The sequence below is a fragment of the Abyssisolibacter fermentans genome, from assembly GCF_001559865.1.
Classification (GTDB): domain Bacteria; phylum Bacillota; class Clostridia; order Tissierellales; family MCWD3; genus Abyssisolibacter; species Abyssisolibacter fermentans.
In genome coordinates this window covers 1-48,971 of record NZ_LOHE01000001.1, presented here as the reverse complement: position 1 = coordinate 48,971, position 48,971 = coordinate 1, and the positions used below count along the sequence as shown (strand labels likewise).

Genomic DNA, 48,971 nt, shown 5'->3' with positions numbered 1-48,971 from the left:
GCTGTAAATGTTAGACCTACTGCTTGAGCCATCAATTCTTGCTTTTCTTGTTTTGTCTGGTGGTGAAGCATTATATACCTCATTCCACCTGTTAAGTTAATGTATTCTGGTAATGTCGTGTCTTTCCATTCTGGAGCATTGTATAGCTCATCCCAATATACCTCACCATTTGAAAATCCTCTATATAATGGTATGCCTTCATATTCAGTTTCTGAGCTAATACATTTTAAGGTATTCGTATATAAATATGTTTCCCAATACTTACCATTGAGTTGATTTAATATTAAATCTCGTTCATCATATTCTGTACCATCTCGATATTTTTTCTTATAATCTTCCTCCCTTACTTCTACTTCTTCCTCAAATACATTCCTACCTTTTTGTTCTGCATATTCAATCATTTTATTTAATTTAATCAGCTTATTATATTCTTCCTTTGTTACTTTATCCATATTTTGAAGCTCTTTTAGAAACTCTTTAGCTTTTCCTTTATATCCAAAAAATGTTTGATTTAATTCCTTATATTGTTCATTTTGTCTGTTCTGTATTTTTTTTGACTTTCTAGAAATTTTATCAAGGTGTCTTTTTGCTTGATACTTTTCATATTGCCCTTCATATCCTTCTGCTCTTCCTTCTCTTTCTACTAATTCCTTAACCATTTCTTTATTTTCTGTATCTAATTTAGCCAATTGTTCCCTTAGACTATTTGCCCTATCATGAGCTTTATGCTGAGCCTTTGTCCATGTTGATTTACCTTTTAACCTTTCTTCATATGTTCGACTTTCATTTTCTTTATTCCATTTTTTCTTACACTTATCTAATTCTTCTACTATCTTATCTATTGCTTTTGATGTATCTCCACCTGATTCACAAGCCATTACTCTATGACCACTCGGATCTATAAACCTTAATGGATCATTATAGCAATAAGTATACAAATTCAAACTAAGCGGATTACTATCCTCTCCCCAATAGCTGTCTTCTGATATAAATCTTCCTGTGTATGGATTGTAATATCTTGCTCTTAGGTAATATAAGCCTGTGCTTTCGTCGTAGTATTCTCCTGAGTATCTTATTTCATTCTTTTCTTCTTCTATTGTTAATAATGGATTTCCAAATATGTCGTAATCATATTGGTTTCTAACTTCTCCATTTTCTGATACTGTTTGTACTACGTCTCCATGTCCGTTGTAGAAATAGTAGCTTGATCCTATGCTGCTTTTTCTTGATATATAGTTTATTCCTCTCACATAGCTTACTGTCTCTGTTCCTGTTTCTAGTATCACGTGCTGTCTGTCGTAATAGTAGTTTGTTGTCTTTGTTACATATCCGTCTTTTGAGCATTGCTCTTGTTTTGTTGTTCTTTGTCCGTCTCCGTTGTATCTGTAGGTTACTATGTTTCTTGTACCACTAGTTATTTTATCTACTTTTACTAGTCTGTTAAAGCCATCATAGTATTCTTCTTCTCTTTCTATTAACGTGCTTATTTCCTCTGTTATTCCTTTTCCATGTGTGTTTCCTTTGGTGCTTTGTATCATTGTCATGTCATGTGGATGTATATAGTCTGATTTTTGTCTTATTTCGTTTCCGTTTGCATCATATATATATTCTACTGACTTTTTAAGGACTTCTTCTCCTTCTTTATTATACATTTTTTCTACTAATTTTAACAGTTTAGGTAATATACGTAGCTGTAGGTAGTTAAGATTAATATTTATACAAAAATACGTCAGACTCACAAATCAATCTGACGTATTTTTATTAATAATGTAGCTTTTATCCTAATTTGATTATTATCGACACCTTCGTCACCCAAATCAGTATCATTTTGACTCGGCATAAGTATAAATTAATCCAAATTTGACCAAACGGATGAACCGTCCCCTTGTTTGTACAAAGTATGAAAATTATTAATAATCTTCTATTAATAGTTGCATTATGCATATTATACACCTCATTTCTGGTTCTTTTGCTGGTCTTCCATAGTATTTACAATAGCTATCTCTAAACATTTCATTGATAAAACTAAAATCTACTACTCTATCTATTTGTTTTAGCAGATGATCATCTGGTATTTTATTATATATTATTGAATATATGCTTTGTTGTTTATATTCTGTTTTAAGCATATAAAAACACCTTCATGTATATATAATTTGACATTCATATGAAATATCCTTTTTGCTTTTCGCATTTACACATTATAGGAGGTGTTTTTCAGCAGTCTCGAACCGTCCTCTTGTTTAATGGTATTCATATCGATTATTAGGGCTTTTTTGAAAAGTCAAGTGTTTTTTGAAATTTTCTTTAAAATTTAATTTCTAATTTTTGTATTCTTAGGTTGATGACATTGCCCCAATGGGTGTAGCAGACTGCATTAAAACAGTCTGTAGTCCCCTTGTTTGTTTCTAGTTTTTTATTTATCTTTGTCTGAAATAATCTCATAAGTAGTAACTTTTTCAATAGTTTCAAAACTAGGTGATGAAAATTCTACAACATCAAAAATAAGTTTGTCTTTATCTAGTCTTAAATTATATATGAAGTTGTTATCCTTTTTAAGTTTTTCGCACTCAATCACTGATTTCACACTATATACGCCATCGTTAATACTACATATATGGATTTCATTAGTACTCTGTACGAAATTAACTATATAAGCAAACACATTTGTATTAATCCAACAAAAATCAGGTGAATAAGGTATTCTATTTTCACTACTGCTTTCAACTTCAACGTTATTTTCAGTATCTATAATGCGTACAAGTTCCTCCCCCGATCTTATACTTATGTACTTATTATCTTTTGATATTCCCATCATTTTATCAGTTATTGGCGGTTCCCCATATTCATCAGTTTCTTCAGTTTGTTGATTATCTATATATTCTATGTCTTTGTCTATATCTACTTTTATATAATCTTTTAATGTATTTAATTTCGTATCAAACTTCATTATTTTAAAATCATTACTATCAAAAATAATATTGCTATTTTTATCCCATACGATATAATAATTTGCTAGTGTTAAATCTATACTTGCGTTTTTCTTTTCATATATTTTTTTATATGAATCATTTTTTATATCATAGACATAAATTAAATAGCTACACTCTTTAGTATTGTTTAATTTATCTGTTAAACATAGCGCTATTTTTTCTTTTTTGTGATCTAAACTATAATTAATTAAATGATTATCATCTAAAATTTCTTTCATTATATGTTTTTCTATTGTTTTAGTCTCTATATTATATATATACACTCCATTAACTAATACTTTTTCGTTACTTAACCATATAACTGGATCCTTTATATTATCTATTAATTCAAAATATGTATCTGTTATATTATTTAAATATAAAGTATTAGCATCGTCATCATCTTCAGTGTAACCTATTTTTGCAATAAAGCAATTCTTATAATCTGGTGAATAGAACTTTTTATAAATATATTTACCTGTAACTGATTTTTTAATAAACGAGTTATAACTAGATATATTGTCTAGGCTAAAAGCCTGTTCATCTATGTCATTTTCTACATCTTTAACTGTTTTATCTCCTATATTTTGAATTTTTACGTTCACTATAGCTATAGTTACTACTATAAAAATAATACCTATTAAAAAAAGTGTTTTTTTACTCATAAATATCCTCCTAAATTCAATCCTTCTATGTATATGATTTATAATAAATATTCAAGAATTAGATATATTATAGTATATCTAATTCTTAAATTAATTCTAAACTAATTATTTACTTTTTCCAAATTTAAATTTGATATATTTCTGAGGGTCAACAGCATCTTTTTTATAACTTGGAACTTTTTTCCCTTCAAATTTTAGTAATCTACCCTCCTCATTATATATGTGTAACTGAAAATGCAAATGAGGTCCTGTACTGTAACCCGTATTACCAGTATACCCTATTACATCTCCTTGTTTCACATGTATTTTTTTATTGGTCCCTTCATAAAATTGTAATGTTTCTTTTGATAAATGGGCATATCTACAATAACCACCCTCAAATTTCAAAACTACACTATATCCAAATCCTTTTTTAACACTCTTACATCTGACTTCTGCTGTTCCATCACATATAGAATATATTGGAGTTCCAATTTTAGTTGCAATGTCTAATCCTGCATGAAACTCCTTTATCTTATCTGTTTTTTTCCCTGGTCTTATTCTAGGTCCATATTCAGATGATATCCTACCTATATTTACTGGTTGTATAAATTTTTCTCCATTATGCTGTTTATTTAACTCGTCTATAAATTTCAAACCTATTTTTTTAAATCGTTCTACTATTCTACCCTCTTGCTTATCTGTATTATCATCTTTAGGTTCTTCCATAAGCTTCTTAAAAGTCTCAGCATCTACTTTTCCACTTACTTTCAAATTATTATCTCTTTGAAATTTCTTAATAATTCTTTCTGTATTTGGTCCGAAATTTCCATCTGTTTGTAAGTTATATCCTTGCTTTTGTAACATTTCCTGTACTTGTCTTATGTGTTCTCCATTATTCATACGTTCATAAACTATGTTATCTATACCTTCATAATTACTAAATGCTGGATTACCTCCTCCTATTGCTATATCTTTTACTGAAGCTTTTAACATACTACCATAAGACGTTTCACTTGCATATATCTTCATATCTTCTTCATATTCTTTACTTCCTATCATATAATCTGAATACTCTATATTTCTATCTATTTCACTCTCTAATCTATCTACTCTTTCTTTTGCTGAACCTTCTCCTTTTAAATGTCTTGCTCCTCCACCTATTCTATTATGTTTTTTACTTATATTTCCCCAGCTATCTTTAGTAAAATGTTTATGGGTTTTTAAATGCTTATTTGCATCCTTTGTAAATGAATCTGAACGTTTATAATTTTTCTTTGAATTTTCCCATACTTTATTTGCTCTTTGGTGTATTTCTTCTTTCTCTTTTTTTGTTTTAGCATGAAAATATGCATCTGTAAGCTGTTTTATTTTCTTTTGCTCACTTCTTGAAAGCAAGCTGTCATCTCTTTCTCCTGATCTTCCCCCATAATGTCCCGTAGGATCCACAAACCTTATTGGGTCATTGTAACAGTATACGTACAAATTCAAACTAAGCGGATTACTATCCTCTCCCCAATAGCTGTCTTCTGATATAAACCTTCCTGTGTATGGGTTGTAATATCTTGCTCTTAGGTAGTATAAGCCTGTGCTTTCGTCGTAGTATTCTCCTGAGTATCTTATCTCGTTCTTTTCTTCTTCTACTATTAGTGTTGGATTTCCAAATATGTCGTAATCATATTGGTTCCTTATTTCTCCTGCTTCTGATACTGTTTGTACTACGTCTCCATGTCCGTTGTAGAAATAGTAGCTTAATCCTATGCTGCTTTTTCTTGATATATAGTTTATTCCTCTCACATAGCTTACTGTCTCTGTTCCTGTTTCTAGTATCACGTGCTGTCTGTCGTAATAGTAGTTTGTTGTCTTTGTTACATATCCGTCTTTTGAGCTTTGCTCTTGTTTTGTTGTTCTTTGTCCGTCTCCGTTGTATCTGTAGGTTACTATGTTTCTTGTTCCACTAGTTATTTTATCTACTTTTACTAGTCTGTTAAAGCCATCATAGTATTTTTCTTCTCTTTCTATTAATGTGCTTATATTTCCTGTTATTCCTTTTCCATGTGTGTTTCCTTTGGTGCTTTGTATCATTGTCATGTCATGTGGATGTATATAGTCTGCTTTTTGTCTTATTTCGTTTCCGTTGGCATCATATATATATTCTACTGACTTTTTAAGGATTTCTTCTCCTTCTTTATTATACATTTTTTCTACTAATTTTAACAGCTTGTCTGAGGATGAATATATATATTGGCTTTCTTTTGCTACGTATGTTACGTCTTCTCCTGTTTTTACCAGCTTGTATCCACTTGGCTGAGCTGATGTATATTCTTCTCTCTGACTTCTTCTGTTACCTGCTTTGTCATAGCTATAGCTTGTTGTTTTTCCTGGTGCTTTTACTTCTTTTATTCTTCCTGCCTTGTCATAGCTGTAGCTTGTTGTCCCAAAGCTGTCTGTTTTGCTTGTTTGTCTTCCTGCTAAGTCATATGTGTAGCTGTAGTGTGATATTTCTGTGCTTCCTACTTTGTTTGTCAAGTCTATTAGGTTATTGTTTTTGTCATAGCTGTATTCTTCTGTTATATTTCCAACATATGTTACCCTGCTTCTATTTCCGTTTTCATCATACTCATATTCTGCTCTACTTGTGCCTGATGCTACGACTTTCATTCTGTTTGATTTGTCATATGTGTAGCTCGCGCGATTCCCAAGCTTGTCTGTTATTTCTTCTATGTTTCCTACTTCGTCATAGCTGTAGGTTATATAACCTTGCCCGTCTTTTGTTATTAACTCTAACCTAGAAAGTACATCATAGCTATATGTTGTTTCTCCTGTTTCGTCTATCATTTTTGTTTTGTTACCTAGTACATCATACTCATACTGTACTGAATCTCCTGTCTCTAATACTTTCTTTTCTATTAGCTGTCCTTGAGAGTTGTACTGGTATTTTGTATTGTTTCCTGCTTTGTCTAATACTTGTGCTGTGTTTCCTGTTATATCATATGTGTATGTTACTATTTTTCCTTCTGCATCTTCTAAGGTTTTCAATATTCCAAATGAGCTGTAGCTGTATTTTCTTGTCTTTCCTTTTCCATTTGTCTGTGTTAGTTTGTTTCCTGCTCTGTCATAGCTGTAGCTTGTTTTTATACCTAGCGCATCTGTTACTCCTATTAGTCTTCCTATGGAGTCATATTCATACTCTGTTATATTTCCTAGTGCATCTTCCTCACTTATTTTTTCTCCAAATATGTTGTATTTAATCTTTAATGTTACTTTTCCTTCGTCTGCTGAATTTGGATCTGTAGCTTCTATCTGCCTGTTTGCCATATCATATTTATAGCTTGTTTTGTAGCCTTTGGCATCTTTTCTTTCTATTAGATTGCCAATTTCATCATATATGTTTTTGTTTCTCTTTTTGAAGCTAGACCTTTTGTATCTGCTATGCTTTCTTTTGTTAGATTTCCATTTTCGTCATAGGTATAGTGATTAAGTATATATACTATGTTTCCACTACCATCCTCATATGCAGGCTGTCTCTTTTCTAATATTTTGTTGTTTTCATCATATTTAAATTCTGTTTTGTTTCCTCTCTTGTCTTCTAATACTGTTAGATTTCCTGCTAAGTCGTACTTATATTCTTGTGTATTTAAATATGGATCTATGTCTTTTCTTTTTTTGTTAAATCCATTGTACTCAAAGCTTGTTACATTTGCTAGCTGATCTTCTTCTTCTATTTTTCTGTTTGCTAAATCATATTCATACTTAACTTTACTTCCATCTGAAAATTCTATTTTTGTTAAGTTACCTACTGTATCATATTCAAATTTTGTTACTAGACCTTTTTCGTTTGTTTCTTCTATGATATTATTTAGTAGGTTGTATTTATATGCTTTGCTGTCTCCTAATGGATTTGTTACTTTTGTTACTCTGCCAAGTCCATCATATTCATAACTTGTACCCTTTGAGTCTTCTACATTGCTTTGATATCTTATTCCATCTACTACTTTCTTTTGGATACCTTTTTTTGTGTATTTCATATAGCTTAGTGTTTCGCCTTCTGGTGATATTTTTTCTATTGCAACGTTTATTTCAATTTATATACAAAAATACGTCAGACTCACAAATCAATCTGACGTACTTTTATTAATGTTGTACCTTGTATCCTAATTTAATCATTATCGACACTTATGTCATCTAAATCAGAACCGTCCCGACTGGGTATCACCCAGTGGGTGCACCTTCTGGTGATATTGAACCTGGTTGCATCCTGTTTTTGGAGGTTTTGGAGCCTTAAGTATAATTTCTAATTTTTGTATTATTAGGTTGATGACATTGCCTCAGTAGGTATTTTCATTCATCATACTTTACTATAGGTACAAGATATAAATCAACATAAAAATATAATACGGATAGCAGTATAATTAGTATGCACTTAATTACTAAATTAAAGTTTCTTGTTACGATTAAAACACCTACTAATCCAAAACAGAGCAATACTAATGCAGCTATATATGATTGTCTGAACACACTATTACAATTACTACATTTTATTTTAGTTTTAAAGCGATAATCAAGCTTTCGCTTATCTTTAATACTAATAGTTTCTTCTCCACATATAGGGCATTTAAACATTTTTCTCAACACTATCCCTCCAATAAATTTTAAATCATTTACTGATTAAACCAATATTTTTCTCCTGAAACTAATTTTATATCTGGTGTTGGATAATTTTTATCATAAGAACTAAATTCAGCTGGAATAGGAAAATCCACCCTATCAATTTGTCCAACTTTAACAAGAAATTTATCTGGATTAAATTGAAAACTATGAGTCTCAAAAATACTAGACTGTTGTACTGTTACATACATATTAGTAAAACCTTTTAAATCTTGATACTCTCTATATGCACCAAAGCCAGATTTTACAAAACCTATTCCTGTAAAAAACATTCCTTCTATACCATTCATTAATCCAGCCATTGTCAATCCTCCATCAACTGCAGTTGATGAAGTAAATTCATCATGAACACCAACAGAAAGTGCGTATCCTACAATACTATATGGAGGTGGTGCTAAACTTAATAATGTCGTTCCTGTATTAACAATTGCTGAATCTCTAGCTGGATCTCCATCAGCTATATGAATTTTTGACCAAATCTTTTTATTATGATAACAATACATACTTATATAATCACCATATTCGTTTTGCAAATCATACTTTCCTCTATATTCTTTTTTACTTCTTATAATATCTATAGCTCTCAATATAGCATACATTTTATCTCTACTAGCTCCATCATTTTGTTGTGCATATACAGCATATGTAGCTTTTAAAGATCTTACTGACATCAAATCTCTAGATGACAAAATATTAGCATCTTGTTCTTCTGGTGATTGTATCTGGCTAAAAAATTCTTCTATTCCCTTACCTGTTTCTTTATAATGATTTATCATTTTATGCTTGAAATCTTTTGAGAACGTATCATCTATGCCTAGTTTTTGCAGTATTTCTTCATCCCATGTATCAACGATTTTAGTATAATGTGAATTAAAACTTTTTCTGTTTTTTAAACTATATTGTAATTCCTGACTATATTTATATTTATCTTCATCCATATGTTCAATAGTAATTTTGTAAGCAAAATCTCTATCTTTGCTATCATCAAGTATTTCTTTATGAAGTATTTCTATATCTTCATTGTAGTCTTTTGTTCCCAGTAGATAATCAGAACGCTCTATATTGGCATCTATTTCATTTACTACTGCATCTACTGTTTCTTGTGTTGTGTCATTTTCATTTCTTTTTATTACTCTATAACCATAACCTCGCCTATTATGATGCTCACTTAAAGTTTGCCAAGTAGTATCTGTAAAATATTTATTATCATCTAAATATCTCTCCGCTGCATTTGAAAAACTATCTGAACTTGAATCATGATCTGTATTAAATCTTTCTTTATGATTTGTACTTTTTCGTCTTCTTTCTCTTCTTCTTACTCTACTCCAATCAGCTTTTAGTTTTGCTTCTTCTCTTATTTTATTTGCTTTTTCATGTATCCTTTTACGTTCTTCATCATCTTTTGTTGAAAAATATGCATCTGTTAGCCGTTTTATTTTCTTTTGTTCTGATCTTGAAAGTTTTCTATCATCATATTCTCCTGCTTTTCCACCCCAATGTCCCGTAGGATCCACAAATCTTACTGGATCATTGTAGCAGTATACGTACAAATTCAAACTAAGCGGATTACTATCCTCTCCCCAATAGCTGTCTTCTGATATAAACCTTCCTGTGTATGGATTGTAATATCTTGCTCTTAGGTAGTATAAGCCTGTGCTTTCGTCGTAGTATTCTCCTGAGTATCTTATTTCATTCTTTTCTTCTTCTATTGTTAATAATGGATTTCCAAATATGTCGTAATCATATTGGTTTCTAACTTCTCCATTTTCTGATACTGTTTGAACTACGTCTCCATGTCCGTTGTAGAAATAGTAGCTTAATCCTATGCTGCTTTTTCTTGATATATAGTTTATTCCTCTTACATAGCTTACTGTCTCTGTTCCTGTTTCTAGTATTACGTGCTGTCTGTCGTAATAGTAATTCGTTGTTTTTGTTACATATCCGTCTTTTGAGCTTTGCTCTTGTTTTGTTGTTCTTTGTCCGTCTCCGTTGTATCTGTAGGTTACTATGTTTCTTATTCCACTAGTTATTTTATCTACTTTTACTAGTCTGTTAAAGCCATCATAGTATTTTTCTTCTCTTTCTATTAATGTACTTATTTCCTCTGTTATTCCTTTTCCGTGTGTGTTTCCTTTGGTGCTTTGTATCATTGTCATGTCATGTGGATGTATATAGTCTGCTTTTTGTCTTATTTCATTTCCGTTTGCATCATATATATATTCTACTGATTTTTTAAGGATTTCTTCTCCTTCTTTATTATACATTTTTTCTACTAATTTTAACAGCTTGTCTGATGATGAATATACATATTGGCTTTCTTTTACTACGTATGTTACGTCTTCTCCTGTTTTTATCAGTTTGTATCCACTTGGCTGCTCTGATGTATATTCTTCTCTCTGACTTCTTCTGTTACCTGCTTTATCATAGCTATAGCTTGTTGTTTTTCCTGGTGCTTTTACTTCTTTTATTCTTCCTGCCTTGTCATAGCTGTAGCTTGTTGTTCCAAAGCTGTCTGTTTTGCTTGTTTGTCTTCCTGCTAAGTCATATGTGTAGCTGTAGTGTGATATTTCTGTGCTTCCTACTTTGTTTGTTAAGTCTATTAGGTTATTGTTTTTGTCATAGCTGTATTCTTCTGTTATATTTCCAACATATGTTACCCTGCTTCTATTTCCGTTTTCATCATACTCATATTCTGCTCTACTTGAGCCAGATGTAACGGTTTTCATTCTATTTGATTTGTCATATGTGTAGCACGCGCGATTCCCAAGCTTGTCTGTTATTTCTTCTATGTTTCCTACTTCGTCATAGCTGTAGGCTATATAACCTTGCCCGTCTTTTGTTATTGACTCTAACCTAGAAAGTACATCATAGCTATATGTTGTTTCTCCTGTTTCGTCTATCATTTTTATTTTGTTACCTAGTACATCATACTCATACTGTACTGAATCTCCTGTCTCTAATACTTTCTTTTCTATTAGCTGTCCTTGAGAGTTGTACTGGTATTTTGTATTATTTCCTACTTTGTCTATTACTTGTGCTGTGTTTCCTGTTATATCATATGTGTATGTTACTATTTTTCCTTCTGCATCTTCTAAGCTTTTCAATATTCCAAATGAGCTGTAGCTGTATTTTCTTGTCTTTCCTTTTCCATTTGTTTGTGTTAGTTTGTTTCCTGCTCTGTCATAGCTGTAGCTTGTTTTTATACCTAGTGCATCTGTTACTCCTATTAGTCTTCCTATGGAATCATATTCATACTCTGTTATATTTCCTAGTGCATCTTCCTCGCTTATTTTTTCTCCAAATATGTTGTATTTAATCTTTAATGTTACTTTTCCTTCGTCTGCTGAATTTGGATCTGTAGCTTCTATCTGCCTGTTTGCCATATCATATTTATAGCTTGTTTTGTAGCCTTTGGCATCTTTTCTTTCTATTAGATTTCCGTTTTCATCATATACATTTTCTGTTATGACTTTGCTATATGGGTCTTTTATTGTTTTTACTCTGCCTAACTTGTCATAGCTGTATGTGATTGTATCTCCTTTTGCGTTTGTCTCTGTCAACTTGTTTCCTGCTTCGTCATAGGTGTAAGTAAATGCAAAACCTTTTGCGTCTGTCACTGTTTTTATTCTGTTTAAGCTATCATAGTCAAATGTTGCCCGACTTCCTTTTTCGTTTACCTCTGATATTTTGTTTCCTAGCTTGTCATAGCTGTATTTTATTGTGTATTCTACTTGTTCATAGCTTCTTGTTATTTCTGTTAGTCTGTTAAATATGTCATAGTTAAAGTCTGTTATATAATCTTTTGCTTTTATGCTGTCTAAGCCTAGCTGATATGCTTTTGGTCTTATTTCTCTTGTCTTATTTCCTAGTATGTCATATTCATAGCCTGTTATCACTTGCAGCTTGTCTTGATATTCTAAATCTATTAAACCATTTATTAATTCTTCATCTTCTGCTATTGATGTTTTGTCTATTAGTTTTATTGATTTTATCAATCTGTTTTGTAGGTCATATTCAAACTTTTCTATATCATTGTTCTCGCTGTCTCTTGATGTTTCTTTTTTGACTATGTTACCGTTTTTGTCATAGTACAGCTTTTGGAATGAACCGTTGCTGTGTCTTTTCATTTTTAGCTTATTGTTTTCATAGTACTGATACATTGTTTCTCTTTTTGAAGCTAGTCCTTTTGTATCTGATATGCTTTCTTTTGTTAGATTTCCATTTTCGTCATAGGTATAGCTACTAAGTATATATACTATGTTTCCACTACCATCCTCATATGCAGGCTGTCTCTTTTCTAATATTTTGTTGTTTTCATCATATTTAAATTCTGTTTTGTTTCCTCTTTTGTCTTCTAATACTGTTAGATTTCCTGCTAAGTCGTACTTATATTCTTGTGTATTTAAATATGTATCTATATCTTTTCTTTTTTTGTTAAATCCATTGTACTCAAAGCTTGTTACATTTGCTAGCTGATCTTCTTCTTTTATTTTTCTGTTTGCTAAATCATATTCATATTTAACTTTACTTCCATCTGAAAATTCTATTTTTGTTAAATTACCTACTGTATCATATTCAAATTTTGTTACTAGACCTTTTTCGTTTGTTTCTTCTATGATATTGTCTAGTAGGTTGTATTTATATGCTTTGCTGTCTCCTAATGGATTTGTTACTTTTATTACTCTGCCAAGTCCATCATAATCATAGCTTGTACCCTTTGAGTCTTCTATATTGCTTTGATATCTTATTCCATCTACTACTTTCTTTGGGTTACCTTTTTTTGTGTACTGGATATAACTTAGTGTTTCACCTTCTGGTGATATTTTTTCTATAACTCTGTTCATATTGTCATAAACGTAGCTTGTTCCAAGCATCGTGTCTATATCAACATTTTCTTCATACTGCTCTGGATTTATCTGTTTTTTTATGTTACCTCTCTTATCATACACATATCTTGTTATTGATTGCTCAGAATCTTTGTATGGCTGTTTTTTATGTGTAAGCTTGTTCATTTCGTCATATTCATACTGAACTTTATTTCCTCTTGCATCTGTTTGCTCTTTTACGTTACCTCTTAAATCATATTTGTATTTTACTGTGTATCCTTTTGGTGATATTAATTTTTTTATTTTCCCATCATGGTTATATTCATATTTGGTTATATTTCCTCTTGAATCTTCCATGGTTTTTACTTTACCGTTTGTATAATATGAATATTTTGTGCTTGCTAATATTTTGTCTGAATATTCATTGTCATAAACAGGGTTTGTCAGTGATTTTATATCTACATCTGATGTTTTTACTAATACTGAGCTTACTGCTAAATTTAATAAATGGTCATACTCATACCTGTTTACATTGTACTCTCCTTCACTTATTTTTCTCTTTTCTGTTATTAGATTATTATTAGCATCATATTCTCTTATTGTTTCTTCACCATTTGCTCCTGTTACTTTTATTAGGTTGTTTGCTTTATCATATTCGTAGTAATTTTTATTACCTATTGGTTCTTCTATATTACTAAGTGTTGGTACTTTAGCTTCTTTTAAGCTAAATGTCTCTGTACTTAATGGACTATTTGTTTCATTGTATGATGTTTTTGTCAATCTATAGTATTTGTAGCTTTCATCTTCTTTTATATATTCTTTTTTGCTTATCACATTTGAAGCTTCATCATATTCAAATAAAGCCTCATTGCCTTCTTGATCTATACTCTTTGTGATTTCACCTTTGTTTGTATATCCATAGTGAGCTTCTGTTTCATCTGGATATACCACTCTAATAGGCTTTCCATAAATATTATTATATGTTGTTATTTCTAATCCATCTGATGTTTTCTTCTGCATATAGAATTTACCGATATTATCATATCTAAAATTCTCTGTATAGCCGTTTGGATATTTTACTGATTTTACGTTTCCATTTCCGTAGTATGTTGTTTCTACTTTATTTCCATATGCGTCTTCTTGTGATATTACTTGTCCGTCTCCATTATATTCATATTTGATTGAATGTCTGTCTACTCCTTCTATGATTCCTTGATATACTACATCTGCTGATGTGAATTTAACTACTCTGTTATCTGCATCATATTCATATTTATTTCCTATTGAAAGCTCTGGACTTTCACTGTTATATCCAAGCTCATCTGCCTGCAATAAGAGATTGCCTCTGCCGTCGTATAAATTATACTCTATTATGCTGTCTTTATATCCATTATATGATATTACTTTAGTTCTTCTGTTATCCATATCATATTCAAATTTTCTACCTGGTGCTGATTCTATACTCATATTTGAATATCTTGCATCAACTTCTTTGATTAAATTATTACATTTGTCATATAAGTATCTTGTCGTATTTCCTAATGCATCCGTCTGTGCTGTTAGTCTGTTTAATCCATCATAGGTAAAGCTATTTGTACATTTTGCTCCATTAATAATTTGTGTACTGACTAATGGGTTATTGCGTTTATCGTAGGTTATTTCTGTTATCTTTTTAACTTCTCCTTTAAATGGTTCTATTTTCTTTATGATATTGTTTCTATTGTCATATTGATAGGTATACGTCTCGAAGGTATTATTATTTAGAATTTCTTGTTTTAACAAGTTTCCTTGATAGTCCTTTTGGTATTTTATCAACACTTTACCCATCTCTTGATCTTCTATGTTTCCTACTTTGTATACTGTTTCTTCCTCGATAAGTTGTCCATTTTTTGTATATACATAATCATTTTGTATGCATTTATGTTCATCTTTATCTGTATATGTTGTTTTTTGTGTCATATTTCCCAGTAAATCATAGGAATATGTGGTATGTGTTTTTTTGTCATCTTCTAACCAAATGTATTCATCTACTACTCTATTCATGTTGTTGTAGACTAGTTCTATTTTTGATGAAGCTTGTTTTACACCGTTTTTACATGTTCCTCTTTCTTCACTTGCCATATTACCTGCTTTGTCATAGCTGTAGCTTGTATAGGTGTAGTTCTCTTCACCAATAAGATATCTTCTTTCTTCAATTAATCTGCCTGCTTGATCATATATTTTGTCTGTTGTCTTTTTATTTGGTTCTTTTATTTTTGATACATTATTTATTGAGTTATAAATATATTCTGTTTCATTGTTTAATGGATCTATTATCTTTGTTAATCTTCCTATATCGTCATATATATAATTTGTTTCTTTTCCTCTATAATCAATGTCACGGACTTTATTGCCTACATAGTCATAGTATTTTTTTGACGTATAGAATGTTATGTTATCTGGTGATATTTCTGTTTTTAGAAGCTTATTGTCTTTGTTATAATAAAATCTCTTTATATATCCTTCTTCGTCTGTTATTTCTGCTAGTAAGGCTGTGTCTTCATCTACTGCTGTTTTATAGCTCAATCTCATTGTGCCTTTTAGTATTGTGTCATTTTCATAATATGATTTTTCTACTAGTTTGTAACTGCTGTTATATTTGTATCTAGTGCTGTGTCCGTTTGAATCTACTTCTTTCATTTTATTTGAGTTACAGTCATATTCGTAGGATTCTAGCCTTACCCATTGGTTGTTGTCATTATAGCTGAGATTTAGCAAATATCCAAGTATATCATATTCAAATAAATATAATGCTTCTCCTTGATCTTTGTAGTTTATTTTTAAATTATTGTATCCACTGTCTATATAAGTATATTCTTCTGTTGTTTCATCTGGATGCATAGTCTTTTTTAATCTATAGAGGTCATCATACTCATATGATTTTTTGTTTCCGTTTTCATCTATTTCAGATGTTTTTATACCTGTATTAAAATCATATGCGTATTTTTTCTCTTGTAGCTGTGTATCTACTGTTTTATATATTCTTGTTAGGTATGCTCCTTTATGATTTATTCCATTTGCATCTATGCCGTATTCATAGTTTGTTATAAAGCTTCCTAACCCGTCTGTTAATTCTTCTTTGATTATATTTCCAAAGCTGTCATAATTATAATTTGTGACAATCCATTTGTTTTTGTCATCTGTATTATATTTTGTTTCTTTTATGACATTTCCAAGATTGTCTACATCATAGTTTATTTGACATGTTGTATCTTTATCTTTTTTCCATGTCTTTGATGTAAGGATATGATATTTATCGTAAGCATAGTTATATATTACTGTACGTTCGTCGTCTATAGGATACCCTTTATCATCTCTATTTGCGTCATAACCTGTGTAATTGATAAGATTTCCAAACTCATCATATCTGTAATTTTCTATCTTTTTAACAAACTTACCTGTCTCTTTACCATATTGAACATCATATATGACTCTTTCTTTTTTCTTTATGAGCTTCATTTCATCATGCTCTGTTGTAATTACCTCTTTATGGTTAGTTCCTGTATTTAGAGAGTTTATAAGCTGATGTAAGCCGTCATATGTATATTTTACTTTGTTTCCACTTTTATCAGTGGTGTTAGTATAATACTTATAACCTTTTAAATAATTTTCGTCATATGGTTTATACTCTTTTACTCCATATCCGTCTGCTTCGTTTACATAGGTATAGTTAATGTGATTTTTGTCCTCTGTTATGAATCTGTCTATGAATTTATCTTTTGCTATATCATAGTCTTTTTTGATTAATTCACTTTTAGAGAATATTTTTCTGTACTGCATACTTCCTTTGTTTAGTCTTTGTGTATATGTATTATAGGTGTATCTGCTTATTTTGTTTGTTCTAAAATTATCTATTTGTGTTAAATTTTCATATCTGTTATATACTGAATAACTACTTCCGTTTGTATATGTAAAACCTAATGCTGGCTGTTCATACCAAAAATGATATTTAGGCTTTCCGTCTGTATCATATACTCTTTGAAGTCTTGTCCTTATAACTGCTTTTGAATCGCTTACTAATGCTGCTGATTTGTCGTAAACTATTTGTTTATTGTCAGGGAGTTTTATTATTACCTGATATTTTCCTTTTAAGTCTCCTGAATTTTGAGTATCTGGATCATTTGATGTTTTATAGCTTTCATCTTTAGAGTATTTTGTGTTAGTTTTCTTTGCTACTCTATAGCTGTGATCTTCTTTGTACTCTATTGTTATAACTCTTCCTACTGTGTCTGTTATTTTTGACATCAGCTTTTTAGTTATATTTGTGCTGTATATGCTGTAATTCAATGTTGTATACTCAAATTTTATTGTATTTCCATAGCGGTCTACTATACCTAAGAGTCTTCCATCTGCTGCAAAATATGTTTTCTTTCCATCTTTTTTAATCATTACATATTTTGATTTTCCGTCAACTTGTCCATTTGAAAACTGGTCTGATTCTCTTACAAATACTTCTTTAGTTGTTTGACCTTCTAATTTATATGTTTTTATGCCGTCCATTATAACAGGTCGTAAAAGTCTGTATGTATCTCCACCTTCTGTGTGAATAAATATATGCTCACTGCTATCTTCGCTTTTTCTTACTTCCATCTGTGGAAATGAAAATCTCGTTCCTATTCCTATGTTATATCTGTCTTCATAGAAGGAAGATGTCTTAGCATCTGAATGAACATAGTCAACCCAAGCACCGTTTACATACTTTACTTTCATTTCTTTTACGTTTGATACTCCGCTTTTGTATATTCTTTTTATTTCTACATCTAATCCGTTTCTGCCAGGCAGTACATAATCAGTTTGGGATATCGTTAGTTCTCCACTTCTTGGATTTATATATTCTTCTGTATAGTTATTTCTAAGGTATACAGGTGATAACATTGTATTATATTGCTTTTTAGGTCCTACTAAATTGTTAAGCTGTTCTTCTATTGTATCTGCATATGCTATTGTAAAAGGCATAAATATAAATATGCATGATAGAAGGATTATCAGCTTTTTTAGTTTTTCCTTCATCTCTAGTGCCTCCTTTTTTGGCTATCTAATTATATTTATTCTGTAAAAATTCTGCAAAGATCTGTTCTCTGCTGTATCCTGCTCTGAATTTTGGTAATATTTCTATAACATTCTTTTTTAAATTTGCAGCTATTACAAAGGCATCTACTATTTTATCCTCTGATAATCCATATTGTTCTTTATATTCTTCTATTTCGTCATTATTAACCATTATTCTTGGAAGATTCTGTGCACTGCTTAGAATTTCAAGTTTTTCATTTACATGCTTCCAAAGTAATCCGTCTAATTTGTAGCTTATTACTTCATCAAATTCTTTGTTTAATTTATCTGCTATTATGTCAGCAATCATTATGTCATCTGTATCAATATTAGGCTCTGTCATCAACCTTTCGAGATACTCAGGTTCAAATGATCTTGGAGTAAACTCTGTAAGCGAATTGTAGTCACTAAAAATTTCTGTAAAACTCTTTCCTTGTTGTTTTCTTGCTACAAAGCCTTGAAGCTCACTTTTCTTGCCAAAATTAATATTTAAAAACTCATATGCTACAAGAACATCTTTTAGGTTGTATCCAGATAATACCAGTCTTTCTATTTCTTCTTTAAAACTCTTTTGAACATTAAGCTCTACGAGAGTGTTTTTGTAGTTAGCTATGTTTTTATCATAATTTGCCTCATCTGATTTTTTTATCATATCAAGAACTTCCTGTTTTATAACTATATCTTGTAATGTAAGTACATCTACGCTTATGTTTTCAATTGCTTTATCGTCTTCAAGCAATTGTTCTTCTTCATTAATTAATTGCTCTTCTTCTTGACTTAATTGTTCATTGATTTCAGATACTTTATCTCCTGTCATAGAATATGAAATAACTCCTTGAACCATTACTATTACTAAAACCAAGGCTGTTATAATTATTAATTTATTCTTCTTCATTCATATCACTCCTTTAGTTTCCCAAATCATCATTAGGATTTATATCTTTTAATTCTTTAATGAGCCCTTCTTGAGGATTTGGTGGTTTTACTGACGGTAACTCTATCATAGGTTTCTCATGAATGTTTTCACTTTCACTTGTTTTACTACCTATTTCAGGTATAAAGTTTGCATCTTGTTCTTCCTTGTTCTCTAAATTTGCTTTATTTTGAAGTGCTTTTAACATCTTATCCTCAATATTCATAATTGTTATGATTTTTTCTCTTCCTAATAACACCATCTTTTCATTTTTACTATCTTCATACTTCTCTTTATCAGTAAAATATGTATCTATATCAAGCCCAAGCTGGACTGCACAAATGTACTCATTTAGCGCAGTATCTAAGCTTTTTAATTCTTTTTTTAGCATAAGTGTGTAATATATGACACTATCGCTATCCTCAAGTCCTTTTAATATTCTTTGATAATCATCTTTAGATATTTCATCTTCTACATCAAAGCCTATTATTTCTTGAAGCTGAAACTGAACTCTTTCTATCAGCATTCTCGCCTCTGTTATCTCGTTTTCTGCAAATCCCATTTCTGCAAGTTTGTTATTTTTATCTAAACCATCTTTTTTCTCATCTTTTACTAAATAATCTTCGCTGTTTTCCTTTAGCTCATTTATTATTTCATTAAAACTCATTCCTTTTTCTCTAAGACTTAATATTTCTTTTATATCTGCTCCTGTGATATTTGATATTTCAGCTGCTTTTTGTTTGTCATCTTCTGATATGACAATTTCATTATCTTTTGCTTCAATTTTAGGCATGTTTACAAAAAACATATCTCCTACCATTGCTACAACTAGCGCCAAAACTATCAGTATGCTTCCAAATTTTACTTTCTTCATTTACTCACCTCTTTTTATTCAACAATAAAGTTTATGTTTATATTTCCGCTTACCTTAGCCTTAAAAAGAATATCTGTTATCTCTCCAGACCATGATGTTCCGGGTACTAGTGATTCATCTACTGTGATTTCTATTTTACCGCTTGAAAGCTGTACATTCATGTTAGTTCCTTCTATTTTGCCACTTGTAATATTTTTATTTGCTGCATATTTGTTAAGGTCTATTATTTCAAGCTCCTCAGGGTTATATGTAACCACAAATTTAAGCTCTGTAAAGTCCTGAACATTGTTTGCTAGTAGCGATAAATCAAATTCCATACCTTCATTGGCATTTATTGTGTACATTGGATTTGTTGTATTTAACACTAATGCACTGCTCCATGCTGTTACTCCTGTTATATTCTTTGCTCTTAGTCTATAAGTATGGGATGTTCCCGGCTCTAGATTGTCATGGATATAGTTTAGTTGATTTATATCGTTAATACTTATTGTTTCTCCATCAAGCTCAAGGTCATATCCACTTCCTCCGTCTATTCTTTCCCATCTAAGCTCTATTGAGTTATGTGTTGGTATACCTGTCAAGCTATGTGGTGCATCTGGAATATTTGGTAATGTTGATAGTGTCAAAACTCCACACCAATTTTCTTTACCATCTTCTTTTACAACTTTTATTTTGTAGCTGTGGAATGTATTTGCTTCTAAGCCACTGTGGATAAATACAGTCTCCTCACCATTGTCCTTGATTTCTCCGTCTACCTCTATCTTATAGCTTGCATTGGCAGCAACTGCATCCCAAGATAATGTTATATCTTCGTTTGTCACTACTGCTATTACATTTGCCAGTGCAAAGTTTTCCTCTCCTTCTTCTATCTTAGGCAATGTAAACATTGTAACTGGACTGCTCCAATCACTCATGCCACTAACATTTTTAGCTCTAACTCTGTACACATGCTTTGTATCAGGTGTCAGCCCTGAGTGTTTATATAGAGTTTCTTTTATATCTGTAACTACTCTACCATCAATTTCTAAGTCATATGACTCTGTATGAGGTGGCTTGTACCATGTAACTGAAATACTTGTTTCATCTGATGTTGCCATTATATTTACCGGGATATCAGGCTTTTCAGGATGAGTGGTAATGTCTAATTGACTAGTCCATGCACTCTTTCCGCCCCTGTTTTTTGCTCTTATTCTATATCTGTGCCCTGATAATGGTTCTAAATTCTCATGTACATAAACAGTTTCTTTACCGTTATCTATTATGAAACCGTCAACCTCTAGTTCATATGCCTCTGCTCTTTCCATCTCATCCCAGTTTAATGTTATGGAATTTTTTGTTTTATTGACTATTATATTAGTTGGTGTTTCTGGAGGATATGGAAGACTAGCGACGGTTAATAGCTCTGACCATTCACTTTCTCCTCCTCTATTTACTGCTCTGACTCTATATTTGTGTTCACTGTCAGGCTCTAAATCTTCATGAATATATGTTGTTTCACAACCGTTATTTACTATGCTACCATCTACCTCTAGTTCATAATTTTCTACCCTTAGACTTGAGTCCCAGCTTATTTCTATCTCTTCTTGTGATAAAACAGTTTTTATATTTTGTGGTGTTGTTGGTGGAAATGGGAGAGTGTATTCTTCATAGATTCTACTCCATCTTCCTGTACCTCCACTATTTCTGACTCTTATTCTATATGTATGAAAAGTGTCGCGATCTAGTCCGCTATGAGTATAGTTTGTAAAAGTGCCATTTTCAACTACCGCTCCATCTACTTCTATATCGTATCCTAATGCATATGGAACTGGATTCCATGATAACTCTATTGATTTTCTTTCATTATTGACCTCAATAAATGGAGGCTGTGCCAATGTCATAGCATTAAATGTATTGCTTATTTCTTGTAATCCGTCATGATTTTTAGCCGTTGCTATTATGCCGTATTTAGTATTACTACTTAAACCATTTATTTCTAACATTTTCTCTGATAAAATAATCCAATTAGCTGTTGCTGTTAAGCTGCCTGATTGATCAAGATATTGGTTTCCTATTTTGATTTGGTACTCTGTTGATAATGGATTATTATCCTGTATTGAAAATGTTATTGATTCTTCTGTGGCATTGTTAAGTATTATGTTAGGTTTTTGAACTTTAGTATATATATTTTGGTGTTTATCTGAAATATGTCCTACTCTATCTCTAACCTCAAGCTTTACATTGTATAAACTATTAGGAGTAAGTCCTGTACAATTGTATGTACTGCTACTTATCCATGAAGAAATTTTATCTCCTACTGTATATCTGTACGGAGTGCCGTGCAGACCTGATGCAGTATCTGTTGCTGAACCGCTTACGATTATCGAACCTGCCTGAGGTACTACATTAAAACTATCTATATTTGGAGAAACAATATCTACAGTAATATTGATTATCTCTTGAACTACATCACTTCCATCATCTGCTGTAAATTTAAGAGTATGCTTGCCTTCTCCAATACTGGATAAATTCAAAGCATCAAATGTAACTACATGCTGTGTTTGAGTATTTGTTATTATTTTTGTATCTCTTGGCTGACTGCTATTATCAATATAATATTTAAGGGTTAATGTATCACTATCAGGATCTGATACCTTGACTGTAGGTATGAACAACCCTCCTAGATCACTTACCATTTGTCCATTCCTTGGATTTGTTACATCCAGTATAGGAATAGCTTGAATTTGATCAAAAATCTTTTCAAGATTAGTACTAAAGTTACTACCTAAGCTTAGATATAATCCTCCTGTTGATGATGATAAATTTCTAAATTGACTTCTAACACTACTATCTCCTACCGCTGTAAGGATAACATCATTTCTCTTTAATTCATTTATAACTTCTTGGTTCGAGTATCCTTTTCTACTTGTTACAGTTTCATCACCTATAAGCACAAAGTACTTTATGGCATTATCATAAAATGTATATGTGTTTAATGCTTCCATAATTGCATCTAATCCGTTCTCTGTTCCTCCAGATACATTAATATTCGAAAGATTTTGCTTAAAAACGTCAACGCTACTTGTCAAACTATAGGTACGTGGAGAATATTCATACGATATAAGACCTAATCTATATGCAAGACCCTGCCTTGATAGTTTATCTGTAAAATTCTTTATTTCATTTCTTACATCGCGAATATCATTACCCATACTTCCTGAGCGGTCTATTATAAAAACTATATCAATTCTACTTTTAGCAAAAACTTGCGTTGGTGCTATTATTGGCGTTAGCAATATACATACTATTAGTAAAAATACCAATGAAAATTTTAGTTTATTCATCATATTTCTCCTTTGTCCTTAATTAGGGGCTAGCCCCATTAGGGTTGTTTCAAAATGAGTAAAGTTCAAGGCATTGAAATTTTCACGGATATGAGCGTACTTTAAGTACGTGATTAGTCGGGAAATATTTCAATAACGAAGAAATTTGCCATTTAAGACTACCCTTAATCTACACTATAAACAATCCTTGAAAGCTTATTAACCTTAGATATGAATTTCAAGCTGTTTACAATGGTTTTATTATTATTTTTAACAATGTATTCTATTACTCCGTTTTCACAAGACGCAACCTTTATGTTAGTTCCTTCTATTACTCCCGCTTCTTTATTTAACTCAGGTGTTATTGCACATAAATCAACTACTTCTAATTCATCAGGGTTATATGTTACTACTATACGTCTAAATTCTACATTTTTCTTAGCAGGAGCTACCACAACGAAGTTAAACAAATTATCTTTTCCAGGGTTTACCTGTATTTCAGGATTAGTATTTTTGCTTAATTCTTCACTCCATTCACTCACTCCACCGTCATTAACTGCTCTTACTTTATATGAATGCCACGTGTTAGCCTTTAATCCTTTATGGATAAAAATTCCATCTTCTATATCCGATATTACTACACCGTCAGCTATAACCTCGTAGTATTCATCTCCTTCGCATCCATCCCATGTCAAAGTTATTTCATTTATTGTAGCTGTGGCTTGCAAATTAGTTGGTACAGGTGGTGCAGTTGTGCATGTTATCAGTTTACTCCAATCACCTACTGAACTACCATTTTTAGCCCTTACTCTATATTTGTGAGTGGTACTAGGCTTTAAATTATCATGCACATATCTAAGGTGATCTCCAACATTAATTACATCACCGTCAACTTTTATATCATAACCATCTGCTCCCCTCACATTTTCCCAGTTTATTATTATCTTGTCGCTAGTTGCTTTATATCTAAGTCCATATGGAATACCTAATGAAGTAGATGCTGTAACGCCTTCGCTCCACTCTCCTAAAAAGCTTCCGCTTTTTGCTCTTATTCTATAGACATGATAGCTGTTAGGTTCTAGATTTTCATGTATATATTCAGTTTTATTACCTATATCAAGGATATTTCCATCAACCATTACATCATAGCCACTTGAACCTTCAACTATGTCCCAAGTTAGCTTAATTGCACTGTTCTCTAAATAAATTTTAATATTTTGTGGTATTCCTAGCTTAGTAGATACTGTTATTAACTCACTCCACTCTCCCGGTACTACATCATTCCAAGCTCTAACTCTATAACTATGCTCTGTATTTGGCTCTAAGCTATTATGTGTATATTGGGTGTTTAAAGCATTTGGAATTACTACACCATCAACCTCAATATCATAGCTTTTAGCTCCTATTATAGAGTTCCATTTTACAACAATCTCGGTACTTGTACTTGTATAAGTAAGACTAATATTGTCATCAAGTAAAGTTTTTTCTATGATTAGTTCACTCCATCTACTAATACTGTCACCATTTTTACCTCTTACTCTATAAGTATGTTCACTATTTGGCTGTAAATCATTATGACAGTACTCTGCACTACTACCTGTATTTATTATTTCTCCGTCCACCTCTATTTCATAAGCTGTACTTCCTACTGATTCATCCCAAGACAATTGTATACTTTTATTACTTGCTACTGCCTGTAGGTTTTGAGGTATCAAAGGTCTAGTTTTAGCTTTATACAATTGACTCCACTCGCTTGCTCCTACACTGCTTATCGACCTTACTCTATAGCTGTGTTCAGTGCTTGGAGTTAAGTTTTCATGTGTATATGAATTAGTAGCACTTTCTTTTATCTCATTTGAGTCTATCTCTATTTCGTAGCTATCTGCTCCTGCAACTGCATTCCAGTTTAGTTTTATTATTGTATCTTCATTTTCAGAACTTAGGTTATTTGGTATATCTGTAATTGTAACTAATGATAAAAACTCACTCCATTTACTAAAGCCACCTTCATTTTTAGCTCTAACTCTAAAAACATATTGCATATTAGGAATAATTTCTGTATTGATATAGGTTGTTCTTTTACCGTTATCTACTGCCTTTCCTTGTACCTCAACGTCGTATCCTGTTGCTCCTTTGACAGGATCCCAGTTAATAGTTATTTTTGTAGGAGTAACCTCCATATTTATATTTTGAGGTGCCACTGGCAAAGTCCATTCATGAACCTCTTCACTCCAGCTTCCCTCTTTTGCTCTAACTTTGTATATATGTTCTTCTGACGGATTTAAGCCTGTATGATTATATGTTGTACTTGTCCCATTATCTATTACTACTGAGTCCACCTCTATTTCATAACCTACTACTGCTTCTACTGCATCCCACTTCATTTTTATGGAGTTAGTTGTTCTATCTTCTGCCCTAATATTTCTAGGTATAGGTATTAATTTTAATGTTGGATAGGACTCTCCTTCTTTAATTTTCCATGTATCTACAAAATCCCAATCTATAAATGTTAACTTCTGCATCATCTCTTGAGTTGTCTTGGCTTGCTCCTCTGGCTTTTTGATGCCTGATAAAGTAAAGTCAAAATAACTATTTGTTACTTTACTAGTCACTATATGTCCTATAAGCGGTACATTGCTTTTACTCCCACTATAACAATTAATAATATTAACTCTATACTCTTTTACTTTAGAATTTTTGTCATTATGATTTTCTTTGACTTTTTTTATGTCTGCTTCTTGTTCTTTGTCTTTATTCTGATCATCGTTCATGTATCCATGTACGTATCCTACGAGTCCTCCTGCGAAATTTTTCCCTTCTACTTCTCCTAATGCATAGCTGTTTTCTACTAATGTCTGTGTCTTGTATATCCTTCCTATTAAACCTCCTAATTGTTTATTACCTACTACTTTTCCTTCTGCATAGCACTCTCTTACAGTTCCACTTAGATATCCTAGTAATCCTCCTATATAGTTATATCCTGCTACTTCTACTTTACTACTACTTTGACTTATACTTCCTTCTAAGCTCCCTACTAGTCCTCCTACGCTATCATTTCCTGTTATTTTTCCCATTTCATCAATATTTACATATTTTATTATTACATCTTTTCCTGAGCCTAATAATGCTCCTACATTATCATTTCCTGTTACTGTTACTTGATCTAGCTTTAAATCCTTAAAAACTGCATTAGTTGCTTGGCTAAATAATCCTTGATTGTCTATTCCTTCTCCTTGTATTACATAGTTCTTTATATAATATCCATTTCCGTCTATAGTTCCTGTGAATGGTACTTTCATTCCTATTGGTATCCACTGATTTCTTTGCATGTCTATATCGTTTTCTAATTTATAACTGCTTCCTAAGCTGTACCTTATATTATCTAATTGTTCCTGTGTTCTTATTAGGTAAGGATTTGCTAATGTTCCTTTTCCTCCTGCTACTTCTCCTGTTGGTAAGCCATCCCTTACTTTACTGCTTTCTTTTACATTTCTCAAGTATGGATAGCTTCCTCCTTCTTCTATATTCCAAATAGTATCAAAATCCCATGAGTCAAATTTTGCTTGTTGTGTCATGTCACTTGTTAATAAGGCTATATCTGTACTTTTTTGCGGTTCATATCTAGATGCTATCCCGTCATAATAACTATTTGTTACTTTGATAGCTGCTGTATATCCTATAAGCGGTACTTTGCTTTTGCTCCCACTATAGCAATTTGTAATGTATGCTTTCTGGTCATTTCCTTGTACGTATCCTGCTAGTCCTCCTGTAAACTCACTACCTTCTACTTCTCCTAATGCATAGCAGTTTTCTACTATTGTATGTGTGTTGTATATCCTTCCTATTAATCCTCCTACTTCTTTAGTACCTGCTATTTTTCCCTCTGCATAACACTCTCTTGCAGTTCCACTTAAATAACCTGTTAATCCTCCTACATAGTTATTTCCTGATACATCTACTTTACTACTACTTTGATTTATGCTTCCTTCTAAGCTTCCTACTAGCCCTCCTACATAATCATTTCCTGTAATTTTTCCAATTTCCTTAACATCTACATTTTCTATAATTACTTCTTTTCCTAAACCTAGTAATGCTCCTACGTAATCTTTTCCTGTCACTGTTACTAATTCTAGATTTATATTCTTAAACGTCGCTTTGTTAGCCATTCCAAATAACCCTTGATTATCTATTCCTTCTCCTTTTATTACATAGTTCTTTATATAATATCCATTCCCGTCTAGAGTTCCTGTGAATGGTACTTTCATTCCTATTGGTATCCACTGCTTTCTTTGCATATCTATATCGTTTTCTAATTTATAACTGCTTCCTAAGCTGTACCTTATATTATCTAATTGTTCCTGTGTTCTTATTAGGTAAGGATTTGCTAATGTTCCTTTTCCTCCTGCTACTTCTCCTGTTGGTAAGCCATCCCTTACTTTATTACTTTCTTCTACATTTCTTAAATATGGATAACTTGTTCCTTCTTCTATATTCCAAATAGTATCAAAATCCCATGAGTCAAACTTTGCTTGTTGTGTCATGTCACTTGTTAATAAGGCTACATCTGTACTTTTCTGCGGTTCATATCTAGATGCTATCCCGTCATAATAACTCTCTGTTACTTTGATAGCTGCTGTATATCCTATAAGCGGTACTTTGCTTTTGCTCGCACTATAGCAATTTGTAACGTATGCTTTCTGGTCATTTCCTTGTACGTATCCTGCTAGTCCTCCTGTAAACTCACTACCTTCTACTTCTCCTAATGCATAGCTGTTTTTTACTATTGTATATGTATTGTATATCCTTCCTATTAATCCTCCTATTTCATTAGTACCTGCTACTTTTCCCTCTGCATAGCACTCTCTTGCAGTTCCACTTAAATAACCTGTTAATCCTCCTACATAGTTATTTCCTGATGCTTCTACTTTACTACTACTTTGATTTATGCTTCCTTCTAAGCTTCCTACTAGTCCTCCTACATAATCATTTCCTGTTATTTTTCCCGTTTCCTCAACATTTACATTTTCTATTACTACTTCTTTCCCTGAGCCTAATAATGCTCCTACATTATCTTTTCCTGTTACTGTTACTTGATCTAGTTTTAAATTCTTGAAGGTTGCGTCAGTTGCTTTTTTAAATAGTCCTTGATTGTCTTTTCCTTCTCCTTTTATTACATAGTTTTTTATATAATGTCCATTTCCGTCTAGAGTTCCTGTGAATTCATTAATTGGAGTCAATTCTTCACCTAGAAAATCTATATCATTTCCCAGTTCATAATAAGCTATAATATTATTGTTTATTTCAAGAAAGTGATCTTTTGTAAGAATTATATATGGTTCTTCGGCTGTCCCTAATCCTTCCATTTCAGTGTTTTGAACTGGTTCTTCTAATACTGGTGTTGATAACGTCATTTCTGTTACCAATTCACTCCACTCACTTACTCTGCTTTCATCTTTTGCTCTTACTCTATAGCTATGCTCTGTACCAGCTTCTAGTTCTTTATGTATATATCTTGTATCTGCTCCGTTATCTGTTGCTACTCCATCTACTTCTATTTCATAGCTTGTGGCTACATCTACTTCACACCATGTTATTGTAATAGTATCTTCTGTTGCTACAATACTTATGTTTGTTGGCACTTCTAATAGATCTATTACTTGAATCTCTAACGTCGTTTCTGTTACTACATCACTCCACTCACTTTCACTACTCTCATTTTTTGCTCTTATTCTATAGCTATGTTCTATACCAGCTTCTAACTCTTTATGTACATAACTTGTACTTGCTCCATTATCTTTTACTTCTCCATCTACTTCTATTTCATAGCTTGTGGCTTCATCTACTTCACTCCATGTTATTGTAATAGTATCTTCTGTTGCTACAATACTTATGTTTGTTGGCACTTCTAATAGCTCTATTACTTGAGTTTCTAATGTCGTTTGTGTTACTACATCACTCCACTCACTTTCACTACTCTCATTTTTTGCTTTTATTCTATAGCTATGTTCTGTACCAGCTTCTAGCTCTTTATGTACATAACTTGTATCTCCGTTATCTGTTGCTACTCCATCTACTTCTATTTCATAGCTTGTGGCTTCATCTACTTCACTCCATGCTATGGTAATAGTGTCTTCTGTTGGTACAATGCTTATGTTTGTTGGTACTTCTAATGATTCTATTTCTGGTTCTTTTAACGACTCTATTTCCGTTTCCTCTGTTTCTGCTTTCGTAATATCCACTGGTACTTCTAGTATTTCAGTAGTTTTTTCTGTTTCAACTGTATCAATATCCGATGCTGCAAAAGCCATTGAATCGATAGATGTAAATACTAACAAAAAAACTAAAACTAATGAAATATTAGTTTTTAATAATTTACCTATATTCAATTCTCATACCTCCTACAATTTATTTGAGTTTACACTATCAAATACTTGGTAACATTTATTATTTTATATTTAAAAAGGTTTTCCTCTTTACAGTAATAACATTACAACATAAAAATCACCTTTTTAATATAAAGGTATATCTACAATACTCAATGTATATAATGTGCATATTTTCATCAGAAAATAAACAAAAAAACTTGTTAAGCACAATAAATTAAAAATAGTCATATTAAATACCACTAACCCTATTTCTTTCTTATTTGGCAGTGGTATTTATTCCATGAATGTTATTTATTTTAATATACGTGTATCTAAATCCCTATTATATTTTTAATAATATTTTTCCATTTTATACACACATATCTTAAAACATATGTATTGTAGCAAATCTTGTATATTAATTCAACTAATTATGTTTATTTGTCCACAATTTAGTAATTTAGTCTCATTTTTTGTTAATTTTTATTAACAAAATAAAAAACTCTCGTTAGAATTCATATCACTTTGAAAGTTTTCTTTATGTATTTATGTATTTTCTATTTTTTATTTACTAAACATAGATTTAAAACAAGCAGTTGTTCAAAATCATAACTAAAGCTATTATGAATTATTATTCAAACAGAGAAGCAGGCACTTCAGTACTGGGTAGCCCCTCCCTAATATTTTTAGAATACTATTTATTCACTGATGGAATTCATTAGCTTAACTATTCCACTACGTATGGGTAGCCACATTGGTATAGTCAAAGCAAATATATGTGCAGTATTAACAGATACATCCGAAACATAAATACCGAAGATAGCTACAATTGTGATAAAAATAGTTAAAATAAATAATCCAAACATCATAGATTTCATAAATTTCATTACTGCTATAAGCTGCTTATTATTCCTCTCCTTTATGTTTATAGCAAAACTCTCTTTAAAAATTATCATAAAACTTGGTGTTGATTTTAGAAAGATAGTGATTATTAAAACCAATACTGTATTTTGAATACCTTCGTATACACTAAAATCTTTTGGCATAATTACATAAAAAGCAAAGAATGTACATACTGAATATAAAGTTTGAAATTCGATATTTTATTAATAACAGCATCAACCCATTCTTTTTTATTTAAAGAAGAACTCGTGAATCTCATAAACAATATCATAAACATTAATCGTGTATATTTTTATGTTGGTAATTCCTGTGTGTATCTCTGCTGGAACCCATGTTGTATTAGCACCAAAACCTGCTGAATGTGTAGACACTCTTCTTCCATCTTCTGTTGTTGCTGTACCATATGTGTAGTCTGCTTGCTACACCATCCAATTCCTTTGCGTTCTCCATATCATATGAAACAGTAACAACTCCTGTCGCGTTAATACGATATTCATTAACCCTAAACAACGGAAAACTTTTCTAGTAAATAACAAAAATGATTGACCTATTTAGCATCTATCTTTTTATGTATTATTTTTGTGACACTATAGTTTTAATAAATTAAATTAATTTTTGTCTATATCAACATATTTTTCAAATATTCTCTAAGATCCTTTTGTTGTATTATTGTTTTTTCTACCTCCATGTATTGAAATTTAAATATAGGTTTCTTTATTTCAATTAAAACTTCTATTTCATCTAAAGGAACTTTTTTTTCAAATATAAATTGCTCTTTCTTAATAAATCCATATTCCTTGGCTTCCTTTTCATTATTAGTAAATAAACCTATACTATTTTCATCTAGTACATGCTTACTTATTGATAATGGATCAAATTTTGTTCCTTTATATATTACCTTATACTCCAATTTATACGCCATTTCTATATCATTAATATCGACCTTTTTTGTATACAAGACCTGTGTAATAAAGCCTTGTTCAAATTTTAATTCCTTAAATCCATACTTTACAGAATCTTTTGAGTGACTTATAATCTCCAATTGATCATCTAATACATTTAATTGATAACCTCTACTCTTATATATAGCATAATTGCTCACATTTTACCTCCCCCACATGCCTCATATAACTTATATTCTATAGTTCCCTAGAATCTATCTGGCTTTCCTACTGAAATTAATAGTATCTTATTCAATATGTAGTCAACCTCAGTTTTGACAATCAATTCTAATGGTGCTATTTTATCATTTACAGTAATATCTATCCCTTTCAACAAAGCTAATTTTACTAATGCAATTACCGTTATGGATAACAATTCATGGGGTGTCCCTTTAGTGGCTTTACTATTTTTTTGTTGAGAAATGATTAACTCTATGTTACTTAATGCACCTGTTTTGTCTCCTTCAATAATTGAACGTAGATAATCTGCAAACATGTTTCTTTTTTTATCTTTTATTTTATCTAAGTGATTTAATGCATCTTTATATCTGTCGAGTACTATATACTTCAATGCATAGCCCCAGTGATATGTAAATTTGTCAATATCAGCTGCATCAACTTCTCCTCTATCCCCCATCAAATGAGCGATTTTATTAGTGGCTTCAACTGAATCAGATGCTATTGCTCTCAAAAGTTCTCGATATGATACCATTGACATAAAGCTTTTTGACTCTTCAATACCATTTCTATCATAAAATTCAACTGCTTTAATATATGCTTGGCACGCGTTATAGAGATTATTCTTAAAGGAGTTTATATCTTTATGTAGTATAAAGTCACCTATTGCAATCGTTTCTAATGTTCCCGAAAGAAACGAGTAGAAATTTATTGGATTACTTGGTAATCCAGTTTTTTTATATTTTGTTTGTTTCCTTTCAAGTTTTTTCTTTTGATGTTCATAAACAACATCAAATTTTTCAAGATAACTCATACTATACTGACTCCTTTTTCCAATTTTTTAACTACATTATTTTTTCAATAAGTTTATTGTATAAGTTTGGGTTTTGTATAGGCATATTCCCTGTTGTTGTAGTTATGTTATTCTTATACTTATTCATCATTGGAGATTAATTTTAATTCTATAGACTCTCTACCCGCACCATATCCTTTTTGATAGCATATGAGTCCTACATCTTTTTTCCATGTATAGGATTCATAATATCCTGTAGTAACAAGATTATTGTATGAATGATATTCTATCTCATCATCGTTGACCACTATATAGTGATGAAATCCTTTTTCTTCTTTCTCTAAATCATCTGGTAATTCAGTATTCTGACAAACAATAATACTATCTTCTGGTAAAGTCCCCTTTGATTTTATCATATCGAGGTTTTCTTCGGTCGGTTTTATCTTATATATTTTTTCCTTCAATACATAGAAATAACCTATGCATAATCTTTCCTCTGGAACACCATCCAGTGGGTCAAGGTACAACTCAAATAATCTACCATTCTTAAGCTTTTCTATCAATTTTATATTCAGTCTTACTTCCTTATTGTAACCATCTAAAAATTCAAAGTACCCTTCATAGTTCATTGACACTACGTCATGCCTAAAATATTCAGAAATAAACTCAATTGATTCATCATTCTGTGATATTTCTGATGTAGTTAATGAATTAAAATCGTTATTATGATTTTCTCCCTCATTTTGAGTGGGTACTTTTCCACAACTAGAAATCAACATCATACAAACTATCAAAATTATAAATCTAGACCTTTTCATCTACATCCTCCTTGTATCTTTTAAAATTAGGTATATATCTTTTAGAATAATTTACTTCTTTAAGCAACGACATCTTTATAATCTAGCTTCGTTATCTTTCATATCGAGCTACTTCCACTAGATCTATCTTTTCAACAAATGTTTCAGCAGTTTATTCATCTCCTTTTTAGATGGGATAGCGATAATTATTTCAATCTTACTGTGTTTAGTATTCCTCTTAATCTGCCTAGCACCCTCATTTTTAACTTGTAAGTAATTCTAACAAGTTGTCATTTCATTAAGTTATAGAGTGTGTTTGTTTTGCCAACTTACATTTGTTATATAAAAAAATCCGTTCTATTTTCCATCGACTTACTCCTCTATGACTTATATAGAATCAATGATTTTATCTTGTCCTGGTTTTGGATTTCTTCCATTGTCTGTTCTACTGTCTTTTGGAGGATTTCTTCTCCTTCTTAATTATACATTTTTTCTACTAATTTTAACAGTTTGAGTAATATGTCTTGTCGCCCAAAGAAACCGTCCTCATTGGGTGTTTCAATCTGTTCTACCTCAACCAATTTTCCACTTAAATATTCGAATAAAAGCTACTAAATACATAGTATTAAGTGTCAAAATTAATTTCAACTTCTTTTCGAAGATTGTTTTTTTATCGTTAATTAACAAAAACATAGCAAAAATATCACTTGTAATAGCTGGAATCAATGAGAAAATAAACCAAAGTGTTATATAGTAAGCTAACAATGGTGGAGTAGATGGCCTATTTCTAACAAATAGAACTAAAAATGCACACAACCAATTTAGTAAGCTAATTACAATCACAATATTTATTCTTTTTTCCATAACAAAACCTCCTCTTTGTGCTTCCTAGTTCATCTTCTAGGTAGTAGTACAGTCTTTGGTAGCTTTCTTCTAGTCTTGTTGGGGCTGTCTTTGGTATCCATCCATTGTCATGATCATCTAGTTCTATAAAGTCTATGGATATTCTTCCTATTCCATATACATATTTTTGTGTTTGGTAGTGCTCTCCGTACTGCATTAGTACATTTTGATATGGACTTGTTATATCGTATGCATATTCTACTCTGTAGTTTGTTCTATTGTATTGATGTCCCCATCCTGGTTTTGGATTTCCTCCATTGCCTGGATTGTTTTCGTCTATTTCTCTCTTTGCATGCCATGTGGATGTATATAGTCTGCTCTTTGTCTAATTTCGTTTAAGTTGTCATCATATCTATATAATTCTACTGTTAAGGATTGCTTTTCCTTCTTTATTATACATTTTTTCTACTAATTTTTACAGCTTGAGTAATATGTGTAGTTGTAGGTAAATAAGATTATATTTATGCAAAATACGTCAGACTGCACAAAACAATCTGACGTATTTTCATTAATGATGTAGCTTGTATCCTAATTTAATATTATCGACACTCGTGTCACCCAAAACAGAACCGTCCCGAATGGGTGGAATGGGTGTATTGAAAAGTCAAGTGTTTTTTTAATTTTCATTAAAACTATAAATTGCAATATTAAATGTCGCATTAAATTTGTTAAGTTATACCATGTATAATTTTGTAAATCATATGTGGTGATACTATCATACACCAATGCTAACTCTCTCGTAATTGCTATTTATTTGGTATATATGGCTTTGTCAAGGACTCTGCCACCAACGGTGGTGCGTAGCATCCTTTACAAAGTTATATATACCAAATATTCTTTCTTGAGAAAGAGTTATTTTGATAATTTATGTTCATAATATTGTGATGAACTCATGTAACCTAAAATTCTTCTTGGATAGTTATTTACCCAATGCTGAATCTTTTCTATCTCTCTCTTTGTGTAACAACTTATCTTTTTACCCTTTGGTATAAATCTACGAATTAACTTATTTGCATTTTCGTTACTACCTCTTTCCCATGAACTATATGGATGAGCGTAATATGCAGTAGTTCTTTTACTTTTTAATCTGCATGATTTTTCTATTATTTCTTGATTAACGAACTCATTACCATTATCCATGGTTATAGTCTTAAAAATTTTTTTAAACTTACTGCCATATTCTCTCTCAAGTGAATTCAATGTTTTACCAACTTCTTGCTGAGTCTTACTTTTCATTTTCCTTATTAAAGTCAGTCTTGTACAACGTTCAGTTAAAACAAGCAATACTTGTTTATCCTTTTTTTGTCCAACTACACAATCCATTTCCCAATGACCTATGGTATCTCTTAAATCTACCGATTTAGGCCTTTCTACAATACTTCTACCCTTTTTATTATTTAGTGAAACTTTACGTATTTTACGGTAGCCACGCTTCTTTTTATACTTAACAGGTAGATGTTTATTTGTTAATTCAAGAAATATTCCCTTATCAATATAGTTATACAATGTTTTTGTACATATTGTTGTTTTAAATTTAAGTTTATTAGCTTTTATTTCACCAATTACAGCATCAGGTGAATATTTCTCTTGAATTATCTTAGATTCTATATACTCACATAATTTGTGATTATCGCCAATTTTAAGATTAGCTCCTTTGTTACATCTATTACGTAGGTATTTTTCATGAGCTACATCAGCACAGTATACTAATTTCTTAGTCAAATCACTGTTCAACAATTCAACAGTACCTCTTTTAATTTCTCTTTGAATTGTTCGTACACTTTTTCCAATGAGAAATGCAATTTCTTTTGGTATCTTACCGATTTTAATATATCCCTCAATTTGGTAGCGTTCTTTTTCTGTTAAATATTTATTTTTCCTGTTGTTTATGTTATTATTTTTATTGTGATTCATTTGAAAAATTCTCCCTTTAAGTTTTTGGTCGAACTTAACAATATCAGAGAATTTCAAATGAGTCACTTTTTAATTTTTGGAAATTCTATTTTATGCGTCATTTAATTATACAACTTAGCATTTTATTTACTTATGATAGCAAAATTTATAAACATAACTTTTTAATAAATTATATCTGTTTTTTAAGCATCAAAAAGGGAGGATATCATTAATTATTTTGATATCCTCCCTTTTTAAAAACTTTTATTTTATAGCAAACTCTAGTCTTCCCATGTATCCAGGAGCAATCTCATATTTGTCAAATACAATTACTACTTTTCCTTGTTCGTTTATATAGAATCTTTGATCATCTTTTATACCTTTAAAACCTCCTTCATTTGCTTCAAAGAATGAATTATCTGGATTTTTCTTTAATTCTTCTATTTGCCTAACTATATCTTCATCAATAATTTTTTTGTAATCCTTACCAAGCATATCGTCTAAGGTAATCATTTTATTGGTTTCTAAATTTATATTATAATAGTAATAATTTTCATATGAATAAGCCTGAGACACACTTTGATATACTATAAAAGATAATATTTTCTCATTAGCTAACTTCAATTCGTAATCTGATTTTATAGTAAAAGGACTAAAATCTTCTTCTTTTCCACCTGTTTCTACAAATGCTTTTTTATCTTCCTCAGCATTTCTTTCAGCCTCTTTAGTTAATTCAGCCATTTTAGCATGTATTTCATCATTTATTCTCTTCTCAAGTTCCTTATCGTTTACCCCTTCTATAGAAGGTATTTTAATATCTGCGTCTACAACTTCATTATTTATTTTATAGTCTACAAATGTAAATACTTTCGCAATATTACCTAATACTGGTATGTTAGCTATTTTTGAAGCAAATACTTCACTTGTATTTAAACCTACTGTAAATATACTACATGCTACAACTGTACCTGCTATAACCCTTTTAAAATTATTTAATCTCTTACTTTTCTTATTTTCCATATTACTTCTTTTTATTGTACTGTTCACGATATCATCCAACTCCTCAGGTATTTTTATTGATTTATATTTTTTAATAGCATTATCAAATTTCGGATCCATAATATTCCCTCTCCTTCAATATTATTCTAAGCTTTGAAACAGCAGAATAAATTCTCGTTTTTACTGTATTAATGTTGCAATCAGTCACTTTTGCAATATCTTCAATTTTCATATCCTCAAAATATCTCAGTATAATGACTGTTTTATGTATTTCATCTAATAAATCAATAGCATTATACAAATCTATTTTATCTGCTAAACTTACAGTTTCGGGCTCAGTTATATCACAGATCTCATCCTTCAATATTTCTTTTTTGTTTTTTCTGATATAGCTTATGCTTGTGTTAACAATTACTCTATACATCCAGGTTTTTATATAAGAGCTATTTCTTATTGTTTCAACTGATTTAAGAGCTTTGTATATTGATTCTTGCACTATATCAAGAGCCGCTTCTTTGTTTTTTACATAGCTATAAGCTAAACGGTAAAAATTATCTTGATTCATCTTAATGTAATCTACTAGTATTAAGTAATTCTTTTTATATGTCGACATATCTTAGGTAAGCCTCCTTACACTATATAGACGTGGTAAATAATAAAAAAGTTTTAGTAATTTATTTTTTTATTTAATTTTTACTTGTGTATAATATCATTTTAAACAACAAAATCAAACTTTTAATTATTTCCATCTATTAGACAAATATCTCTGATTCATATAAAATATATTTAGTAAAGGTATAAGTTAAACCAAAACAAAATATGCATTGACATAATAAAGGAGGATAACATTGAGAAACGAAAAAGAAGTATTTGATATGATATTAAATTACGCTAAAAAAAATGATGACATAAGAGCTGTACTCATGAATGGTTCCAGAACAAATCCCAATGCAGATAAAGATAATTTTAGAGACTATGATATTGTTTACGTTGTCAAAGACCCAAAAAAATATTTATCAGATAGAAGTTTTATTGATGTTTTTGGAAAAACCATTATCATTCAACAAAATAACTTATATCTAAATAATGATGAATACTATATATTTTTAATGCTTTTTGAAGATGGGGTGAGAATAGACCTCCAATTTTTCCCACTAGATCAAATAAATACTAGAGAATGTGACAGTTTAGAAGCAGTATTATTAGACAAAGATAATATTATCAGCGAGTTACCTACACCTAATGAAGAAATGTACTATGTTAAAAAACCATCTAAAAATGAATTTGAAAAAACAGTTAATAATTTCTGGTGGTGTTTAAACAATGTAGTTAAAGGTATTCACAGAGATCAATTATGCTATGTTAAATCAATGTATGACATTGTAATCAAACAAGATATTAATAAAATTATTGATTGGTACATTGGTATGAACAATGATTGGAAAGTCAATGTAGGTTTATTTGGCAAATACTATAAAAAATACTTATCTACAGATTTGTATGAACTTTTCAAAAAAACTTATGCTAATGCTAATTATGATGAAATTTGGGATTCAATAGATTATTCATGTGAACTATTACGAATGTTAGCTATTCCGTTATCAAAAAGTCTTAGTTATGATTATCCTATAGTAGATGATATAAAAATGAGTCTTTATCTTGAAAAGATGAGAAAATAAGAACAGGGACGGTTCATTTTGGAGTACCCCAAAATGAACCGTCCCTAAAAGAAAAAAGGAAGTGATCATTTTGAACGAAAAAATTCTTGTAGTAGATGATGAAGTAACTTTACTTGAAGTTGTAAAAGATTATTTAAAAAAAGAAAATTATGATGTCTATACAGCTATTTCGGGTAGTGAAGCTATTAAACTATTCAAGACAATTGAACCTGATTTTATTATACTTGATTTGATGCTTCCTGATATTTCTGGTGAAGATGTATGCAGGCACGTAAGAAAAATTTCCGCAGTTCCTATATTAATGTTAACAGCAAAAAGTAGTGAGGACGACAGAATAGAAGGTTTAGTTTTAGGTGCAGATGATTACCTGACTAAGCCTTTTAGTCCTCGCGAACTGGTTATGCGTGTCAAAGCGATTCTTAGACGAACTAAGGGAAATTTTAACCCATCAAACAACCCATCAGAGACAGTTCGTTTTGGGGCACCCCAAAAAGAACCGTCCCTATTAATTGATAAAAATGAACATGTTGTTAAAAAAAATGGTGAAGTAATAAACATTACTCCTAATGAGTATAAAATATTACTTACCTTAGCAGAAAACCCAAATCGCACTTTTTCTAGAAATCAACTAATTAACGCAGCTCTTGGTTATGATTATTTAGGTTATGACCGCACTATCGATACACATATAAAAAATCTTCGTCAAAAAATAGAAGATGATTATAAAGATCCACAATTTATCGTAACTGTTTATGGCGTTGGGTACAAATTTAAGGGTGAAAAAATATGATTAGCATTACAAAACAATTAAAAAAATATTTTATAATAATTGCTCTCGTATCTGTTGTCTTTATAACTCTAATATCAAATATAGGAATGAATTATTTTTTTAAAAACTATGTAGAAAATACTAGACAAAAAAATGACTTAAAACTAATTGAATATATCGAGGAAGTTTATGAATATTCTCATAAACTCAATCAAGAAGTCATGCACAATATTTTTTTTGAGGCACATAACGAAGGACTTGATATAAAAATAAAAAACATTGATAATGAAACAATATTTGATAGTCAAAACTATTTTGGTATGGGCATGGGAATGGGTAAAGGTTATAGAAATAATAGGAATAAAGCTGTAAATTTAGAATATAAAACATATCCTCTTTACAATAGCAAACAAAAAATAGGTTCGGTAGAAATAGGTAGACCCGCAAGTATATTTGTCACATCTGAGGATATTAGTTTTGTATATGCTATTAACGGTATCTATATAGTAGCTTTTGTTTTTTCTATTATAGTTGCTGTATTGATCAGCTTATATGCTTCAAAAAAGTTTTTAAATCCTATTTTGCTAATAAAAAACAATGTAACTACCATTGCTGATGAAAAATATAACCTCAATAAAGTTAGTACTAATACCCAGGAACTACATGAATTGTCAAAATCTATAGAACAGCTTGCAACCAGACTTGAAAATCAAGAAAATCTCCGCAAAAGATTAACCTCTGATGTTGCTCATGAGCTTAGAACGCCTTTGTCTACATTGCAAAGTCATCTTGAAGCGTTAATAGATGGTATATGGGAGCCAACACCAGAAAGACTGACTGTTTGTTATGATGAAATTCTTAGATTAACAAAGCTTATCAAGGATTTATCTGACTTATCCAGCATAGAAAGTACAGATATCAAATTAAATAAACAAGATATAGATTTATCTAAATTACTAAATAACGTAGTTGAAAATTTTATACCTCTAATGATGAACAAACAGATTATGATTGAAAAAGATATTGAGACTGATATTCACTTTTTTGGTGACATAGACAGGCTGAATCAAGTGTTTGTTAATTTACTTTCAAATGCTTATAAATATACTGAAAAATCTGGTAAGGTACTAATAAAATTAAATAATAAAAATAAAAAAATAACTTTTTTTATTCAAGATACAGGTATTGGAATTAAAAAAGATGATATCCCATATATATTTGAAAGATTTTATCGTGGAGATGTTTCAAGATGTCGCAAAACAGGTGGAACTGGTATTGGTTTGACTATAGTAAAAGCTTTAGTAGAAGCTCATGGTGGAAAAATCATGGTAGAAAGTGAACCTAATGCAGGAACTACTTTTATGATACAATTCTAAATTAAAATTTTCTACTCAAATCATGTTCTATAAAAGGCACTTTAGGTCGCTCTTCGAAGATTTATTAGAGACATCCTAGTTACTTATTGGTTTTAATTTTATTTCAAAACCACAAACAACTGCTAAAATAAATGTTCCAACCACTAAATTAACTAGGCTAGTATCTGAGGTTTCTTTGCTGGTGAATTCAACAGGCAGTTTTATCATCGCTTTTACACCATCAATAAAACTGCCTGTTGTCTGAACAAAGCAAAGATTCTCAGATACTTGCCCTTTCCACTAATTAATGAACCTACAATTTGTATTAATGTCACACTCACAACGCTTTACCCGAAAGAAAAAGCAACCACTAACCTAACAGAAGCTATATAACATCTGCCGTACACGACCTTGAAGCCTGTGTTTCAACCTCTCTAATATAATCAAGAAACACAGGCTTCACCGAGTTAGGTAGATGTTTTGTAATGCTTCCATTCAAAAAGTTCAAGCTAAATATCTTCGAAGCTCCAACCCTAACAAGACCTCAAACTATTTCTTGCCATCCTTTGTAAGTCACATGGCTCATTAATTTATACTTCAGCGATGCAAGGAACATCCTAGTTACACATTGGTTATAATATTATCAAGCTATTGGTTTAGTCAATTTTTTCTTCATATTTTCTTCAATTAATCTCCATAAGTTCTTCACATTTCTTTTCTATAATAGCATTACAAACAATAAATTAAATTATGGAGGTTGATAATATGAAAAAACTTTTAACACCAATCCTAATAATAGCTGTACTTGTAATAGGTGCAACTACCGTACTCGCTACTTCTTTCAGCACACCAGCTGAAATAGTTGGAAATCTTACAGGTAAAACATCTGAAGAAGTCTATGAGCAACACATAGACGAAAATAAGACATTTGGACAAATTGCTGCTGAGGAAGATAAACTTGATGAATTCAAAGATCAAATGCTTGAAAACAAAAAAGCAATAATTGAAAAAAGAGTTGAAGACGGTGCATTGACTCAAGAACAAGCAGATCAAATTACTAAAAAACTTGAAGAACAAATAGCAAATTGTGATGGAAATGGCACTCCTAGCAGAATTGGATGTGAGTATGGTGTTGGTTTTGGAAGAGGTCTAAATGGTAATGGTCAAGGTCAAGGTAAAGGAAATGGTATTGGTAGAGGCAATGGAAAAGGTGCCGGTAGAATGAATGGTAATGGAATGGGTTTTAACAGAAATACCAATAAGTAGAATAAAAAATAGCAATGGAGAGACTAAGTCTCTCCATTGCTATTTTTTATTCTACATCTCTCAAACGCTCAATTATTGTTAATTTACTAATGCTTTTATAACATAAGCGTGGAGTAATCATTCCAGCTATTATCAATATTATGCCACATGCTAAGGTTGGTATTACATTAAAGTTATATTCAAAGAAATTTACAATTCCTCCTATAGAATTTACAGCATAATATGTTATCGCAAGTCCCAATGTTAATATAATAATTGTAGTAAATAATCCATAATACAAGCCTTCAAAGGTTATCATCTTAATTAGCTGTTTTTTTGTCATACCTATACTCTCAAGCATTGCAAACTCCATTTTTCTTGATATAATACCTGTTAATATAGTATTGACAAAATTCAATAAACCAATTAGTGCTATAACACCGCTTAAAGTATACCCTACAGTTGAAAACATTGATATAAAGCCTTTATATTCATTAATATAATCATCTTTTGATATATATTCAAGATCTGGTTCACTAGCAATAATGCTATCTATACCATTTTTGACATCATTCATTTTATCGTCATCTGCAAATACTTGAGCAGACATTATCACTGGGTCTTTCACAATATCTTTAAATACTTTTGATGATGTAAATGCCTTATATCCAGTAGGAACAAATCTACCATTATGAAGTGTTTTTATTACATCTATTAATGCCATAACCTCAAATTCTTTTTCGGTACCGTCTTTAAGTTGAAGTGTTAACTTATCTCCTACTTTATAGTAATCACACCCAGCATAATGATTTATCAAAACATAGTTACCTGTTTTAAATTTTTCTAAATCTATTTTACCATCTATTACTTTACTATCATCATAAGCATTTAAACATCCTATATCTAAACCATAAAGTTGAACTCCTATACTACCTGTATTCACTGCTATCTCCATATTACCTTTTACACTTTTTTTGTTCTCAGCAACTTTTTGCATTATTTTTAATTTAGCATTATCCAATATATCCCTTGTATGACTTAAATATATCTTATCTACTCTTTTTACTCCATCAATTTTATCTATTTCGTCACATATATTTTCACTTAATGAGTCTGAGTCATCAAATTTCATACTGCTATAATAGGAATAATGTGCAATTGTAATATCTCCACGTATTAACTGTACTAAATATTTATCAATATCAAAGCCAGAGATCATTGAAAACACACAGCTAAATAATATTATACTTAAAGACAATGATGACAACACAACGGCTAACTTTTTCTTACTTCTTAAAACATTTGATAAAGCCATTTTATGAATTTTAGCACCATTTCTTGAATTTTTCTGTTTCTTTTTTATATTTACCCCTGTATATCTTACAGCCTCTATAGGGGAAACTTTAGAAGCTAGTTTAGCTGGTTTGTTACAGCTGATTAATACTGTAACAGCTGAGAATATACCTGCTCCTACAAATAACAAAGGATTACTTGAAATCACTATACTGCTTTCATTAATCGTGAAGCTCATAAGCATCATAGGAACTAATAATATTCCTGAAAAGTATCCAATGCAAAGTCCTATTGGAATTCCAATGATTGATAAATATAAGGCTTGTTTGCGTATAATTCTTTTAAGTTGTTTTCTTGTACTGCCAATAGTTTTTAACAATCCGTAGTATTTAATATCCCCTACAACTGATATATAGAATATATTATATATTAATAGATACCCGCTGAACATTATCAACAGCGTAATTATAACAAATGGTAATACTGTTGATAAATCACTACTTTCTGTTGACATATATGCCCAGTTAACAGCATATTGAAAATCCTCAATCTGTAAGCCTGTATCTGTTACAATTCTCTCTAAATTTGCTTTAATATTATTTTTATTATTGAACATTATACATATATCTATGTTACTATTATCGTATCCATCAAGAGCAGTGTATTGATTAATAAAATCTAAAGACACCAATGCCTCTCCTGCTGCTGATACACTCTTGTCTCCTTCCCAATAACCGCTTAATACAAAATCCTTTGTATAGCTTTTATCTAAAACAGTATAAGAAAGTGTAACTATAGCACCTATTTCATGCTTAACTTTTAATCTGTCTAATATCCATGTTGCTGTTACTATTTCATTTTCAGCTTTTGGGTAATCACCTACTATTGGTTTTGTAAATCCCCAATCCCCTGCATTTTTGTCACTATAACGTATTTCTAATGGTTTACTCCTAAACTCCTTATTATCAGCGTCTGTTAGATACATAGTTAATCCATGTTCTTTTATTAGAGGATGATTTTTAACCATATCATACTGTTGTTTGTTTATATGCTTAAATCCTCCATGAGCCATTGTTCCAACTTGTCTCATTGTTGCTTTTTCAGTTGTATCTACAATACTCATACCTATTGTAAACACACTTGTTATTAAAACTGTAGTAAGTATTATTGCTATGAGTGTAAAAATGTTTCTGGTTTTATTTTTCTTAAAGCTGCGTTTTGCAAGCTTGTTAATTACTTTCTTATTATTATTAGAAAACATATCTACTTCCTCCCACCTGTCACAATTTTGCCATCTTCTATTCTTATAATCCTGTCAGCAAGTTGTGCTATTTGTTCATTGTGGGTAATAATAATTATTGTTTGATTGAACTTTTCACTAGTAATCTTTAATAGTCCCATAACTTCTTGCTCTGTCTTGGTATCCAAATTACCTGTAGGTTCATCTGCAAGTACAATAGAAGGTTTAGTAGCAAGTGCTCTTGCAATTGCTATTCTCTGCTGTTGCCCCCCTGATAGATTACTAGGAAGATTGTTTAATTTGTTTGATAGCCCTAATGTATCAATTATTAAATCTAAATATTCTTTATCTACCTTGTTGCCGTCTAATTCTATAGGAATTACTATATTTTCATATACATTTAAATTTGGTATAAGGTTATAATTCTGAAATACAAAACCAATATATCTTCGACGGAATATAGTCAAATTATCTTCTTTCATATCAAATATCTTATTATTATCAACAATAACTTCTCCTGATGTAGGATAATCAAGTCCTCCAAGCATATGTAAAAGCGTACTTTTTCCTGATCCTGATGTACCCACAATCGCCACAAATTCACCTTTATTTATTTCTATGTTAACACCGTCTAACGCCTTTACTATATTTGGCTCACTGCCATAATGTTTTTTCAAATTAACAGTCTCTAATACTTTCATACTTTCCATCTCCTCGTTTCTTAGTATACTTTAATAATAAACTACCAATGTCACAAACACCTCACAGATTAAAAATAAAATCTCACAATTTTGTGAGATTCCTAAGGTATATTTATTTTACATTGTATCATTTGGTAGATAAACAGAAAATGTTGAACCTACCCCTTTTTGTGATGTAACTTTAATGTATCCGCCTTGTTTTCTAATAATTTCTCTTACTATATATAATCCTAGTCCAACTCCTTCTATTTCTGATACTTCAGTTGATCTGTAAAACCTTTTAAATATATTATTGATTTGGTCACTCTCTATACCTATTCCATTATCTTCAATATTAATCTTAGTAAACATTTCTCCATTAACAACTTTGACTAATATTTGTCCCCCTCTGTGGGTGTATTTGACTGCATTATCTAATATATTAAATAGTGCTTCAGCTATCCATTTCTTATCATGTTCTATAATATTAATATCTTTACATTTAACAGCTATACCTATATCTTTTTTCTCTGCTTTGACATAAATATTACTTACTGCCTCCGCAATAGTATCCTCTAAAGGACATCTAGTGCTGTTAAGTGTAATAATATCTGTCTCTAATCTTGACATTTTAATTAAAGCTTTTATCAGCCAATCTATTCTTTTTATTTGAGACTGCATATTATTTAAGAATTCATTTTCCTGTTCTTTAGTTAAATGGTCTCTCTCAAGCAATGTACTGTTATAAATACTCAAATTAGCTAGTGGAGTTTTAATCTGATGTGATATATCAGATATCAATGATTTAATACTGACTTTTTCCTTTACATATTGATTATGCTGACTGTTTATCATTTCAATAAGCTGTTTAAGTTTACTTTGTATTTTAGACATAAGAGTCTCGTTTACAACATTAAAATGAATATTAGTATCTTTTTTAATCATTTTATTTAATATAACATTTAATTCATCTGTAAATTTTACTAATTCTCTTCTAACTATAAGTACAAAACCAATTCCCAATATCAATATAGCTACTACAAACATAATACAGATATGCAATAGAGAATTCAAATGAACGGCTGCCCTTGGATACATTCCTTCTATATTTCCCATAGTTTTTATAATACTCATATAAAAAATCATACAAACTATTGTAACTAAGAGCCCCGTAAGGAAAAATATTTTTTCTGTTACTATAGACTTTATATTATTCATTATTCTTCACCTACCCACATATAGCCCATTCCATAAATAGTTTTGATATATTTAGGCTTAGAAGGTTTTTCTTCAATTTTATTTCTCAACCTGTTAATATTTACTGTCAGTGCGTGTTCATCTACAAAGTTTGAATCATTATCCCATAATTTTTCGAGCAAAACACGTCTAGTCATTACCTGACCCTTAGACTCAAACATTATTTTTAAAAGTTTATTTTCTGTTGGAGTAAGCGTAAGTACTTTATCCTTATTATTAATAATCATCTTTTCAAAATCAAATGACAAATCTTTATTTACTACTACCTGCTCTTTTTTTTCATTAACTCTATATCTTCTAAATATAGCTAATATTCGTTCTCTTAAAATACTGAGGCTGAATGGCTTAGTTATATAGTCATCTGCACCAAGCTTAAAGCCTGTAACAACATCAGATTCCATATCACATGCAGTTAGAAAAATAATCGGATTATCATAGTAATTCCTTATTTTTTCACAAAAATCAAAGCCATTACCATCTGGTAAATTTACATCTAATATTATCAAATCAATAGAAGCTTTGTTTAGCTCCTCTTGTGCTTCTTTTAAGCAATATGCAGAAATAACATTAAAACCTTCTTCCTGCAAATTAAACTTAATTCCTCTACTTAACATTTTATCATCTTCAACTAATAAAAGTGTCTTCATACACTTCATCTCCTATATATTAATTACTTATAATTTTCAAATTAGACTCTTTAACTAATTTCTATTATAACTTTTGTAATGCTATATATCAAAAATAATCAAATATTTAAAAAACAACATCTTTTTATTAAATATATATGAACTTTTTTTAAAAAGATATGAATATTTTTTGTAATTAATTCGCTAAAATTATATAATAATCTACATATTAGTACAAATACTACGCGTCTTAATACTATTAAAATGTTAAGACTGGACTTACTAAGGAGGATTTAAAATGGAAGGTATAAAATGTTTTTTAGAAAGAAGAAGTATAAGAAAATACACATCTGATCATATAAATGATGAACTTATAAAAAAGCTTTTGACAGCTGGTATGTATGCACCTTCAGCAGGTAACGAGCAACCTTGGGAATATATAGTTGTAAGAGATAAGGAGCTTTTGGTTGAAATTACAAAAGTTCACCCTTATTCAAGCATGTTAAAAGAAGCTGATGCCGCAATTATAGTTTGTGGAAATTTGAAAAAAGAAAAGTTCAAGGATTTCTGGGTACAAGACTGCTCTGCTTCAACTCAAAATATACTACTAGCAGCTCATACTCAAGGTCTTGGTGCAGTTTGGTTAGGTGTATATCCTGAAACCAAACGTGTTAAAGGTATTAAAAAAATATTCAACTTACCAAAACATATTACTCCACTTTCAATAATATCACTAGGTTATCCGTCAGAAAACAAACCTACACCAATCAGATTTAATGAGGATATCATTCATTATGATGAGTGGTAGAGTGATATTTGCTGTAATTCCTTAAAAATTTGATATAGGCAAGCTTTGTAGGTTATATAGCTCGCTATTTTTTGATTCAGCGATGTAAAAGATTTTTCTAACTCGGAGAAGGGCATATTTTTTCGGTATTTATAAGGTGCGTATACGAAAAATCTCTTACGCGCTTCTATTTATTTTTGGGTATTTTCTTTAGGGTCAAGCTTCGTAAGCTTTTCAATGAAAATACTCATTTATTTTTCCTTTCTCATTGGTGTAGGATCTCTCTAAGAATCTTCTACGGCTCCGCAAAGAGCTTGTTTCTAAATAAATAAGAAACTCACTACTCACTACGTTCCTATGAGTAAGTGATTCACTCAAAATCTTAGATTTTGGTTCTCTACTTAAAAGCGTTGAGAAAACAAGCTCTTAAAGTCGCTCTCCGAAGAAACCTTAGAGTAATCCTAGTTACTTATTGGTTATAACTAAGAAATCTTTTTTAAACCTGTGAAAATACAAACTTCATAAAATCAGGTAGATGTTTTATCTCTTTAATTCAAAAATTTTCAAGCAAAACCTTCGAAGCTCCAACCCTAATATGACCCCAAATTCCTACTACAATAACTATTACCACCAATATACTATCTAGGTAAGTATCTGAGGTTTCTTTGTAGGTGAATTCAACAGGCAGTTTTATCATTGCTTTTATACTATAAATAAGAACTGCCTGTTGTCTGAACCAAGCAAAGATTCTCAGATACTTGCCCTCTCCATTAGGTTATGGATTACCATTATGTAATAACTTCGTACTTACAAAGGCTTACCCTAAAGAAAAACTAACCATTATATTATTTAGAAGCTACATGACATTTTTTGACCACGACATTGATGCCTATATTTTTTCATATTTATATAATCAGAAAAATATAGCATCTCCGAGTAAGAAAAATGTCTTGTAAAGCTTCAACACATAAACATTGAGCTA

General features: G+C 30.8%; 32 protein-coding genes. 5 read left to right on the top strand and 27 right to left on the bottom strand.

Features of this window, described 5'->3' with window-relative positions; translation table 11 throughout:
• From AYC61_RS00145 to AYC61_RS00050, 21 genes are all read right to left on the bottom strand, one after another.
• Positions 1 to 1,652, bottom strand: a 1,652-nt coding sequence (locus AYC61_RS00145; RefSeq protein WP_275935205.1) for an RHS repeat-associated core domain-containing protein, incomplete at its 3' end; no start/stop codon positions are given.
• Positions 1,653 to 1,910: 258 nt separating this feature from the next.
• Positions 1,911 to 2,129, bottom strand: coding sequence for a transposase (locus AYC61_RS00140; RefSeq protein ID WP_066494876.1), 219 nt, complete (start codon positions 2,127 to 2,129; stop codon positions 1,911 to 1,913).
• A gap of 287 nt (positions 2,130 to 2,416) precedes the next feature.
• Entirely contained in the window at positions 2,417 to 3,637 is a 1,221-nt protein-coding gene (locus AYC61_RS00135) for a hypothetical protein (protein WP_066494869.1), read from the bottom strand.
• 105 nt (positions 3,638 to 3,742) lie between these two features.
• Positions 3,743 to 6,934 (bottom strand): RHS repeat-associated core domain-containing protein, encoded by a 3,192-nt coding sequence (locus tag AYC61_RS00130; RefSeq protein WP_066494865.1) that lies wholly within the window; start codon positions 6,932 to 6,934, stop codon positions 3,743 to 3,745.
• Positions 6,935 to 6,981: 47 nt separating this feature from the next.
• On the bottom strand, positions 6,982 to 7,644 hold the full coding sequence (locus AYC61_RS00125) for an RHS repeat protein (RefSeq protein WP_066494861.1): 663 nt from the start codon (positions 7,642 to 7,644) through the stop codon (positions 6,982 to 6,984).
• Positions 7,645 to 7,957: 313 nt separating this feature from the next.
• A complete protein-coding gene (locus AYC61_RS00120; RefSeq protein ID WP_066494858.1) occupies positions 7,958 to 8,248 on the bottom strand; it encodes a hypothetical protein in 291 nt (96 codons plus the stop codon).
• 29 nt (positions 8,249 to 8,277) lie between these two features.
• Entirely contained in the window at positions 8,278 to 18,159 is a 9,882-nt protein-coding gene (locus AYC61_RS00115) for an RHS repeat-associated core domain-containing protein (RefSeq protein WP_066494857.1), read from the bottom strand.
• Between the two features lie 25 nt (positions 18,160 to 18,184).
• Positions 18,185 to 19,093 carry a hypothetical protein gene (locus AYC61_RS00110; protein WP_066494855.1) on the bottom strand — a complete coding sequence of 303 codons (909 nt, stop codon included), beginning with the start codon at positions 19,091 to 19,093 and terminating at the stop codon, positions 18,185 to 18,187.
• Positions 19,094 to 19,106: 13 nt separating this feature from the next.
• On the bottom strand, positions 19,107 to 19,985 hold the full coding sequence (locus AYC61_RS00105) for a hypothetical protein (protein ID WP_066494853.1): 879 nt from the start codon (positions 19,983 to 19,985) through the stop codon (positions 19,107 to 19,109).
• A 14-nt stretch (positions 19,986 to 19,999) separates the two neighbouring features.
• Complete coding sequence (locus tag AYC61_RS00100; protein WP_066494852.1) at positions 20,000 to 23,308, bottom strand: fibronectin type III domain-containing protein; 3,309 nt, start codon at positions 23,306 to 23,308, stop codon at positions 20,000 to 20,002.
• A 164-nt stretch (positions 23,309 to 23,472) separates the two neighbouring features.
• Positions 23,473 to 29,673 carry a fibronectin type III domain-containing protein gene (locus tag AYC61_RS00095; RefSeq protein WP_066494850.1) on the bottom strand — a complete coding sequence of 2,067 codons (6,201 nt, stop codon included), beginning with the start codon at positions 29,671 to 29,673 and terminating at the stop codon, positions 23,473 to 23,475.
• A 677-nt stretch (positions 29,674 to 30,350) separates the two neighbouring features.
• Positions 30,351 to 30,698 carry a hypothetical protein gene (locus tag AYC61_RS00090; protein ID WP_066494847.1) on the bottom strand — a complete coding sequence of 116 codons (348 nt, stop codon included), beginning with the start codon at positions 30,696 to 30,698 and terminating at the stop codon, positions 30,351 to 30,353.
• An 87-nt stretch (positions 30,699 to 30,785) separates the two neighbouring features.
• On the bottom strand, positions 30,786 to 30,926 hold the full coding sequence (locus AYC61_RS20860) for a hypothetical protein (protein ID WP_156456272.1): 141 nt from the start codon (positions 30,924 to 30,926) through the stop codon (positions 30,786 to 30,788).
• A gap of 248 nt (positions 30,927 to 31,174) precedes the next feature.
• Positions 31,175 to 31,657 carry a hypothetical protein gene (locus AYC61_RS00085; RefSeq protein WP_066494842.1) on the bottom strand — a complete coding sequence of 161 codons (483 nt, stop codon included), beginning with the start codon at positions 31,655 to 31,657 and terminating at the stop codon, positions 31,175 to 31,177.
• Between the two features lie 47 nt (positions 31,658 to 31,704).
• The gene (locus AYC61_RS00080; RefSeq protein WP_066494839.1) at positions 31,705 to 32,487 is read right to left on the bottom strand and encodes a hypothetical protein; all 783 of its coding nucleotides are present in this window, start codon (positions 32,485 to 32,487) and stop codon (positions 31,705 to 31,707) included.
• Between the two features lie 119 nt (positions 32,488 to 32,606).
• Positions 32,607 to 33,284 (bottom strand): hypothetical protein, encoded by a 678-nt coding sequence (locus tag AYC61_RS00075; protein ID WP_156456271.1) that lies wholly within the window; start codon positions 33,282 to 33,284, stop codon positions 32,607 to 32,609.
• A 552-nt stretch (positions 33,285 to 33,836) separates the two neighbouring features.
• On the bottom strand, positions 33,837 to 34,127 hold the full coding sequence (locus AYC61_RS00070) for a hypothetical protein (protein ID WP_066494836.1): 291 nt from the start codon (positions 34,125 to 34,127) through the stop codon (positions 33,837 to 33,839).
• The gene (locus tag AYC61_RS00065) at positions 34,093 to 34,323 is read right to left on the bottom strand and encodes a hypothetical protein (RefSeq protein ID WP_066494833.1); all 231 of its coding nucleotides are present in this window, start codon (positions 34,321 to 34,323) and stop codon (positions 34,093 to 34,095) included. Before AYC61_RS00065 ends, AYC61_RS00070 begins: the two co-directional genes overlap by 35 nt.
• 695 nt (positions 34,324 to 35,018) lie before the next feature.
• Positions 35,019 to 36,080, bottom strand: a complete 1,062-nt coding sequence (locus AYC61_RS00060; RefSeq protein ID WP_066494830.1) for an IS30 family transposase — start codon at positions 36,078 to 36,080, stop codon at positions 35,019 to 35,021.
• Between the two features lie 243 nt (positions 36,081 to 36,323).
• Positions 36,324 to 37,178, bottom strand: coding sequence for a DUF3298 and DUF4163 domain-containing protein (locus tag AYC61_RS00055; protein WP_066494829.1), 855 nt, complete (start codon positions 37,176 to 37,178; stop codon positions 36,324 to 36,326).
• Positions 37,162 to 37,671 carry a sigma-70 family RNA polymerase sigma factor gene (locus tag AYC61_RS00050; protein WP_066494826.1) on the bottom strand — a complete coding sequence of 170 codons (510 nt, stop codon included), beginning with the start codon at positions 37,669 to 37,671 and terminating at the stop codon, positions 37,162 to 37,164. The genes AYC61_RS00055 and AYC61_RS00050 overlap by 17 nt, the downstream gene beginning before the upstream one ends.
• Positions 37,672 to 37,906: 235 nt before the next feature.
• On the opposite strand from AYC61_RS00050, the gene AYC61_RS00045 reads away from it, so the two are divergent.
• From AYC61_RS00045 to AYC61_RS00035, 3 genes are all read left to right on the top strand, one after another.
• The gene (locus tag AYC61_RS00045; protein WP_066494824.1) at positions 37,907 to 38,737 is read left to right on the top strand and encodes an aminoglycoside 6-adenylyltransferase; all 831 of its coding nucleotides are present in this window, start codon (positions 37,907 to 37,909) and stop codon (positions 38,735 to 38,737) included.
• A 64-nt stretch (positions 38,738 to 38,801) separates the two neighbouring features.
• Positions 38,802 to 39,527 (top strand): response regulator transcription factor, encoded by a 726-nt coding sequence (locus AYC61_RS00040; protein WP_420806795.1) that lies wholly within the window; start codon positions 38,802 to 38,804, stop codon positions 39,525 to 39,527.
• Entirely contained in the window at positions 39,524 to 40,882 is a 1,359-nt protein-coding gene (locus tag AYC61_RS00035) for a sensor histidine kinase (protein WP_066494816.1), read from the top strand. The genes AYC61_RS00040 and AYC61_RS00035 overlap by 4 nt, the downstream gene beginning before the upstream one ends.
• 75 nt (positions 40,883 to 40,957) lie before the next feature.
• On the opposite strand, the gene AYC61_RS21935 is transcribed toward AYC61_RS00035, so the two are convergent.
• Positions 40,958 to 41,089: a hypothetical protein gene (locus tag AYC61_RS21935; RefSeq protein WP_275935204.1), complete on the bottom strand. Its 132-nt coding sequence runs from the start codon at positions 41,087 to 41,089 to the stop codon at positions 40,958 to 40,960.
• Between the two features lie 537 nt (positions 41,090 to 41,626).
• Between AYC61_RS21935 and AYC61_RS00030 the strand changes: the two genes are divergently transcribed.
• Positions 41,627 to 42,127 carry a DUF2680 domain-containing protein gene (locus tag AYC61_RS00030; protein WP_066494813.1) on the top strand — a complete coding sequence of 167 codons (501 nt, stop codon included), beginning with the start codon at positions 41,627 to 41,629 and terminating at the stop codon, positions 42,125 to 42,127.
• 46 nt (positions 42,128 to 42,173) lie between these two features.
• On the opposite strand, the gene AYC61_RS00025 is transcribed toward AYC61_RS00030, so the two are convergent.
• The 4 genes from AYC61_RS00025 to AYC61_RS00010 all read right to left on the bottom strand — a co-directional run bounded on the left by AYC61_RS00025 (position 42,174) and on the right by AYC61_RS00010 (position 47,223).
• Positions 42,174 to 44,660: an ABC transporter permease gene (locus tag AYC61_RS00025; RefSeq protein ID WP_066494805.1), complete on the bottom strand. Its 2,487-nt coding sequence runs from the start codon at positions 44,658 to 44,660 to the stop codon at positions 42,174 to 42,176.
• 2 nt (positions 44,661 to 44,662) lie between these two features.
• Positions 44,663 to 45,340, bottom strand: a complete 678-nt coding sequence (locus AYC61_RS00020) for an ABC transporter ATP-binding protein (protein ID WP_066494803.1) — start codon at positions 45,338 to 45,340, stop codon at positions 44,663 to 44,665.
• 117 nt (positions 45,341 to 45,457) lie between these two features.
• Complete coding sequence (locus AYC61_RS00015) at positions 45,458 to 46,537, bottom strand: sensor histidine kinase (RefSeq protein WP_066494800.1); 1,080 nt, start codon at positions 46,535 to 46,537, stop codon at positions 45,458 to 45,460.
• A complete protein-coding gene (locus tag AYC61_RS00010) occupies positions 46,537 to 47,223 on the bottom strand; it encodes a response regulator transcription factor (RefSeq protein ID WP_066494797.1) in 687 nt (228 codons plus the stop codon). Before AYC61_RS00010 ends, AYC61_RS00015 begins: the two co-directional genes overlap by 1 nt.
• Positions 47,224 to 47,509: 286 nt before the next feature.
• Between AYC61_RS00010 and AYC61_RS00005 the strand changes: the two genes are divergently transcribed.
• Complete coding sequence (locus AYC61_RS00005; RefSeq protein WP_156456273.1) at positions 47,510 to 48,010, top strand: nitroreductase family protein; 501 nt, start codon at positions 47,510 to 47,512, stop codon at positions 48,008 to 48,010.
• Between the two features lie 532 nt (positions 48,011 to 48,542).
• On the opposite strand, the gene AYC61_RS20855 is transcribed toward AYC61_RS00005, so the two are convergent.
• Positions 48,543 to 48,686: a hypothetical protein gene (locus AYC61_RS20855; RefSeq protein WP_156456270.1), complete on the bottom strand. Its 144-nt coding sequence runs from the start codon at positions 48,684 to 48,686 to the stop codon at positions 48,543 to 48,545.
• Positions 48,687 to 48,971 lie beyond the last annotated feature (285 nt).

Excerpts from the sequence above, each read along its gene's own strand:
- AYC61_RS00130 (WP_066494865.1), bottom strand. The coding sequence starts at position 6,934 with ATGGCAAACAGGCAGATAGAAGCTACAGATCCAAATTCAGCAGACGAA.
- AYC61_RS00020 (WP_066494803.1), bottom strand. The coding sequence starts at position 45,340 with ATGAAAGTATTAGAGACTGTTAATTTGAAAAAACATTATGGCAGTGAG.
- AYC61_RS00070 (WP_066494836.1), bottom strand. The coding sequence starts at position 34,127 with ATGGAAAAAAGAATAAATATTGTGATTGTAATTAGCTTACTAAATTGG.
- AYC61_RS00135 (WP_066494869.1), bottom strand. The coding sequence starts at position 3,637 with ATGAGTAAAAAAACACTTTTTTTAATAGGTATTATTTTTATAGTAGTA.
- AYC61_RS00125 (WP_066494861.1), bottom strand. The coding sequence starts at position 7,644 with ATGAAATACACAAAAAAAGGTATCCAAAAGAAAGTAGTAGATGGAATA.
- AYC61_RS00090 (WP_066494847.1), bottom strand. The coding sequence starts at position 30,698 with ATGCCAAAAGATTTTAGTGTATACGAAGGTATTCAAAATACAGTATTG.
- AYC61_RS00035 (WP_066494816.1), top strand. The coding sequence starts at position 39,524 with ATGATTAGCATTACAAAACAATTAAAAAAATATTTTATAATAATTGCT.
- AYC61_RS00050 (WP_066494826.1), bottom strand. The coding sequence starts at position 37,671 with ATGTCGACATATAAAAAGAATTACTTAATACTAGTAGATTACATTAAG.
- AYC61_RS00025 (WP_066494805.1), bottom strand. The coding sequence starts at position 44,660 with ATGTTTTCTAATAATAATAAGAAAGTAATTAACAAGCTTGCAAAACGC.
- AYC61_RS21935 (WP_275935204.1), bottom strand. The coding sequence starts at position 41,089 with ATGATAAAACTGCCTGTTGAATTCACCAGCAAAGAAACCTCAGATACT.
- AYC61_RS00060 (WP_066494830.1), bottom strand. The coding sequence starts at position 36,080 with ATGAATCACAATAAAAATAATAACATAAACAACAGGAAAAATAAATAT.
- AYC61_RS00110 (WP_066494855.1), bottom strand. The coding sequence starts at position 19,093 with ATGAAGAAGAATAAATTAATAATTATAACAGCCTTGGTTTTAGTAATA.
- AYC61_RS00105 (WP_066494853.1), bottom strand. The coding sequence starts at position 19,985 with ATGAAGAAAGTAAAATTTGGAAGCATACTGATAGTTTTGGCGCTAGTT.
- AYC61_RS00100 (WP_066494852.1), bottom strand. The coding sequence starts at position 23,308 with ATGAATAAACTAAAATTTTCATTGGTATTTTTACTAATAGTATGTATA.
- AYC61_RS00140 (WP_066494876.1), bottom strand. The coding sequence starts at position 2,129 with ATGCTTAAAACAGAATATAAACAACAAAGCATATATTCAATAATATAT.
- AYC61_RS20855 (WP_156456270.1), bottom strand. The coding sequence starts at position 48,686 with ATGATAAAACTGCCTGTTGAATTCACCTACAAAGAAACCTCAGATACT.
- AYC61_RS00030 (WP_066494813.1), top strand. The coding sequence starts at position 41,627 with ATGAAAAAACTTTTAACACCAATCCTAATAATAGCTGTACTTGTAATA.
- AYC61_RS00075 (WP_156456271.1), bottom strand. The coding sequence starts at position 33,284 with ATGAAAAGGTCTAGATTTATAATTTTGATAGTTTGTATGATGTTGATT.
- AYC61_RS00010 (WP_066494797.1), bottom strand. The coding sequence starts at position 47,223 with ATGAAGACACTTTTATTAGTTGAAGATGATAAAATGTTAAGTAGAGGA.
- AYC61_RS00065 (WP_066494833.1), bottom strand. The coding sequence starts at position 34,323 with ATGCAGTACGGAGAGCACTACCAAACACAAAAATATGTATATGGAATA.
- AYC61_RS00015 (WP_066494800.1), bottom strand. The coding sequence starts at position 46,537 with ATGAATAATATAAAGTCTATAGTAACAGAAAAAATATTTTTCCTTACG.
- AYC61_RS00055 (WP_066494829.1), bottom strand. The coding sequence starts at position 37,178 with ATGGATCCGAAATTTGATAATGCTATTAAAAAATATAAATCAATAAAA.
- AYC61_RS00115 (WP_066494857.1), bottom strand. The coding sequence starts at position 18,159 with ATGAAGGAAAAACTAAAAAAGCTGATAATCCTTCTATCATGCATATTT.
- AYC61_RS00080 (WP_066494839.1), bottom strand. The coding sequence starts at position 32,487 with ATGAGTTATCTTGAAAAATTTGATGTTGTTTATGAACATCAAAAGAAA.